This is a genomic window from Novosphingobium sp., assembly GCF_040079535.1.
Lineage (GTDB): Bacteria > Pseudomonadota > Alphaproteobacteria > Sphingomonadales > Sphingomonadaceae > Novosphingobium.
This window is the reverse complement of the sequence record NZ_JBEBKB010000010.1, coordinates 1-57001: the sequence shown is the minus strand read 5'-3', so window position 1 is coordinate 57001 and position 57001 is coordinate 1. Positions and strand designations below refer to the sequence as shown.

52 protein-coding genes and 3 tRNA genes (1 of these 55 cut by a window edge) are annotated in these 57001 nt (G+C 60.7%); 21 read left to right on the top strand and 34 right to left on the bottom strand.

The genetic code is table 11. The annotated features are described in order from the left end of the window. On the bottom strand, positions 1-8 hold the start of the coding sequence (locus ABL914_RS05295) for a flavodoxin family protein (protein WP_391562141.1). The gene continues 466 nt to the left of window position 1, outside the view; 8 of the gene's 474 nt are visible here — the first part of the coding sequence; it begins with the start codon at positions 6-8; its stop codon lies off the left edge, out of view. A 28-nt stretch (positions 9-36) separates the two neighbouring features. Continuing rightward, complete coding sequence (locus tag ABL914_RS05290) at positions 37-1233, bottom strand: hypothetical protein (protein ID WP_391562119.1); 1197 nt, start codon at positions 1231-1233, stop codon at positions 37-39. Between the two features lie 124 nt (positions 1234-1357). Between ABL914_RS05290 and recJ the strand changes: the two genes are divergently transcribed. The 3 genes from recJ (at position 1358) to ABL914_RS05275 (ending at position 4568) form a co-directional block, all read left to right on the top strand. Then, positions 1358-3142, top strand: coding sequence for a single-stranded-DNA-specific exonuclease RecJ (recJ, locus tag ABL914_RS05285; RefSeq protein WP_391562118.1), 1785 nt, complete (start codon positions 1358-1360; stop codon positions 3140-3142). Positions 3143-3217: 75 nt separating this feature from the next. Continuing rightward, positions 3218-3292 (top strand) — tRNA-Glu (locus ABL914_RS05280). Positions 3293-3392: 100 nt separating this feature from the next. Next, positions 3393-4568 carry a sensor histidine kinase gene (locus tag ABL914_RS05275; protein ID WP_391562117.1) on the top strand — a complete coding sequence of 392 codons (1176 nt, stop codon included), beginning with the start codon at positions 3393-3395 and terminating at the stop codon, positions 4566-4568. Positions 4569-4574: 6 nt separating this feature from the next. Here ABL914_RS05275 and ABL914_RS05270 read toward each other — a convergent pair whose 3' ends face one another. Beyond that, positions 4575-5243, bottom strand: coding sequence for a DUF2490 domain-containing protein (locus ABL914_RS05270; protein ID WP_391562116.1), 669 nt, complete (start codon positions 5241-5243; stop codon positions 4575-4577). A gap of 188 nt (positions 5244-5431) precedes the next feature. On the opposite strand from ABL914_RS05270, the gene ABL914_RS05265 reads away from it, so the two are divergent. Genes ABL914_RS05265 through phoB form a run of 6 tightly spaced genes read left to right on the top strand, consistent with a single transcriptional unit; the run spans position 5432 to position 11287 of the window. After that, a complete protein-coding gene (locus ABL914_RS05265; RefSeq protein ID WP_391562115.1) occupies positions 5432-6481 on the top strand; it encodes a substrate-binding domain-containing protein in 1050 nt (349 codons plus the stop codon). A gap of 9 nt (positions 6482-6490) precedes the next feature. Further along, positions 6491-7882, top strand: a complete 1392-nt coding sequence (pstC, locus tag ABL914_RS05260; protein WP_391562114.1) for a phosphate ABC transporter permease subunit PstC — start codon at positions 6491-6493, stop codon at positions 7880-7882. After that, entirely contained in the window at positions 7875-9125 is a 1251-nt protein-coding gene (gene pstA, locus ABL914_RS05255; RefSeq protein WP_391562113.1) for a phosphate ABC transporter permease PstA, read from the top strand. Before pstC ends, pstA begins: the two co-directional genes overlap by 8 nt. Continuing rightward, entirely contained in the window at positions 9125-9910 is a 786-nt protein-coding gene (gene pstB / locus ABL914_RS05250) for a phosphate ABC transporter ATP-binding protein PstB (RefSeq protein ID WP_391562112.1), read from the top strand. The genes pstA and pstB overlap by 1 nt, the downstream gene beginning before the upstream one ends. Position 9911: 1 nt before the next feature. Then, positions 9912-10595 (top strand): phosphate signaling complex protein PhoU, encoded by a 684-nt coding sequence (phoU, locus tag ABL914_RS05245; RefSeq protein ID WP_391562111.1) that lies wholly within the window; start codon positions 9912-9914, stop codon positions 10593-10595. Between the two features lie 2 nt (positions 10596-10597). Further along, on the top strand, positions 10598-11287 hold the full coding sequence (gene phoB / locus ABL914_RS05240) for a phosphate regulon transcriptional regulator PhoB (RefSeq protein ID WP_391562110.1): 690 nt from the start codon (positions 10598-10600) through the stop codon (positions 11285-11287). 143 nt (positions 11288-11430) lie between these two features. On the opposite strand, the gene ABL914_RS05235 is transcribed toward phoB, so the two are convergent. The 5 genes from ABL914_RS05235 to ABL914_RS05215 all read right to left on the bottom strand — a co-directional run bounded on the left by ABL914_RS05235 (position 11431) and on the right by ABL914_RS05215 (position 19832). Then, positions 11431-12339 (bottom strand): alpha/beta hydrolase family protein, encoded by a 909-nt coding sequence (locus ABL914_RS05235; RefSeq protein ID WP_391562109.1) that lies wholly within the window; start codon positions 12337-12339, stop codon positions 11431-11433. A 36-nt stretch (positions 12340-12375) separates the two neighbouring features. Continuing rightward, the gene (locus ABL914_RS05230; protein ID WP_391562108.1) at positions 12376-15885 is read right to left on the bottom strand and encodes an error-prone DNA polymerase; all 3510 of its coding nucleotides are present in this window, start codon (positions 15883-15885) and stop codon (positions 12376-12378) included. Next, a complete protein-coding gene (locus ABL914_RS05225) occupies positions 15878-17533 on the bottom strand; it encodes a DUF6504 family protein (RefSeq protein ID WP_391562107.1) in 1656 nt (551 codons plus the stop codon). The genes ABL914_RS05230 and ABL914_RS05225 overlap by 8 nt, the downstream gene beginning before the upstream one ends. Further along, entirely contained in the window at positions 17433-18167 is a 735-nt protein-coding gene (locus tag ABL914_RS05220) for a hypothetical protein (RefSeq protein ID WP_391562106.1), read from the bottom strand. The genes ABL914_RS05225 and ABL914_RS05220 overlap by 101 nt, the downstream gene beginning before the upstream one ends. Positions 18168-18290: 123 nt before the next feature. Next, on the bottom strand, positions 18291-19832 hold the full coding sequence (locus tag ABL914_RS05215) for an amino acid permease (protein ID WP_391562105.1): 1542 nt from the start codon (positions 19830-19832) through the stop codon (positions 18291-18293). A 153-nt stretch (positions 19833-19985) separates the two neighbouring features. Between ABL914_RS05215 and panB the strand changes: the two genes are divergently transcribed. Together panB and ABL914_RS05205 are read left to right on the top strand one after the other, a co-directional pair. Continuing rightward, a complete protein-coding gene (gene panB / locus ABL914_RS05210) occupies positions 19986-20861 on the top strand; it encodes a 3-methyl-2-oxobutanoate hydroxymethyltransferase (protein ID WP_391562104.1) in 876 nt (291 codons plus the stop codon). A gap of 14 nt (positions 20862-20875) precedes the next feature. Beyond that, on the top strand, positions 20876-21943 hold the full coding sequence (locus tag ABL914_RS05205) for a DUF475 domain-containing protein (RefSeq protein ID WP_391562103.1): 1068 nt from the start codon (positions 20876-20878) through the stop codon (positions 21941-21943). Here the strand turns inward: ABL914_RS05205 and ABL914_RS05200 are convergent. The 7 genes from ABL914_RS05200 to ABL914_RS05170 all read right to left on the bottom strand — a co-directional run bounded on the left by ABL914_RS05200 (position 21930) and on the right by ABL914_RS05170 (position 32386). Further along, entirely contained in the window at positions 21930-22883 is a 954-nt protein-coding gene (locus ABL914_RS05200; protein ID WP_391562102.1) for a bile acid:sodium symporter family protein, read from the bottom strand. The genes ABL914_RS05205 and ABL914_RS05200 overlap by 14 nt on opposite strands. A gap of 170 nt (positions 22884-23053) precedes the next feature. After that, a complete protein-coding gene (locus tag ABL914_RS05195; protein WP_391562101.1) occupies positions 23054-24112 on the bottom strand; it encodes a CaiB/BaiF CoA transferase family protein in 1059 nt (352 codons plus the stop codon). 68 nt (positions 24113-24180) lie between these two features. Further along, positions 24181-26004 carry a tetratricopeptide repeat protein gene (locus ABL914_RS05190; RefSeq protein WP_391562100.1) on the bottom strand — a complete coding sequence of 608 codons (1824 nt, stop codon included), beginning with the start codon at positions 26002-26004 and terminating at the stop codon, positions 24181-24183. Positions 26005-26007: 3 nt separating this feature from the next. Continuing rightward, positions 26008-27372, bottom strand: coding sequence for a PEP-CTERM-box response regulator transcription factor (prsR, locus tag ABL914_RS05185; RefSeq protein ID WP_391562099.1), 1365 nt, complete (start codon positions 27370-27372; stop codon positions 26008-26010). A gap of 1 nt (position 27373) precedes the next feature. After that, on the bottom strand, positions 27374-29500 hold the full coding sequence (gene prsK / locus ABL914_RS05180) for an XrtA/PEP-CTERM system histidine kinase PrsK (RefSeq protein WP_391562098.1): 2127 nt from the start codon (positions 29498-29500) through the stop codon (positions 27374-27376). A gap of 1 nt (position 29501) precedes the next feature. Then, positions 29502-30887, bottom strand: a complete 1386-nt coding sequence (locus ABL914_RS05175) for a TIGR03013 family XrtA/PEP-CTERM system glycosyltransferase (RefSeq protein ID WP_391562097.1) — start codon at positions 30885-30887, stop codon at positions 29502-29504. A 110-nt stretch (positions 30888-30997) separates the two neighbouring features. After that, on the bottom strand, positions 30998-32386 hold the full coding sequence (locus ABL914_RS05170) for a short-chain fatty acyl-CoA regulator family protein (protein ID WP_391562096.1): 1389 nt from the start codon (positions 32384-32386) through the stop codon (positions 30998-31000). Positions 32387-32534: 148 nt separating this feature from the next. On the opposite strand from ABL914_RS05170, the gene ABL914_RS05165 reads away from it, so the two are divergent. Continuing rightward, positions 32535-34121 (top strand): isocitrate lyase, encoded by a 1587-nt coding sequence (locus ABL914_RS05165; RefSeq protein WP_391562095.1) that lies wholly within the window; start codon positions 32535-32537, stop codon positions 34119-34121. Positions 34122-34321: 200 nt separating this feature from the next. Continuing rightward, complete coding sequence (locus tag ABL914_RS05160; protein ID WP_391562094.1) at positions 34322-34801, top strand: hypothetical protein; 480 nt, start codon at positions 34322-34324, stop codon at positions 34799-34801. Positions 34802-34804: 3 nt separating this feature from the next. Here ABL914_RS05160 and ABL914_RS05155 read toward each other — a convergent pair whose 3' ends face one another. From ABL914_RS05155 to efp, 6 genes are all read right to left on the bottom strand, one after another. Then, positions 34805-35401 (bottom strand): DUF3501 family protein, encoded by a 597-nt coding sequence (locus tag ABL914_RS05155; RefSeq protein WP_391562093.1) that lies wholly within the window; start codon positions 35399-35401, stop codon positions 34805-34807. Positions 35402-35406: 5 nt separating this feature from the next. Beyond that, positions 35407-36732, bottom strand: a complete 1326-nt coding sequence (locus tag ABL914_RS05150; RefSeq protein ID WP_391562092.1) for a heterodisulfide reductase-related iron-sulfur binding cluster — start codon at positions 36730-36732, stop codon at positions 35407-35409. A 118-nt stretch (positions 36733-36850) separates the two neighbouring features. After that, positions 36851-37276: a rubrerythrin family protein gene (locus ABL914_RS05145; RefSeq protein ID WP_391562091.1), complete on the bottom strand. Its 426-nt coding sequence runs from the start codon at positions 37274-37276 to the stop codon at positions 36851-36853. Between the two features lie 138 nt (positions 37277-37414). Then, a tRNA-Leu gene (locus ABL914_RS05140) sits at positions 37415-37498 on the bottom strand. Positions 37499-37514: 16 nt separating this feature from the next. Continuing rightward, entirely contained in the window at positions 37515-38339 is an 825-nt protein-coding gene (locus ABL914_RS05135) for an inositol monophosphatase family protein (protein ID WP_391562090.1), read from the bottom strand. Positions 38340-38347: 8 nt separating this feature from the next. Then, the gene (gene efp / locus ABL914_RS05130) at positions 38348-38914 is read right to left on the bottom strand and encodes an elongation factor P (RefSeq protein ID WP_391562089.1); all 567 of its coding nucleotides are present in this window, start codon (positions 38912-38914) and stop codon (positions 38348-38350) included. A gap of 127 nt (positions 38915-39041) precedes the next feature. Between efp and ABL914_RS05125 the strand changes: the two genes are divergently transcribed. Further along, positions 39042-39401: a hypothetical protein gene (locus ABL914_RS05125; RefSeq protein WP_391562088.1), complete on the top strand. Its 360-nt coding sequence runs from the start codon at positions 39042-39044 to the stop codon at positions 39399-39401. Between the two features lie 2 nt (positions 39402-39403). Here the strand turns inward: ABL914_RS05125 and ABL914_RS05120 are convergent, their stop codons facing one another. The 3 genes from ABL914_RS05120 to thiE all read right to left on the bottom strand — a co-directional run bounded on the left by ABL914_RS05120 (position 39404) and on the right by thiE (position 43045). Next, entirely contained in the window at positions 39404-41350 is a 1947-nt protein-coding gene (locus tag ABL914_RS05120) for an OPT family oligopeptide transporter (RefSeq protein ID WP_391562087.1), read from the bottom strand. Between the two features lie 86 nt (positions 41351-41436). Next, complete coding sequence (locus ABL914_RS05115) at positions 41437-42309, bottom strand: hypothetical protein (protein WP_391562086.1); 873 nt, start codon at positions 42307-42309, stop codon at positions 41437-41439. Between the two features lie 103 nt (positions 42310-42412). Continuing rightward, positions 42413-43045, bottom strand: coding sequence for a thiamine phosphate synthase (gene thiE / locus ABL914_RS05110; protein ID WP_391562085.1), 633 nt, complete (start codon positions 43043-43045; stop codon positions 42413-42415). A 77-nt stretch (positions 43046-43122) separates the two neighbouring features. On the opposite strand from thiE, the gene ABL914_RS05105 reads away from it, so the two are divergent. Next, a complete protein-coding gene (locus ABL914_RS05105) occupies positions 43123-43509 on the top strand; it encodes a hypothetical protein (protein ID WP_391562084.1) in 387 nt (128 codons plus the stop codon). Here ABL914_RS05105 and ABL914_RS05100 read toward each other — a convergent pair. The 4 genes from ABL914_RS05100 to tkt form a co-directional block, all read right to left on the bottom strand. Next, the gene (locus tag ABL914_RS05100; RefSeq protein ID WP_391562083.1) at positions 43506-44396 is read right to left on the bottom strand and encodes a fructose bisphosphate aldolase; all 891 of its coding nucleotides are present in this window, start codon (positions 44394-44396) and stop codon (positions 43506-43508) included. The genes ABL914_RS05105 and ABL914_RS05100 overlap by 4 nt on opposite strands. A 90-nt stretch (positions 44397-44486) precedes the next feature. Further along, the gene (locus ABL914_RS05095) at positions 44487-45689 is read right to left on the bottom strand and encodes a phosphoglycerate kinase (protein WP_391562082.1); all 1203 of its coding nucleotides are present in this window, start codon (positions 45687-45689) and stop codon (positions 44487-44489) included. Positions 45690-45871: 182 nt separating this feature from the next. After that, positions 45872-46879, bottom strand: a complete 1008-nt coding sequence (gap, locus tag ABL914_RS05090) for a type I glyceraldehyde-3-phosphate dehydrogenase (RefSeq protein WP_391562081.1) — start codon at positions 46877-46879, stop codon at positions 45872-45874. Between the two features lie 16 nt (positions 46880-46895). Next, complete coding sequence (gene tkt, locus ABL914_RS05085; protein ID WP_391562080.1) at positions 46896-48869, bottom strand: transketolase; 1974 nt, start codon at positions 48867-48869, stop codon at positions 46896-46898. Positions 48870-49039: 170 nt separating this feature from the next. On the opposite strand from tkt, the gene ABL914_RS05080 reads away from it, so the two are divergent. From ABL914_RS05080 to ABL914_RS05060, 5 genes are all read left to right on the top strand, one after another. Continuing rightward, positions 49040-49240, top strand: a complete 201-nt coding sequence (locus ABL914_RS05080) for a hypothetical protein (RefSeq protein WP_391562079.1) — start codon at positions 49040-49042, stop codon at positions 49238-49240. A gap of 7 nt (positions 49241-49247) precedes the next feature. Further along, complete coding sequence (locus ABL914_RS05075; protein ID WP_391562078.1) at positions 49248-49562, top strand: cell division protein ZapA; 315 nt, start codon at positions 49248-49250, stop codon at positions 49560-49562. A 225-nt stretch (positions 49563-49787) separates the two neighbouring features. Beyond that, the gene (locus ABL914_RS05070; protein ID WP_391562077.1) at positions 49788-50363 is read left to right on the top strand and encodes a 5-formyltetrahydrofolate cyclo-ligase; all 576 of its coding nucleotides are present in this window, start codon (positions 49788-49790) and stop codon (positions 50361-50363) included. Next, positions 50360-50584, top strand: coding sequence for a DUF2842 domain-containing protein (locus tag ABL914_RS05065; RefSeq protein WP_391562076.1), 225 nt, complete (start codon positions 50360-50362; stop codon positions 50582-50584). Before ABL914_RS05070 ends, ABL914_RS05065 begins: the two co-directional genes overlap by 4 nt. 35 nt (positions 50585-50619) lie before the next feature. Continuing rightward, positions 50620-51696, top strand: coding sequence for an MBL fold metallo-hydrolase (locus tag ABL914_RS05060; RefSeq protein WP_391562075.1), 1077 nt, complete (start codon positions 50620-50622; stop codon positions 51694-51696). 13 nt (positions 51697-51709) lie between these two features. Here ABL914_RS05060 and ABL914_RS05055 read toward each other — a convergent pair. Further along, positions 51710-51786, bottom strand: a tRNA-Asp gene (locus ABL914_RS05055). Between the two features lie 234 nt (positions 51787-52020). Between ABL914_RS05055 and ABL914_RS05050 the strand changes: the two genes are divergently transcribed. Continuing rightward, positions 52021-52467 (top strand): hypothetical protein, encoded by a 447-nt coding sequence (locus tag ABL914_RS05050; RefSeq protein ID WP_391562074.1) that lies wholly within the window; start codon positions 52021-52023, stop codon positions 52465-52467. Positions 52468-52469: 2 nt separating this feature from the next. On the opposite strand, the gene ABL914_RS05045 is transcribed toward ABL914_RS05050, so the two are convergent. The 5 genes from ABL914_RS05045 to ABL914_RS05025 all read right to left on the bottom strand — a co-directional run. After that, positions 52470-53057 (bottom strand): YdeI/OmpD-associated family protein, encoded by a 588-nt coding sequence (locus ABL914_RS05045; RefSeq protein WP_391562073.1) that lies wholly within the window; start codon positions 53055-53057, stop codon positions 52470-52472. An 18-nt stretch (positions 53058-53075) separates the two neighbouring features. Further along, positions 53076-54347, bottom strand: coding sequence for a dihydrolipoamide acetyltransferase family protein (locus ABL914_RS05040; protein WP_391562072.1), 1272 nt, complete (start codon positions 54345-54347; stop codon positions 53076-53078). 3 nt (positions 54348-54350) lie between these two features. Beyond that, the gene (locus ABL914_RS05035) at positions 54351-55409 is read right to left on the bottom strand and encodes an alpha-ketoacid dehydrogenase subunit beta (RefSeq protein WP_391562071.1); all 1059 of its coding nucleotides are present in this window, start codon (positions 55407-55409) and stop codon (positions 54351-54353) included. Then, positions 55406-56707, bottom strand: a complete 1302-nt coding sequence (locus tag ABL914_RS05030; RefSeq protein WP_391562070.1) for a 3-methyl-2-oxobutanoate dehydrogenase (2-methylpropanoyl-transferring) subunit alpha — start codon at positions 56705-56707, stop codon at positions 55406-55408. Before ABL914_RS05030 ends, ABL914_RS05035 begins: the two co-directional genes overlap by 4 nt. A 94-nt stretch (positions 56708-56801) precedes the next feature. Next, the coding region (locus ABL914_RS05025; RefSeq protein ID WP_391562069.1) for a thymidylate synthase at positions 56802-57001 on the bottom strand (200 nt) is incomplete at its 5' end.

Below are 57001 nucleotides of genomic sequence, written 5' to 3'. Positions count from 1 at the left end.
AGCAGCATATCGGCAAGCAGCGTCGCGGCAAGCGGATCAGCACCCGTCCCCGCCAACCACGCCGCCAAGAATCCCCCCGATGCCGCGCTTCTTTTTGCAGCGCGGCTGTTCGGGCTGTCCGGGTGCCGCAGCCATACCGGGCATATCCATCCAGCTGGTGATCGAGCGATGCCGCACCCGCGCGGTCCACTGCAAATGCCAGGGAACTTTGGCATCGGCTGGCCGGGCCGGATAGGCGAAGCTTTCTTCAGGGCCATAGGCAGTCAGCGTGCCCATCCGGAAATCGGGGCCAGCCTTGCGCACTTCGAGCGGGATTGTGCAGGTGGTCGTGGTTGGCGCCATAACCGTCCGGTCCTTGACCAACCCGGCCACTTGCGCCGGGCTGATCCAATCCTGCAGTCCGCCGCCGAATTGGCGGTTGGCGCTGCTGGTCCACATCACCATATCGCCCATTTGCCCGTCCGGGGCCATTTTGCCGCCGAACAACCAGGCCAGATAGCCAGTTGCCCGCGGGACAGCGTTCCAGCCGATTGCCACCGATCCGCTGGCGTTGACTGTCTGGGTCGAGCGCAGCGGATCAAGAAATTCCTGGCCCAGCGTAAAGGCGATCTCGGGCGAATAGTTGCCGGCAACCCGGTGCGCGCCCAGCAACGAGCTTTCGGGCTTGATCATCTTGCCGTCTTCAGCCGGCCAGCGCCCGAAGGTTTTGCTGTTCTGCAGGTTTGGTCCCCAATCGCGCAGGATCGTGGAGGTCCACAGTCCGGGTGGGATCTGGCCTTGCGCCATCTTGGCAAAATCGAACACCACTGGCTGGCCTTTACCGGCGCGTTCACCGCAGCCCCAAAAGATCAGCAGTCTGCCGCTGGGCTTTTGGGGCATTTCATCGCTGGTGGTCCGTTCCTGCCTGGGCGTAGCGAGCGCAACCGATTTGCCCAGCTTTGCCCCGGCCGGCATGAAGTGATCGGCCTTGGGCCCGCCTTTGCTGGGAGCCAGGCTTGAACCAAGCCGCAGATAGAGTTCTTTCTGGACCCGTTCGCCCCCGCCGCCAAAGGCCATGCCCAAGGCGCCGCCCATCCCGCCGCCCATCGCCATGAAGCCCGAAACGGTGCCGGCGCGCATATCATAGCGCGCAATCGGCCCGCTGGTGGGTGCGCGCTGTGCCAAGGATGGCCCCGTGGCCAGCGCCAAGACGCCGATTGCCAGGCCTGCTGCAAGTTTGCTTTTGAATACCATGGCTATTGCCCTCCATGTTTCTAACGCGATTGAGGTGTTCTTGCATGGCGGAGGCAGCTTGTCATTCACCCAGATCAAATCGGTGGCGCTTTGCAGGAAGCGATTGCTGCGCTAGCGGTGGCAGATGCTGGCTTCCTCGCAATCGGTATTGGGCCTTGGCCGTTCGCTGGGCGGACGCATCTGGCGCTGGCGCGGCGGAAATATGGATCTGGGTGGCGGTGCCAGCCTGGAAAATGATCTGGTAACCCAGCTGCTGCTGTCGCGCGGAGTTGATCCGGATGATATCGAACGCCACCGCAATCCATCGCTGCGCGCATTCCTGCCCGATCCTTCGATTTTTCAGGATATGGACAAGGCCGCAAACCGCCTGGCCGATGCAGTTGTCGCAGGCGAAGCGCTGACGATCTATGGCGATTATGACGTCGATGGTGCCACCAGCGCGGCCTTGCTGATTCTGCTGCTGCGCGATCTAGGGCGCGCGGCCGGGCATTATATCCCGGACCGATTGCTCGAAGGCTATGGCCCATCGGGCGAAGCGCTGGTGCGGATCGCCGAAGCCGGGACAAATCTGATTGTAACGGTCGATTGCGGGGCGATGGCCTATGAAGCCCTGGGCATGGCGGCCGATGCCGGGATCGAAGTAATCGTGGTCGATCACCACAAATGTTCGGCCGAGCTGCCCCGCGCCTATGCCCTGGTCAACCCCAACCGGCTTGATGAAAGCCCTGAGGCCGCAGCCTATGGCCACCTTGCCGCTGTGGGTGTGGCCTTTCTGCTGGCAATCGCAACGGTCCGGGCGCTGCGATCGCGCGGGTGGTTTGATGATCGGGCCGAACCCGATCTATTCGCCTTGCTTGATCTGGTTGCGCTGGGCACGGTTGCCGATGTTGCCGCGCTGCACGGGCTGAACCGCGCCTTTGTTGCACAAGGGCTTAAAGTGATGGCCAAGCGCCAGTCGATCGGCATGGCAGCGCTGATTGACGCCAGCCGATTGACCCGAGCACCGGCCTGTTCAGACCTTGGCTTTGCTCTGGGCCCGCGGATCAATGCCGGCGGCCGGGTTGGTGAGGCGACATTGGGCGTGCGGCTGTTGACGACCCAGGATGGCGATGAAGCCCGCGCCATCGCCGCCCAGCTTTCATCCCTGAACGAGGAACGCCGGGCGATCGAAGCCGCCGTCCAGGAAATGGCAGAGGCCCAGCTTGCCGCGCAGCACAACCGGGCAGTGCTGACCCTGTCTGGATCTGGCTGGCACCCCGGCGTAATCGGGATCGTAGCCGGACGGATCAAGGAGAAGACCGGAAAACCAGCACTGGTGATCGCGCTGGATGCGGATGAGGCCGGCAATGGCAAAGGTTCGGGCCGCTCAATATCAGGCGTCGATCTGGGCGCGGCGATCATTGCTGCGCGAGAGGCTGGATTGCTGATCGCGGGCGGCGGCCACGCTATGGCCGCCGGGCTTACCGTTGCCCCCGGGCAAGTCGTTGCCTTGGGCGAATGGCTTGATGCGCGGCTTGGCAGCGATGTTGCCGCCGCCAGCGCCAATCAGGCGATGCTGCTTGATCTGGCAGTAAGCCCGGGCGGCTTGAAGCCATCGTTGATCGAAGCGATGGACAGCGCCGGGCCATTCGGAGTGGGTTGGCCCGGCCCCAAAGTAGCGGTTGGGCCAGTGCGGATGGTCAAGGCTGATCTGGTTGGCAACGATCACGTTCGGGTTATCGTGCGCGGCGATGATGGCGCAAGTTTCAAAGGCATCGCCTTTCGCGCCGCAAGCACCGAAATGGGCCAGGCCCTGCTGCATGCCACGCACCACCGCAAATTGTGGCTGGCTGGCCGCCCGAAAATTGACGATTGGTCCAATCGGGCGCAGGCAGAGCTGCACATCGAGGATGCAGCCTTCCTCGATTGATTACTCTGCCTTTGGACTTGACCCACCATGACGCCTTGCCTAAAGGCGCACCCCTGCCCACGGCACAGCCGGTGCGGCCCCTTCGTCCAGTGGTTAGGACGCGGCCCTTTCACGGCTGAAACACGGGTTCGAATCCCGTAGGGGTCACCAGCTGCAAGCGCCGTGGGCATTCTGATTCGGGCAGATATGCCTGCACCGGATCTGTTTCGTTTGGCAGGTTGCATTCCGCATTATAGAAGCCGCCCTGCCGATGCATTCAAAACGCCCCCTTCCCTATTCCGCCATCGCGCTGGCATTGCTGGCCGGGCTTGGCATGCTGGCCGCGGGCGCATCGCCCTGGCTGGCGCTTGCCATTGTCGTCCTGTGGCTGGGTTCGCTCTCGCTGGTGACCCCTGAGGCAGAGATCCCGGCGGAACGGATTGACCCTGCAATAGTATCGCGCGGCGCCATCCATGAAACGTTGGAGCCGGTTGGCCTGCCGCTGCTTTTGCTTGAGGGCACCCGGATCGTAGAGGCCAACCAGGCCGCCCGCAAAGCGCTGGGCAATCATATCAGCGGACAGGATGCCCGAATCGCGCTGCGCCATCCCGATGCGATGGGCCTGATCGATTCCGCCGACGGGACCAGTGTGGCGATTCCCGGATTTACCGGCGCGCGATCCTTGTGGCAGCTGACCCGCCGCAATATCGGGCCGGATCGCTGGCTGATCGAATTGACCGATCGCACCGCCGAATCCGATGTTGGCCGGGCCCATACCGATTTTGTTGCCAATGCCAGCCACGAACTGCGCACCCCGCTGGCCTCGATCATCGGCTATGCCGAAACGCTGGGCGATGGCGATGTTGATGCCGATACTTCAAAGCGGTTCAACGGCATCATCCAGCGCGAGGCGCTGCGCATGCTTTCGCTGGTCGAAGATCTGATGACGCTAAGCCATGTTGAAGCGGAAAAGCACGACCGCCCGAACGAGCCGCTCGATCTGGGCCAACTGGCCGCGCGGGTTATCGCCGAAGTAAAATCGCTGAAAGGTAAGGAGCGGGTTTCGCTGGCGGTTGCCGAACCTGGGCTTCAGGTTCTGGGTGATGCCACCCAGCTGGAACAGCTGCTACGCAACCTGATTGACAATGCGCTGAAATATGGCGGACCCGATACGCCGGTAAGCGTCGCGGTTACGCGCGGCGCCACCGATCGTGCCGTGCTGGCCGTGGCCGATCTTGGTCCGGGGATTGCGCCAGAACATCTGCCACACCTGACTCGGCGGTTTTACCGCACCGATCCCGGCCGCAGCCGCGCTTCGGGTGGGACCGGTCTGGGCCTGGCGATCGTCAAACATATCGTCGAGCGTCATCGCGGTGATCTGCATATATCCAGCACCCTGGGCGAAGGAACGCAAGTCAGCGCTTCCATTCCGCTCGCCCAGGGCTGACCCTGATCAAAACGAGGCGCTAAGCCCCAGAGTTAGCACGTGATCATCGGTATCGGCGGCACTTGGCACGAACCCATGCTGGTTCAGATACCCGAAATCCAGATTGACCCGTTTGCCCAGCGGCACCCCGATCGAAATCGAATTGCGCATCCGGTCAAGCCCGTCGGTGGTCTGGAATACGGTATTGTTGAGATTGATGAACTGCTCGCTGGCAACCGAAATTGTCGCCTTGCCGGTCAGCGGCATGCTGGCCTTCACCTGAGGGCGCAGCCGCCATCCGGTGCCGGACAGACCCTCACGCCAGCGCTCTTCAAGCCGCAGACGAGCGCTGAACTTGACCTTGCCGGCCTTGGCAAAGCCATCAAAGCTGATCTGTTGACGGAAACGATGCTCGCGCCGGGTGAACGTGCCGTGATTGTATTGCGGATCAAAGGTATAGCCCAGCCACAGGGTGGTTACCTTGTTGATCTTCTTGCCAAGCGAAAGCGAATTCTCAAGCTCATAAAAACCTTTGGCATCGCTGCTGCGGAAAACAGCTTCGTTCTGCACCTTGAAATCGTCTGGCAGGGCAACAGTGACCGTAACCGTCTGCCAATACTGGGTATCATCGGCAAAAGCGGGCGCGGCAAAGCCGCAGGCGGCGGCAAACAGCAGCGGCTTTAGTATGGTGCGCATGTGAACGAGGGTCCCTCCATTGGTTTCGATTCGCTGCCGATCTATTACGATCATGTGACACATTCATGACGACATATTGCAATTGAACGACCATCCGGCGACAAGGCCTTCGTGCCAGCGAGTTGTCACGCAACTGTCACACAAGCTGGCCACTGCGATCTCAACCAAAAGCAAAAGGAGCGATTCGCATGACCAGAAAATCAGTTCTCACCCTTACCTCGGCGCTTGTCGCTTCGGCAATGCTGGCCGCATGCGGCAGCGGCACCTCGGGCGGCTCGCGCGATCAGGTTCGTGCCGTGGGTTCCTCAACCGTTTACCCCTTTGCCAAGGCGGTGGCCGATGCGCTCAGCAAGTCAAACCCGGCAATCAAATCGGCGATTGTCGAATCGACCGGAACCGGTGCCGGGATGAAGCTGTTTTGCGCCGGCGTCGGTGCACAGCATCCCGATATCGAAAATGCCTCGCGCCGGATGAAGAAGAGCGAGTTTGAAGACTGCGTGAAGAACGGCGTAGACAAGGTTGTCGAAGTTCAGGTTGGGCTTGATGGCGTGGCCTTTGCCGAAGCCAAGGGCGGTCTTGGGCTCAAGCTGACCCCGGAAGACGTATACAAGGCGCTGGCCGCCAACCCATATGGCAAGCCCAACACCGCCAAGACCTGGCAAGACGTTAACCCCGCCTATCCGGCTGAACCGATCCTGGTCTATGGCCCGCCCAGCACATCTGGCACGCGCGATGCGCTGAAAGAGCTGATCTTGATGAAGGGCTGCAACGCCAACGCCGAAATGAAGGCGCTGAAGGACAGCGACAAGGAAAAGCATGAGAAGATCTGCGGTGAAGTCCGCAGCGACGGTGCTTATGTGGACTCGGGCGAGAACGACAATCTGATCGTGCAAAAGCTTGAAGCCAATCCCAAGGCAGTCGGCATCTTCGGGTTCTCATACCTCGAAGAAAATTCCGACAAGCTGGCGGGCCTGACCATGAACGGGGTGGTGCCAAGCTATGCTTCGATTTCAGACTTCAGCTATCCCGGCGCACGTCCGCTCTACATCTACGTAAAGGCTGCGCATCTCGATGCGATCAAGGGCCTGCGTGAATATGTTGCAGAATGGGCCAAGAGCTGGGCCAAGGGCGGATTGCTCGCCAAGCAGGGCATGGTTGTGGCCCCCGAAGACGTTCAGGCCAAAAACGTCAAGGTTGCGGCAGATTTCGCTTTGCTTGACGGCAGCGAATTGAAGTAAGCCTCCACAATGTCGCCAGTCATCCCGATTTTGCTAGCGCTCGCGCTGGGCCTTGTCGGCTGGCTGGCGGCGCGTGGCCGCGCCTGGGCCATGCGCAAGGAAGCCCGCGCTGGCGGCGGTGATCTGCACTCACTGCCCAATTATCACGGCTGGTATGTGGCCTTGTGGGTTCTGATCCCGGCGCTGCTGTTTTCCCTGGCCTGGGCATCGATCAGTCCAGGCCTGATACTGGGCCAGGTTTTGTCTGATCCGGCGGCCGCAAAACTGCCGGCCTTCGGGTTTGAGCGCGATGCGATCATGGCTGAGGCGCGGGCGCTGGCCAGCGGATCCAGCGATGCCGTGTTCAACCAGCAAGCCCGCGCGCTGGTTGAACCGTTCCGCAGCGCGATGCAGCAATATTCGCTGATCGGCACTATAACCACCCTGCTGCTGGGCTTTGCCGGCGGGGCTTTTGCCTTTTTGCGGCTGCGCCCCGATTTCAAGGCCCGCACCAGTGTGGAACGCGCGGTGATGGGCGGCCTGCTGCTGGCCTCGTTGGCGGCGGTTTTCACCACCGCCGGGATCGTCGCATCGCTGGCCTTTGAAACAGTGCGGTTCTTCCAGTTCGTTGGACCCGGCGATTTCCTGTTCGGAACCCATTGGGGCCCGGATTCGATGGCGGCACCCACCCAGGGCGTCGAAACCAACTATGGCGCGTTGTCGCTGTTCTGGGGCACGATCTTTATCGGCGCGATCATCGCGATGGTGGTTTCAATCCCGCTTGGCATGATGAGCGCGATCTACCTGACCCAATATGCAACCCCCACGGTGCGGCGCTGGATGAAGCCGATCCTCGAAATTCTCGCCGGGGTTCCCACGGTGGTTTACGGCTATTTCGCCGCGTTGACAGTCGCCCCGCTGATCCGCGATCTGGGGCACGCCATCGGCATTTCCAGCGCATCGAGTGAAAGCGCGCTGGCGGCCGGGCTGGTAATGGGGATCATGATCATCCCGTTCGTTTCATCGATGGCCGATGATTCGATCGCGGCGGTTCCCCAGGCAATGCGCGATGGCAGCCTGGCGATGGGCGCCACCAAAAGCGAAACGATCCGCCGTGTGCTGCTGCCTGCCGCGCTGCCGGGGATTGTTGCCGGGATCATGCTGGCCGTCAGCCGTGCCATTGGCGAAACGATGATTGTGGTCATGGCCGCCGGTGCCACCGCGCGGCTTACCGCCAATCCGTTCGAATCGATGACCACAGTTACCTATCAGATCGTTGCCATGCTGACCGGCGAAGGCAGCTTTGATCATCCTGCAACGCTTTCGGCCTTCGCGCTGGGGATGGTGCTGTTCATGGTTACATTCCTGCTCAACTACATCGCGCTGCGCGTGGTGAAACGGTTCCGCGAAGCCTATGACTGATACTGCTGCCCAAACCCGCGATCAGCGGATCGCAGCCCGGCTGGCCGCGCGCCATTCCTCGGAACGGCGCTTCAAGGCATTGGGCTTTTTTGCGGTGGCGCTGTCTGCCGCGGTTCTGGCATTCCTGCTGTTCACGATGACCGCCAATGCAATCGGCGGGTTCAAACGGGCCGAGCTGCGCTTTCAGCTTGATCTTTCTGGCGGGCTGCTGCCGGTTGAACCGGCGCAACTGAAGGGTGATGATCGGCTTCAGGTTCTGGAAGCAGCGGGCCTGCGCGATGTGGTCAAATTTGCTGCCGCCAAGGCATTGGGGGATCAAGCCGCAGCCGAATTGGACGGCGAAAGCTGGCGCGAGGTTGCCGCAGCGATTGTTGCCAATCCAGCCTTGCTCAACACCAGCTTTGAAGTGTCCCTCCCTGCCAGCGACGATCTTGCATCCGCATTGCGCGGCGAAGGGCGGCCCGAAGCCGTGGCGATGGCCAATGACCTGAAGGCCAAGGATCAGCTTGATACAGCGTTCGATCCCGGCTTTCTGACGCGTTCTGATGCAACCAGCCCGCAGTCTGTGGGAATCTGGGGGGCGCTGAAGGGCTCGATGTTGACCATGCTGGTCACACTGGGGCTGGCTTTTCCAATCGGCGTGTTCGCGGCTGTCTATCTGGAAGAATTCGCCGTCCGCAATCGCTGGACCGATCTGATTGAGGTTTCGATCAACAATCTGGCGGCCGTGCCGTCGATCATTTTCGGATTGCTTGGCCTGGCGGTATTTCTGGGCATCTTTCCCTATTGGCGCTCGGCCTCGTTGATCGGGGGCATGACGCTGGCCTTGATGACCATGCCGGTGATCGTCATTTCGGGCCGCAACGCGATCAAGGCTGTGCCGCCTTCGATCCGCGATGCCGCACTGGCAGTTGGCGCCAGCCGGGTCCAGACGGTGTTCCATCACGTTCTGCCTTTGGCGCTGCCCGGAATTCTGACCGGCACCATCATCGGTATGGCCCGCGCACTGGGCGAAACCGCACCGCTTTTGATGATCGGGATGAAGGCCTTTGTTGCCACCCCGCCCGAAGGATTTACCTCGCCCAGTTCGGTTTTGCCGGTGCAGATCTTCTTGTGGTCTGATGAAATCAACCGCGGCTTTGTTGAACGCACTTCAGCCGCGATCATCGTCTTGCTGATCTTCCTGCTGGCGATGAACGGCATCGCCATCTACCTTCGAAACCGATTTGAGAACCGCTGGTAATGACCAACTTTCATGACCTTGATCCCGTTGAAGCCCGCATCACAGCGCGTGGGGTTTCCGTCTTTTATGGCGATAAGCGCGCGATTGACGAAGTTTCGATCGATATTGCCGATGAATATGTAACGGCCTTCATCGGCCCATCGGGCTGCGGCAAAAGTACCTTTCTGCGTTCGCTCAACCGGATGAATGACACCATCGCCGGGGCCAGGGTGGAAGGCGAAATTACGCTCGACGGGCAGGATATCTACAAAAGCGGAATGGACGTGGTGCAGCTGCGCGCGCGGGTTGGCATGGTGTTTCAAAAGCCCAACCCCTTTCCCAAATCGATCTACGAAAACGTCGCCTATGGTCCGCGGATCCACGGCCTTACCACCAGCAAGGCTGAACTTGACGAGACTGTTGAACGCAGTCTCAAACGCGCCGGGCTGTGGGATGAAGTCAAGGACCGCCTGGCAGAAAGCGGCACCGCGCTTTCGGGCGGTCAGCAGCAGCGCCTGTGCATCGCACGGGCGATTGCGGTGGAACCTGAAGTGATCCTGATGGATGAACCGTGCTCTGCGCTTGATCCGATCGCAACCGCCAGGATCGAAGAACTGATCGCCGAATTGCGCGGGCGCTATGCGATCGTTATCGTCACCCATTCCATGCAGCAAGCCGCGCGCGTTTCGCAGCGCACCGCGTTTTTCCATCTGGGCAAGATGGTGGAATACGGCAAGACGTCCGAAATCTTCACCAATCCCCGCGAAGAACGGACCAAGGACTATATCACCGGAAGGTACGGATAGGATGTCACAGGAACATACCGTCAAAGCCTTTGACGAGGAAATCACCAAGCTGCGCGGCTTGATCGCCGAGATGGGCGGACTGGCCGAGGTATCGCTGTTCGAAGCGATGGAAGCGCTGGTCAAGGGCAACCTTGATCTGACCACCCAGGTGCTTGAACGGGACAAGCGGATTGACGCAATGGAGGCCGAGATCGATCGGCTGGCCGTGCGGATCATCGCCCTGCGGGCACCGATGGCGGATGACCTGCGCGAGGTGATCGCCGCGCTGAAGATTGCCGGGGTGATCGAGCGGATCGGCGACTATTCCAAGAACATCGCCAAAAGTGCCCACAAGATCGAAGGGCGCAAGCACTTTGAGCCGTTGACGCTTGTTCCCGCAATGGCCGATGTGGCGCGCGGCATGGTCCACGATGTGATGACCGCCTATGCCGCGCGCGATCCGCTGCTGGCCAAGGCCGTGGTTGAGCGCGACGAACTGGTTGATGCCTTCTATGAATCGCTGTTCCGCAACCTGGTCAGCCACATGATGGAAAATCCCAAGACGATTTCCAGCGCCGCGCAGTTGCTGTTTGTGGCCCGCAATATCGAGCGGATCGGCGATCATGCCACCAACGTGGCCGAGATGGTCTATTACGCGGCGACCGGCGAGTATCTGACCGACAAGGAAGAAAAGGCGGGAGCCTGATCATGACCGCACCGCGCCTGCTGCTGGTAGAAGACGACCCTGCCCTCGCCGAATTGCTGGAATTCCGTTTCCGCAACGAAGGCTATCAGGTTCAGGTTACGCCAGACGGCGATGAGGCGCTGCTGCTGGCGGCCGAGGAAGCGCCCGATCTGGTCGTGCTTGACTGGATGATTGAGGGCACCAGCGGGATTGAGGTCTGCCGCCGCCTGCGCAAGGGCAAGACCACTGCGCACGTACCGATTATCATGCTGACCGCGCGCGGGGCAGAGGATGACAAGGTTCGCGGGCTTGATACCGGGGCCGACGATTACCTGACCAAGCCGTTTTCCCCGCGTGAACTGATTGCCCGGGTTAATGCCATCCTGCGCCGGATCCGCCCGGCGCTGGCCGGTGAAGTGCTGACCGTGGGCGATCTGTCGCTTGATGCCGTGGCCCATAAGGTGACCCGCTCTGGCAAGGTCGTGGCGCTGGGCCCCACCGAATTTCGCCTGCTGCGCCACTTTATGGAACACCCGGGCCGGGTGTTTTCGCGCGGGCAATTGCTTGATGCAGTCTGGGGCAGCGAAAGCGAGATCGAGCTGCGCACGGTGGATGTCCACATCCGCCGTCTGCGCAAAGGGATCGAGGCTGAAGGCGCGATTGATCCGGTGCGGACTGTGCGTTCGGCGGGCTATTCGCTGGAAGCGAACTAGGGTCAGGACCTATTAACCGCGCCTTCGAGGCGGCAGAATGGCGAACAGATCGGGCCGAAGTGAGCGCCGGGAAGGCTGGAGCCTTTCCAAGCGAATTTCGGTTCGAGATGGAAGCCATTCTGACTCAAACCTCGAAGGCGCGGTTAATAGGTCCTGACCCTAATGCGCTTATTGGGCGGCAGCAAACTCTCCAACCAGCGGATTACGCGCGCTTGCAGAAATATCCGCTGGTCCGACCAGCTATGATCGGTTGCGGCGTGAACCATCAGCACCCGTTTGCCGCCTGCAGCGATGATTGCCTTGCCCAAGGCGTCGGTCTGCGGCGCTAATCCATCGTCGCTGCTGAGAATCAGCACCGATTTGCTGGCCAAGCCCGGCGCCGCTTGCATGAAATTGAAGTCTTTGGTTCCCGCAATCAATTCATCGGCCATTTGATCTGGTGAGGTATCGGCCAGCGTTTCGGTGTTGTCCGCCGCCGCCGCTACCAGATCAGTGCGGGCCAGATTGCCAAGATTGCCCAGATTGGCCGCAGAAATCAGCGCTGCCCCCAACAAGCCATCGTCCTTGCCAGCGACCAGCGCGGTTACCCAGCCGCCCATTGAGTGCCCGGCAATCGCGAGCTTGCTGGTATCGGCCCCCAGCTTTGCCGCATTGGCGGGTACGCGCAAATAGGCCAGCACCGCGCTGGCATCCTGGGGGTTTTGGGCAAAACGAAAACTGCCCGGGCTGCCCCACGATCCGCGATAATTGAACGTCACCACGTTCCACCCGGCGCGGCGCACCGCCTGCGCCAGATCGAGGTTCTTCTCGTTCCCCGGCCAGCCATGGCACAGCACCAGTGTAGGGTGAGGCCCGGCGCCAGCGGCCAGATAGGCGACGCCGTTGATCTCCACGCCGCCGCTGGGAATATGCAACACTTCCATCCGCGCCGGATGCGCCTTGTCTGGCGCGGGATCGGTGTAAATCGCGGCCGGCAGCGCGGCGGGCTTGGCCTGAAGTGCGGGTGCGGCAAAAGCCAGAGTTGTCAGGGCAAGTATGATCGAGCGGCGCATTGGGTTTCTCCTCGGTGGGGCAATCTAGCGCAGTGCTCAATGAAAATCGCGCGATTTCGGGATCACCCGGCGGCCTCGCGGGTGGCCGCCACCCAGGTGATCGGCGCGATCAAGTGCCGGGCTGAGCAGATCGTCCGATAGGGCATGCAGCGCCGGCGTGGCATCGGTCAGCTGCTGGGCGATCAGATGGATCACCCCGTCGTCCTGCTCCACCCGGCCTTTAACTTCGATCAGCCGGGCCCCCATGATTACCTTGCGCTGCTTTTCCATCAGATCGGGCCAGACCACCACGTTGGCAACGCCGGTCTCATCCTCGATCGTGATGAAGCAGACCCCCTTGGCGCTGCCCGGACGCTGGCGGATCAGCACCACGCCGGCCACCTGCACCGGGCGGGCGCTGTTGTGGCCCGCCAGCTCGCTGGCCCGAATGAACCCGCGGTCTCCCAGCGCGGCGCGCAGGAACGCCAGCGGGTGGGCTTTGAGCGAGAGCCGCTGGGTTTGATAATCGGCTACCACCTCTTCCGAAAGCGGCATCACCGGCAGCCGGGTGACGGCGCGCTCGGCCCCCTCATCGCGCGCGGCGGCGGCGGCGAACAGCGGCAGATCGGGCGCGGCGATCAGGCTGCGGGCATCCCACAGCGCCTGCCGCCGGGTCAGGTTCAACGAGCCCAGGCAATCGGCGCTGGCCAGCCGCTCGATCACCGCAGGGGAAAGCCCGGCCCGCTCCTGCAACGCGTGCACATCACGGTAAGGGCCAGCCTCCCGCCCCGCCACAATCCGCGCCGCCGCAGCTTCGGGCAGGCCATCGACCTGGCGCAGGCCCAGACGGAGCGCGAGTTTTGGTTCACGCCCCTCTCCTTCGTCATCCCCGCGCAGGCGGGGACCCAAGGCAGCATAGCCCAACCCTGGATCCCCGCCTGCGCGGGGATGACGAAGCTTAGGTTGGATAAAATCTCTTCGCGCCTTTGCGCCTTTGCGAGAGCATTCTTCCTCTTCCAGCGTATTATCCCACATCGAACAGTTCACATCGACCGGCAGCACCGCCACCCCGTGCTCCCTTGCATCGCGCACAATCTGCGCCGGGGCATAGAACCCCATCGGCTGCGAATTGAGCAAACCGCAGGCAAAGGCCGCCGGGTAGTGGCACTTGAGCCATGATGATACGTAAACCAGCAGCGCGAAACTGGCTGCGTGGCTTTCGGGAAAGCCGTATTCGCCAAAGCCCTTGATCTGGTTGAAACAGCGCACTGCAAAATCCGGATCATAGCCACGCGCGATCATCCGCCCGGTCATCAGTTCTTCCAGTTCCTCAAGGTTTCCGCGTGACCGGAAGGTTGCCATCGCCTTCCGCAGCCGGTTGGCCTCGGCGCTTGAGAACTGCGCCGCATCAAGCGCGATCTTCATCGCCTGTTCCTGAAAGATCGGCACCCCCAGCGTGCGGCCAAGAATGCTGGTCAGCTCGTCCGGCGGGCCGTGCGCCGCGCCGGGTGCAGGAATTTCCACCCGCTCTGCCCCGCGCCGCCGTTTGAGGAACGGATGCACCATATCGCCCTGGATCGGCCCCGGCCGCACAATCGCCACCTCGATCACCAGATCGTAAAAGCAGCGCGGGCGCAGGCGCGGCAGCATGTTCATCTGGGCGCGGCTTTCCACCTGGAACACGCCCAGCGAATCCCCTTTGCACAGCATATCGTAAACCGCCGGATCTTCGCGCGGGACCGTCGCCAGGATCAGATCGCGGCCGTGGTGCGCGCCCAGCAGATCAAGGCATTTGCGGATGCAGGTCAGCATCCCCAGCGCCAGCACATCGACCTTGAGTATCCCCAGCGCATCGATATCGTCCTTGTCCCATTCGATGAAACTGCGATCCGCCATCGCACCGTTGCCCACCGGCACCGTTTCGATCAGCGGGCCCTGGGTCAGGATGAAGCCGCCAACATGCTGGCTAAGGTGGCGCGGCATGCCGATCAGCTGCTCGGTCAGCGCCAGCACCCGGCGCATATGCGGCGCTGCGGTATCCAGGCCGGTTTCGCGATCGATGTGGTGCTCCTTGATCGATCGCCCGTGCCCGCCCCAGACCGTCCTGGCCAGCGCGCTGGTGATGTCTTCCGAAAGCCCCATCACCTTGCCCACCTCGCGGATCGCCATGCGCGGCCGATAGTGGATCACCGTGGCGCACAACCCCGCGTGATGGCGGCCGTACTTTTCATAGATGTGCTGGATCACCTCCTCGCGGCGCTCATGCTCAAAATCAACATCGATATCGGGCGGTTCATCACGGTCTTCGGAAATGAACCGTTCAAACAACAGCGCGTGTTCCACCGGGTTGACCGAGGTGATCCCCAGGCAAAAGCACACCGCAGAATTGGCCGCAGAGCCGCGCCCCTGGCACAGGATCGGCGGAGCGCGGCTGCGCGCAAAATCGACGATCTCCTTGATGGTCAGAAAATACTGGGCCAGCGCCTTCTTGCCGATCATGGCCAGTTCCTTGCGCAGCGTTGCGGCGACCTCTTGCGGAACCCCATGCGGATAGTGCTGCGCCGCCCCCTGCCAGGTCAGTTGCGTAAGATAACCCTGCGCGTCCAACCCATCGGGATAGGTCTGGGCAGGATATTCATAGCGCAATTCATCAAGGCTGAAGCGGCACTGATCGGCCAGATCGCGCGCCGCATCCAGCGCGCGGGGCCACCGGGCAAACAGCCGCGCCATCTCGTCTGGCCCCTTAAGGTGCCGTTCGGCATTGGCCTGCAGCAAATATCCGGCCGCCGCGACCGTGGTCTTGTGGCGGATCGCCGTCATCACATCGTGCAAGGGGCGGCGCTGCCGAGCATGATAAAGCGGCAGGTTGGTGGCGAGGATTTGCAGGCCGTTTTCCCGTGCCAGGCTATCAAGCCGGGTGATCCGGGCCAGATCATCGCCGCGATAGAGATAGCTGGCAGCAACATGGCGCAGCGTGGGGAACTGCTGGGCAAGATCGGGGAGCAGATCGGCGAACGGGGCCGCCACTTTAGGGGTGCATTTGTGCGCGCCAATCGAAACCACATTGCTTTGCGCCGCGATCGTCAGCCGCGCATCCAGATCGTCCGGCGGAACCAGCACCAGCTGCACGCCATCGCTGTGCGCTGCCAGCATCGCCAGGCTGATATCGCACACCCCCTTGTCCTGCCATTCACCATCAAGCTTGCCCATCCGCCCGGCTGAGATCAGCCGGCACAGGCGGCCATAACCGGTGCGGGTTTGCGGATAGGCCAGGAACGCCAGCCCTTCGTCCGTCTCGATCCGGCAGCCGATTACCGGCCGCAGTTTCAGCGCCTTGGCCGCGGCGTGCAGCCGCACCACGCCGGCCATGGTATTGGCATCGGCAATCCCGATTGCATCATAACCCAGCGCGCGGGCCTGCGCGGCAAGATCGACCGCATCCGAAGCCCCGCGCAGGAACGAAAAGCAGCTGACCATGCCCAGCTCGACAAAAGCGCTGCGCGGCGGCGATGCAGCGGGTTGTTCACGCACCCGGCGGCGTTCGGGGGTGAGCGGGATTTCAGGCATAAAGCCCCTGCAAATACCATTCCGGCGTGCCGCCGCGCCCGTCTGCAGCATGGCCGTGGCGGTAGATCCAGTAGCGCCGGCCTTCTGCGTCCTCGACCCGGTAGTAATCGCGCAATCGCGCCAGCCCGCGTTCGCGCCACCATTCGGGCGCGATCCGTTCGGGCCCTTCGGCGCGCAGCACATCGTGCACTTGCCCACGCCAGTGGAACCGGCGCGGCAAGCCATCGGGGTGCGCGTGGATCACCGCGATCTGCTCAGCCCGGTCCAGCAACTTCAAGGGGCGTTCTTGTCCAGCCTCACGGCTGGGAACGGCACCAGCCCGCGCCCCCGCCCGACCACCCAATCCAGAATATCCTGCCGATGGGTGGCCGGGCGGGGGCGCAGGCTGGTGCCGCAAGGGAGCGCCGGATGGCCCGACCGCACCCGACAAAGACTCCCAGCGCTGGGCGCGTTCGGGCCAGTGGCTGGGGTAAAGCTCAGCCCGGCGCACCGCAGCTGCACCCAGGCGCACACTCAGCCGATCAATGCAGGCGGCCAGACTGGTGCCGTGGGCCTCTGCCGCAGCTTCAAAATCGCGCTGGCTGAGCGCTGCGGGCTGACACCAGGGAGCCGAAAGCCGCGCCAGCTCGATCCCGAATCCGGCATCGATATTATCAAGCCGCGCCGCGTAAAGCCGGGTGATGTGCGCGGCATCGCGGCTGGCCTCGGCCAGTTCAAGCTTGCGCACCAGCACTTCGCCATCCAGCTTCCACAGCGCCAGTTCAAGCCGCCGCGCGCCCAGCGCCTGGGCTTCGAGGGTGCGGACCAGATCGGCCGCCAGATCATCGACCACCTTGTCCAGCAGGCTGCGGTGGCGGATTGGTTCGGCCAGCCGGCGCTGCGCCAATGGGATGGGCTTGGCCTGCACCGGCAGCAGCGGTTCGGGCACCCGGCCCAGCAACTGATCAAGCCGCACCAGCGGATTGGCGGCAGGCGCGCGCACGGTGCGAAAACGCCGCGCCAGCGCATCACGCGCCACGCCGGCAAGATCGCCCACCCGCTTAAGCCCAAGCCGCCGCAGCACCAGCTGAACCGCCGGATCAAGCCGCAGCGCCGCAATCGGCAAATCATCGAAACTGCCGTCAGGGTAATGAACCGCACGATCAGGCCCATAGTGCGATAGCGCCCAGGCCGCCCCGGCGGTGGGGGCCAGCGCAAGCCGCACATTCAGCCCACGCCGCGCCAGACTGCGCCCGGCATCATCCAGCAGGCCGTCCTCACCCCCAAACAGATGCGCCGCGCCGCTGCAATCGACCAGCACACCATCGGGCGGATCGAGCGCCGACCACGGCCCCCAGCGCTGGGCCCACACGGCCAGCCGCTCCAGCAAGGCCAGATCGCCGGCCGGATCACCCGGCGCCACTGCCAGATCCGGGCAAATCGCGCGGGCATCGCTAAGCATCATGCCGCCGCGCGCGCCGCCATCACGCGCTGCGGCGTTAAGCGCAGACAGCCGCAGCCCGTGTGCCACTTCGCTGGTCAGCGCGAAGGGTGCTGCGCTGCTGCCTTCAGCCAGCTGCCAGCGATCGATCGCCAGCTGGCTGCACCAGATCGACAGGATGCGCCTGTTCGTACTGGGCCGCAGCGGCGACGAGAGCATGTCCGTCATCGCACAATATCCATTCACCGGGAGGATGCGCCCGGGCGCGAAACAGGGTGCCCCGCCAGGCCGGAGCGCCGGGGGCATCCGGGTTCCAGTGCGCAAGCGATGAAGCGGCGCTGCGCACCTGCCAGCGCATCCGCGCCGAAGACAGATCCTGCGCCGCATCAAGCCGGACCAGCCACAATGGCACGCCGTGTTTTTGCGCAACCAGGCTAAGCCGGCGCGAGGCAGTGAGCGAAAGCGCCCGCGGGTTTCCGGCGATCTCTCCCACCACGAAAGCCAGATCGCGGCAGCGCAGCCCTTCTTCCAGTGCAAACAGCGCATCTTGCGGGGTGGCGGCGGCAACGTGGATCAGGCGGCCGCGCAAGGCCGGCGGCAACCCGGGGCGATAGGGCCGCCCACCCAGCCGCAGCGCCGCTTTATCCTGCACCCACAGAAACGGCCGGTCATCACCGCGCGACTGATCAAGCGCCATGGCCAGCGCAAGGCCCGCACCGCCGCCTTCATGGCCGGGCGCGAACAGTTCGGAATGCAGCGCCGCACTGCCCGATCCGGGACGCCAGCCAGCATCGCGCAGCGGCGCAGCGCAGGCAGGCACACGGCGGCGGGAAAAGGCCGCAAGCGGGGTCGGGTCGGTCACAGTGAATCACTCCAATGTTCTTTTTATGTTCTCATTTGGATCGATTCGCAATCGGCATCTGGCACGCACAGAAAAAGGGCCGCTCCCTTTCAGGAACGGCCCCCTTTTCAACCTGCAACCAGATCAATCGTTGATATCAATCCCGCCAGGCAGCGGCGCAACTGGCTGCGGCGGCACATCGGCATCACCTTCGTGCACCTCAACCAGACCGCGCCCAACGTGACTGCGGCTGCGGCTGTAGGTAAAATAGACGATCAGCCCAACCACAGCCCAACCGGCAAACAGTGCCAGGGTTGGCCCAGACAGGCTGAAAAACAGGTAGATACAGCCCAGGATCGAAATAGGCGCAGTCAGCATGATCGCCGGCGTGCGGAACGGACGGTGCCGCGATGGATCGGTCCGCCGCAGAACCAGCACCGCGATCGAAACCGCCGCAAAGGCAAACAGCGTTCCCGAATTCGAAACGTCAGCCAGCAAGCCCACCGGAAAGAACGCCGCGAACAGCGCCACGAAAATGCCGGTCAGCATGGTGATAACGTGCGGTGTGCGGAATTTAGGGTGAACCTTTGAGAAGAAATCCGGCAACAGGCCATCACGGCTCATCACGAAGAAGATCCGGGTCTGGCCGAACATCATCATCAGGATCACCGAAGGCAGCGCGATGATCGCGGCTGCACCAACCAACCAACCGATAAACGGATGGCCAATACTGCGCAGCACCCAGGCCAAAGCTTCCTTGGAACAAACCACAGCCGTATCGCCAGCCGCCGCACAGGCCTGCGACAAGGCAGGTGTACCTGGTGAAAGCACCTCATTATTCGGACCAAACATCGGCTGAGCGCCCACGGTTCCGATTACGCCTGCTGCCACCAGCATATAAAAGATCGTGCAGATCGCGAGGCTGCCGATCAGGCCGATCGGCATATTACGCTGCGGGTTCTTGGTTTCCTCAGCCGCGGTAGAAACCGCATCAAAGCCGACATAAGCAAAGAAGATTGAAGCCGCAGCCCCCGAAATTCCGACAAAGCCGGTTGGCGCAAACGGCGTGAAATTGCCGGTTTGAATCACCGGAATAGTCACCATCACAAACAGCGTAAGGGCGATGATCTTGATCGCCACCAGCACCGAATTGACCGTCGCACTTTCCTTGGTGCCAACCACCAGCAGCGCGGTAACAATCCCCGCGATGGCCATGGCTGGAAGGTTGATCAACCCGCCATCAAACGGCCCGCGAACCAGTTCAAGCGGCACCGTCAGATGCAGATTACTCTCGACAAAGCCGATCATATAGCCTGACCAGCCGACCGAAACCGCGCCTGCGGCGATCGCATATTCAAGGATCAGCGCCCAGCCGACCATCCAGGCGATCAGTTCGCCCATCACCGCATAGCTATAGGTATAGGCCGATCCCGAAACCGGCACCATCGCGGCCATTTCAGCATAGCACAGCGCCGCCACCGCACAGACAAAGCCCGCGATGACAAAGCTGACCATCATCCCCGGGCCGGCTTTTTGCGCAGCTTCAGCGGTGAGAACGAAAATACCGGTGCCGATTACCGCGCCGATCCCCAGCATGGTGAGCTGGAACGCCCCCAACGAGCGATGCAGCGATTTCTTTTCGGCGGTTGCCAGAATGGCGTCGAGTGATTTCACGCGACCGAACATGCATTTCCCCTAACGTTGGTAGCCGGATGTCTCCAGAGATACCGGGCCCGGCCACATATCTATCCCTGGCGCGGAAGCTAGCGCCGCAGGTTTCGAAGGCAAGCTTTAACTGCCACCCTTCCCCAGAATGCGCCAAGCGGCTAAGGGGCGCTGATGTCTACAACCTTTCAGCTCGATACCGCCACCAGCCGGGCGCATCCTACCCCGGCTCCGCTGCGGCGGCTTTCAATCCCAGCGATCCGCGCACGCAAGGTAGACGGTGTCACCGCGCAGCCGATCGTGATGCTGACTGCCTATACCGCGCGCCAGGCCCAGCTGCTCGATCAGCATTGCGATCTGATCCTGTGCGGGGATTCGCTGGGCCAGGTGATTTATGGCCTGCCCACCAGCCTGCAAGTGACGGTCGAAATGATGATCGCCCACGGCGCGGCGGTGGTGCGCGGATCGTATCACGCCGCAGTCGTTGTCGATCTGCCGTTCGGTTCATACGAAGGATCGCCGCAGCAGGCCTTTGCCACCGCATCGCGGGTGATGGTGGAAACCGGGGCCAGCGCGGTCAAGCTGGAAGGCGGTGCGGTGATGGCTGAAACGGTCGCTTTCCTGACCCAGCGCGGCATCCCGGTGATGGGCCACGTCGGGCTTACCCCGCAGGCCGTCAACACTCTCGGCGGCTACAACGCGCGCGGGCGCAGCGCTGTAGAAGCCAAGAAGATCGTTACCGATGCCCAGGCAATCGATTCGGCCGGAGCCTTCGCAATCGTGATCGAAGGCGTTGTGGAACCGATCGCGATTGCCGCGACCAAGGCCATTGCCTGCCCCACAATCGGGATCGGCGCATCGGCGCTGTGCGATGGCCAGGTGCTGGTCACCGAAGACATGATGGGGATGTTTGAGCGTGTCCCCCGCTTTGTAAAACGCTATGGCGAGATTGCCGGGCTGATTTCCAGCGCGGCCGGCCAATATGCCGATGAAGTGCGCAATCGCAGCTTCCCCGGCACCGAACAGACCTATCAACCCAAAAAAGACTGACAGGAAACCAACCCGTGCTGCGCCATTATCTCGGCTCCATCCTCTTTTCGCTCGCCTGCTTCGCAATCGCCGCCGGTTATGGCTGGTATCAGACCGCTACGTTAACCGGCACGCTTTCGCTGCTGTGGATCGTGCTGGTCCTGTCGGTGCTTGAAATATCGCTGTCGTTCGACAATGCCGTGGTCAACGCCGCCGTGCTGGAAGATATGGACGAGGTGTGGCAGCGCCGCTTTCTGACCTGGGGCATGGTGATCGCGGTATTCGGGATGCGGATCGTTTTCCCGCTGGCGATTGTTGGCATTGCCGCCAACCTGGGCCCGGTCGAAGCCATCAACCTTTCGCTTAACGATCCGGCCAAATACGAGGCAATCGTATCAAGCGCGCACATCGGAATTGCCGGATTTGGCGGCGCCTTCCTGACCATGGTGGGGCTGTCGTTCTTTTTCGATTCGGACAAGGAAGTGCACTGGATCGGCTGGATTGAAGCCCGGCTCAGCCGGTTCTCCAACGTCAAGGCGGCAGAGATCGCGCTGCTGCTGCTGGCGCTCTACCTGATTTCGCTGCTGCTTGATCCGGCCGAAGCGCTGACATTTATGGTTTCAGGCACGCTGGGTATCGTTACATTCATCGCGGTTGAAGCGCTGGGAACGATCCTCGAAATGCGGGAAGAAGCCCTGAAGCTGCAAGGCGCGGTGGTCCGTTCAGGACTGGGCGGGTTCCTGTACCTCAACATCCTTGATGCCTCGTTCAGCTTTGATGGCGTGATCGGCGCTTTTGCCCTGTCAAACAACATGGTGATCATCGCCCTGGGTCTTTCGGTCGGGGCCATGTTCGTGCGCTCGATGACCATCCACCTGGTCAAGAAGGGCACCCTGGCAGAGTACCGCTATCTGGAACACGGTGCTTTCTGGGCCATCATCGCGCTGGGCGCGATCATGCTGCTTTCGGCCAAATTCCATATCCCAGAAACGATCACTGGATTGATTGGTGCGGTTCTGATCGGGCTTTCGCTTTGGTGGTCGGTGCGGCACAATCGCCGCCTGCCCGATGAGGAGCTGAACAGCGCGGTCAGATCCGATTGAGGCGGGCCGCGATTGGCGCGGCCAGCACCAGCTGGATCAGGTGATAGAGCAGGATCGGCAGCAGGATCACCCCCGCCACATCGGCCGCAAACAGCACCGCGGCCAGCGGCGCGCCCATCGCGATGCTTTTTTGCGCACCGGCAAACAGCATCGAAATCCGGTTGCCGCGATCAAGCCGCAGCACCCCGCCCAGCAGCCACGCGCCCAGATGGCCAAACACCAGCATCACGCCAGTCCCGGCCAGCAGCCACAGCCAGCCCGTCATATCGATCCGCAACCAAAACTGTTGCTGCACCGCGCCAGAGAATGCCACGTAAACGGCAATTGCGATTGATCCGCGATCCATCCAGGTAACGATTGGCCGGTGATCCCTTACCCATCCGCCCAGCCAGCCTTGCGCGATCTGACCCAGAATGAACGGCAGCAGCAGGATGCCGGCCACCTTGATCAGGCCATCGGCATGCAATCCGCCGCCAGCGGATCCTGCCAACAGCGAAAACAGCGGCGCGGTGATGAACACGCCCAGCAGATTGAGCAGGGCCGCTGCCACAACCGAACTGGCTACGTTGCCCCCCGCCAATGAACTATAGGCAGTGGCCGATTGCACCGTTGATGGCAGGCAGCCCAGATACAGGAACCCCAGCGCCAGCAGCGGCGGCATGGCGCCCTGCCCGGCCAGCGTCAGCGCCCACCCGGCCAGCGCCATCGCGCCAAAACACCACAGCGTCAGCGGCCACAGCAGCCGGTGGTTGGTGATCCCGGCCATAACGTCATGCCGGGGCAAGCGCACCCCATTGAGGAAAAACAACAGGAACACGGCAGCATTCGATACAAATTGCGCGCCATCGCGCATCGCCCCGCCGACCGGCAGCACCAGCGCCACAACGATCGCGCCGCACAGCAGCCGCACCATCGGATCGATGCGTTTCAGCACACTCACTCTTTTTCCCCTTCGTCATTCCCGCGAAGGCGGGGACCCAGAGTTGGCCAGCACTGGGTTCCCGCCTTCGCGGGAATGACGAGAGATTGAAAGCGCGGAAAAGACAAGAGTTTGAAAGCGCGGGAATGGCGGGGTTGGGGGGAGGTGATGCGGATTTCCCAAACGCTGCTCTAATGCCCCGCCAGCTTCACCGGCGGTGCGGGCGTCACTGAATAGCGCGGCGCGGGTGCAGGCTGAACCATCCCGCCATCTTCCACAAAGGTGCCTCGCGCCAGATTGTGCGGATGCTGCGGCGCTTCCTTCAGGCTCAGCACCGGAGCAAAGCAGATGTCGGTCCCGTCCATGATGCTGCACCATTCAGCGCGGGTCTTGGTCAGGATCAGTGCGGTCATCCGGTCTTTCAGCTCGTCCCACTTCAGCGGGTTCATTTGCTGGGCAAAATCAGGATCGCCGGTCAGCCCGGTCTTCTCAAGCAGCAGCGCATAGAACTGCGGCTCGATCGAGCCGAGCGAAATGTATTTGCCGTCGCTGGTTTCGTAGGTGTCGTAAAAGTGGGTTCCGCTATCAAGCAGGTTGACCCCGCGTTCATCACGCCACTGGCCGTTGCCAAGGAAGGTATAGGTCATCGCCGAAAGGATCGCCGCGCCATCGACCATCGCGCAGTCAACAACCTGGCCCGGCCCGCCCGAACGCGCATGCAGCACCCCGGCAACCACGCCGAATGCCAGCATCATGCCCCCGCCGCCAAAATCGCCCACGGCATTTACCGGGAAGCTGGGCTTCTCGCCCTTGCGGCCATAGCTGTGGAGTGCGCCCGAAAGCGCGATATAATTGATATCGTGGCCGGCCAGCGGGGCCATCGGGCCCTGTTGCCCCCACCCCGTCATCCGGCCGATCACCAGCTTGGGATTGATCGCCAGCAGCACATCGGGGCCAATCCCCATCCGCTCGATCACGCCGGGACGATAGCCTTCGATCAAGGCATCGGCGCTTTTGACCAGATCCTTCAACTGCGCGATTGCAGCGGGATCCTTAAGGTCAAGCTCGATCCGGGAGCGGTTGCGATTAAGGATATCGCGGTTGCCGTTATCCCCAAACCGGCCGCTGGTGCCAGGGCGTTCTACCCGGATTACCTGCGCGCCATGATCGGCCAGCATCATGCCGCAAAAAGGCCCCGGCCCAATCCCGGCCAATTCGATAACGGTTACACCCTGAAGAACCCCGGCCATCCTCAAACTCCCGAATTTAATCGCGCGATGAAATTGCTTTGGGCAAGGCCGGTGCGCTTGTCGAGAGGTTACTTGAGCTTCGCGCGCGCCGCCTTCAGCAAGGCATTGTCGCCGCCGCTGCGCCGGGCCTGTTCCAGCAATTGCCGGGCAATCGGGAAATCCTGCCCCAGTTCAACCAGTGCCATACCCCGGGCCTGTGCCGCAACGGCGCTGGATGGCTGAAGCAGCCAGGCGCGCGAGGCGCTTTCCAGCGCGGCTTTGGGATCACCGCTGCGCAGCTGCGCATAGCTGAGATCGGCCAGCAGCCGCACATCGCCATTGCCGCCCAGCAGCCGCAGGTTTTCAAGCAGGTTGCGGGCTGATTTCCAGTCTCCGCTGGCCGCTGCCATGGTCGCCGCCATCCGCAGCGCCAAACGGCTGCCTGGAAAGCGTTCCAGATATTGCGCCACCAAACCGGGCATCACGCCGCCCTGCCCGATCCGATCCGCACTTTCCCCAATCCGCACCAGCATCGTATCGGGAAAGCGCACCTTTGCCGCGGCCTGATAAAGCGGCAGGGCAGCTGCGGCGTTACCACCCGCCAGCTGGGCATCCCCTGCCAGATCAAAAGCGGCGCCTGAACCTGGGTGAAGTTCAAGAAAGCGACTGGCCACCCGGATCGCGCCGGCCTGATCGCCTGCTGCAATCAGGCTGCGAACATAGGGAACCGCGGCCCCAAGGGCGCTCTGGTTGGCCAGCCATGCCCCGGCATAGGTGCCCGGCCCACCCGGCTCAAACACCGCCAAGGTCGCAGCAGGCGCAACGGCCGCCGCACGGTCCAGCAGTTGCCCGGCCGCCAACCGATCACCCACTTCCTCATAGGCGCGGGCCATGATCGTCAGCAAATAGACTGATGCATCGGGCCGTGCGGCCAGCGCTGAAAACCGGGTCAGCAGCGCCTTGTAATCGCCCGATTCGTAAAGTGCGCGGGCAAACAATTGTTGGGCCCGCGGATTGGCCGATTGGCGTTCAACCACCCGGCCCAGCAGTTGCGCGGCCAGATTGGCATTGCCGGCCTCAAGCTCCATCGATCCGCGCAGCAGCAAGACAGCCGGCACATGATCCATCCGATCACCCACGCGGTTCAGCATGGCCCGCGCCAGTTGATTGTTGCCGGCACGGGCCGCCAGCACGGCTTGAAAATACCAGGCGCGGGGCTCTCCGCCAGCTTGGCCCAGGATCCGGCGCGCTACGCTCAACATCTCACGGTCGCGCCCGGCTTCGCCCAGGGCAGCGGCATAACCGATCAGCAGGCCGATATCACCCGGCGCGGCATCCAGTGCCTGTTCGTAATAGGCCGCAGCTTCACCGTAGCCCTGGGTTTCGCTGATCAACTGCGCCTTAAGTTCAAGCGCGCGGACATTGGCCGGATCTAATGACAGCGCCTTATCGGCTGCATCGTGGGCCTGAAGCTGCTCACCGCCAACATAGCGCAACCGGCCGATTTCAACCCACAGCAATGGATCCTTGGGGCTGAAGGCCAGTGCCTTGTCAAACGCCGCGCCCGATGCCGGCAATCTGCCATCCAGCCGTTCAAGCTGGCCCAGCAGCATCCAACCTTTCGCCTGACTGCCTTTGGCAAACTGGCCCGGCGCCAACCATTCTCGCGCGGCGATCCGGTTGCCCCGCAACAACAGTGCTTCGCCCATCGCGGCGGCCACATCGCTTTTGCTGGCGCCATTTTTCAGCGCCGCCTTAAGTTCGATTTCGGCGGCCAGGCCGTCCCCGCGATTAAGCGCGCGCGCCGCCGTATCAACATGCTGCCTGGCAGCTTCGGGCACAGCCAATGATGGCGCTGCCAACGCCAGCAATGCCAAAGCAGCCAGAACGGCGGTGCGGCGCGGGGTCTTCATGGTTCAGGCCTGGAGATCATATTGCTTGAGCAAATCGTAGAGCGTTGGCCGGCTGATGCCCAGCAGCTTGGCAGTGTTGGAAATGTTGCCCTCGCTGCGCGCCAAAGCATGGCGGATGACTTTGCGATCGGCCGCTTCGCGCGAACTCTTGAGGTTGAGGACATTGGCATCTTCGGCTTCGTCACCGGCCAGATCAAGATCGGCCGCGCTAACCAGTTTGGCATCGGTCATGATCACCGCGCGCTTCACGCGGTTTTCCAGTTCGCGCACATTCCCCGGCCACTTCCACGCATCAATCGCGCTTAGCGCATCTGGGCTGAAGCCTTTGACTGCGGGGTTCATTTCCTTGGCAAAGCGCGCAAGAAAGGCCTTCGCCAGCAGTGCCGGATCACCCGGCCGTTCGGCCAGGCTGGGGATTTTCACGACGATTTCGGCCAGTCGATAGAACAGGTCTTCGCGGAACCGGCCTTCGGCGATCATCGCCTCAAGGTTTTGGTGGGTGGCGCAGACAATCCGGGTATCAACCGCAATTGCGCTGCGCGAACCGATCCGCTCGATCACCCGTTCTTGCAGGAAGCGCAGCAATTTGACCTGAAGTGGCAATGGGATATCGCCCACCTCGTCAAGAAACAGGGTGCCGCCGCCGGCTTGTTCGATCTTGCCTTCGGTGGTCTTTACTGCCCCGGTAAAAGCGCCCTTTTCATGCCCAAACAGCTCACTTTCCAGAAGGTTCTCTGGAATCGCCGCGCAATTGATCGCAACAAACGCCCCGCTGCTGCGGTCGCTCGCATCGTGCAGTCCGCGCGCCAACAATTCCTTGCCGGTCCCGCTTGCTCCCAGCAACATCACCGAAACCCCGGTGTTGGAAACCCGTTCGATCGTGCGCGCAACTTTCAACATTTCGGGTGCGGCGGTTATCATCCGCCCCAACACCCGATTGTCTTCGGTCCCACGCGCGGCAAGCTGCTGGTTTTCGGCTTCGATCTGCCGAAGCTGCAAGGCCCGCCGCACGATCAGGCCCAGTGCTTCGATATCAACCGGCTTCTGGTAGAAATCGTAAGCGCCCTTGGCGATCGCATTGAGCGCGCTTTCGCGGGCACCATGCCCCGAAGCGACGATCACTTTCGTATCAGGCTTCAGCGCCATGATTTCATCGAGCACGGCGAATCCAACCGTGGTCCCATCCGGATCGGGCGGCAAGCCAAGATCAAGCGTGACCACATCGGGTTCCTCGCTGCGCAGTGCAGCAATCGCCTCGGCCTGATCGGTGGCCTGGATGACCTCGAAATCAGGCCATGCCCATTTGAGCTGGGCCTGCAATCCAGGATCGTCTTCCACGATCAGCAGCTTGGGTTTTGGATCAGACATATCAGGCGACTCTCGTTTGATCTGGGTCCTGTCTGGACAGTGTCTGGATTGCGTCTGCGGTATCGCTTAGCGGCAAACGGATGGTGAAGCGGGTGCCAAAGCCTTCCTGACTTTCCACTTCAAGCCGCCCACCCATCGCCCGCACCAGCTCGCGCGCTTCATAGGCACCGATCCCGAAACCGCCGGTTTTGGTGGAATCAAACGGCTTGAACAGGCGGGTCCGGACGAATTCAGCGCTCATGCCGGAGCCGGAATCAAGCACCTCGATCTCACCATGCATTCCGCTTTTGCCAACCCGCACAAAAACCGCAGAACCGGCAGGGCTGGCATCGATCGCATTCTGGATCAGATGCAGCAGCACCTGCTCCAGCGAACTGCGGGTCGCACTCACCTCGACCGCTTCCGCCTCCACCAAGGTTACTGGATGGTGCTGATCGACCTGAGCCACCGCCCCGCGCGCAACCGCATCGGCCGCAACCGGGCCGACTGGATCGACCGTGGCTGCACCATATCGCGAAAGCCGCGCCAGCAAGGCCTTGAGCTTGTCCGCCGAATTGCGCAGCGTGACCAGCATATCCGCTTGAAAATCAGGGTTTTCCGCATGGCTTTCAGCATTGCGGGCCAGCAGGCTCATTTGGCTGGCCAGGTTTTTGATATCATGCATCACAAAGGCGATCCGGCGATGGAAATCGTCAAACCGGCTTGCCTCGGCCAGGGCGGCTTGCCCGGCATGTTCGGCCAGATAGCTGGCAAGCTGCTGCCCGGCGACCCGCAAAAGATCGAAATCCTCCCAATCGAGCAACCGAGCCTGCGCCGGCCGCGCAAGAACTACGGCTCCGATCATCCGCTCATAGTGCAGCAACGGCACAACCGCCCAGGCCCGCGTTTCCTCGATCAGCCAGGCTGGCAGCGTCAAATCGCAGCGCTTGTCGCTTTTTCCGGCACGCACCGCATCAAGATCTGCAACATAGTTCGCACTTTCCAACACCCGCAAGGCCGATTGATTGAGAGCTTCGCCCGGCACCTCTGCGGTTAGCCATTGCCAGCGCCCTGCCAGCGCCAGATGCCCGCCTTCGGCCTGGGTCAACAGCAAGCCCGCAGGACTTTCCACGATATCGGCCAAGGCGCGGATCACGCGCTCTTCGAGGCTCGATTGGCCCTGCCCGCTCTGGCCGATCGTACGGGTAAAGCGCAGCCACTCGGTGCGGTAGTCATAACGGTGCTGAAACAGATGCTTGGCCAGAGTGACCCGAAGCCAACCGCGCAGTCGCTCGGACAGCAGCAGCACAGCCGCCAGCGTTGCAGCCAGTACCAGGAAGATGAATTGCAACAGCCGCGAATAGTCACTTCCGGCGAACGAAAGCCACTTGGCAACCGCCACCATCGTCACAAGATAGCCGCCGATCAGGATCAACGACATCGTCTGGAAGGCAACAGCGCGTGATGGGCGCAGCTTGGGACTTTCCCCTGTGCCGGTCACTCCGAAAGACAACATCAGCGCAATCGGGATCGCCAAACCACCGCGCACTACCTCTAGCAGGATCGGATAATCGCCCGTCAAATAGGCGATTGCATAGTAATTGAGATCAAGCCCCCACAGCAGCGCCAGCGCCGCGGCCGGCCATCGTACGATCTGCCGCGTCTCACCAGATGCCCCGCCATAAAGGTTGTGCAGCAGCACCAGGCCCCCGATTACGCCCAGCAAGTGCAGCATGGTCAGCGTCTGGAAGCCCACCGGCAGTGCCAGTTGTCCGCCAGCATAAGCCAGCAGCAAGCCAAGCACGCCCGCTTGCAAAACTTCAACAAAGGCCAGCGCACCCAATAGCGGCCGGACCGGGCGGATCACCGCAAGGCGGCCATCGATCGCAAACAATCGCGACAAGACCAGTATCCATCCCAGATCGCGCGCAATCTCTATACCGTAAGTCAAATTGCTTTCGGGCCCGGTGATTGATCCCGATGCGGCCCAGATGCTGGTTAAACCAAGCGCTGCGACCAGTGAATGACGAGCGATTCCAAATCTTTGTTTGCAACCTTGCAGCCAAACCGTTGCCGCAAAACAGGCCACAGCGGCCGCACCCCACAACAGCGCGTTGATCAATTCCCAATCTGGCAGAATGCCGTCCATCTCAGCGCGCGCCTTCGTGCCACAGCACCACCCGCAGGGTCTGCAACAGGATCAACAGATCAAGGAACGGAGTGTAGTTTTTGGCGTAGTACAAATCATATTCCAGCTTGTGCCGTGAATCCTCGATTGATGCGCCATACGGATAGTTGATTTGCGCCCAACCGGTGATCCCGGGTTTGACCATGTGACGTTCAGCATAAAACGGTAGCTGTTCTTCCAGATCCGCGACAAATTCTGGACGCTCTGGGCGCGGACCGACAAAGCTCATCTCGCCTTTGAGAACACCCCAGGTTTGCGGCAGTTCATCGATCCGGGTCTTGCGAATGAACCGGCCAAGCCTGGTAACCCGCGGATCATTCTTGGTTGCCCACTGTGCACCATTGGCTTCGGCGTCGGTCCGCATCGAACGCAGTTTGATCACGTCAAACGGCTGGCCAAATAGCCCCACCCGGGTCTGGCGGAAAAAGGCTGGCCCTTTGCTGTCGATCTTCACCAGCAGCGCAAACAGCGCGATGATCGGAAGGGTCAGAAACAGCAGCAATGAACTTGCGGCAATATCAAACACCCGCTTGGCCGCACTGGAAATCGCCCGGCCGGATGAAAAACCATCCGAAAAAATCAGCCAGCTGGGATTGACCGAATCAAGATCAACCCGGCCGGTTTCGCGTTCGATAAAGCTCGAAAAATCGTTGACGTGGACCCCTGTGGTCTTGATCCTGAGCAGATCGGCCAGCGGCAACGCATTGCGGCGTTCTTCCAGCGCCAGCACAACTTCGCTGGCACCAAGGTTTTCGACATAACGGGTCAGATTGCTGATCGCCGAACGCGCGATCGCCTCTTCGATAACCGGTTTGCTATCGGTCATCAGCACATAGCCGACAACCACGAAGCCGCTTTCCGGGCGATCAGAAAGCTGTCGCAGCCGATCGGCCCGGTGGCCCGCACCCAGCACCAGAACCCGGCGGCGAAAAGCAGAGACGCCAAGAATTCCGCCGATAACCAGGCGGTTCATTACCAGTGCTACAACCGATCCAACCATCGCGTAGGCCAGGGTTGAGCGCCAGAAGTTTCCGCCGCCTAGCAAGAAATCAAGGAATGTCAGGGCAATGATGCCAAGCGAAATCGCAACAAGGATCCGTGCCGTGGCAAACCGCATCGAACGCAGCGCATCCGCACCATAAACCCCAACTGCAATCATCGCGGCCAGGATGACCAGGCAATAGCCAGAAAGCTGCCAGGCGCGATCTGCCACCGGCCCCGGATCCATCGCAATCTGTGCGGCCCGCAACCGCCAGCCAAGATCGCCGACCGTCAACAGCAGCGCCATATCGATCAGTCCGAGCAGCACGACTGCATGCGGAATATAGTGTTTGAACAGACGGATCATGGTCTCGGCACGGCGCCCTTCTTCAAAGCATTGCCGTGCCTGCCTAGGCGCGAGAGGTGAAATGTCGGTAAATTTTACAGAATTTGGTTAAATCGATCGAAAACAGAAACCTAGCGGGCAAACACAAACGGTGTCAGGCCAAGGCTGCGCTCATCGAATTCCAGCACTGCGCCGCGCGGCGCAAGCGAGCGTTGCTGGCAATCACTGCGGTGGCACAAGCCGCACCCCGCCCCGATCGTTTCTGCGCTGGTTGGATCCAGCGCCATTCCCCGGGCCAGCGCCAATTGCCCGGCCATTCCGGCTTCAATTCCCAGCACCACCACAAACCGGGCAGGATCGCTGCCAAGCGCACCGTTTCCCTCCACTGTGCGGGCCAAGGAAAACCACGACGATCGCTGGCCGGCAGGATCGACAAAAGCCACATTCTGAACAACAATCCGGCCGGTTTGCTCAAACGCGCGGTGGATGTTCCACAAGGGGCAACTGCCGCTGCTTTCCAGCAAGGTCGTGCCACTGGCCCCGGCATAGCGTTTCGAAAATTGTCCTGCGCGATCAACCCGCGCCATGAAGAACGGCAATCCGCGCTGACCGACCCGTTGCAGGGTGGTCAGCCTGTGGGCAAGCTGTTCAAAACCAACGTTGAATCGCCGCTGCAGCAGCGGCAAATCATAGCCTGTGCCTTCGCAAGCCCTGATGAAGCGGCCATAAGGCATGATTAGCGCGGCCGCAAAATAGGCCGCCATGTGCCGGCGAAACAGCCGCCATGCCGCCCGATCGGCAAAGCCCGCTCCATCAGCAAGCGCCGCTATTGCTTCGCGCTGTTCAAGCAGGGCGAGCTGCACCGCGATCTGGAAATTGCGCGACGATTGATCGAGCTGTTCCGAAAGCTGTAGTTGACGCGCATGAAGATCAAGCCGCCGCAGCGCATCAGGCATTACATCAACCGGCAAGATCCGGACCGCAATCTGGTGTTTCTGGCGCAGCCGCTCGGTCAGCGCAGCGCCGATATCGGGGTTCGACAAGCGCAGTTCATCAGCCAAAGCCTCGGCATCACTATCAAGGTCTGCAAAATGATTGCGCCAGCGTTCGATCTCGCGGCGGGCAAGGTCCATAGGATCGCTGACCACAGCATCGGCCTTGCCCCCGCCGGCATCGTAAAGCCGGGCGAAGGCCAATGCAGCCTGCGGCGCAGCCGCCAGCCATTCGGCAACCTCGTCGCGATCGATCGTCAGATCGGCAAACCGTTCGTCTGCCAGGCGGCGGCGCAGACCATCGATCCCGCCAACAGCCTCGTCCTGGCGCAGGCTGCGTGGGTCAAAATCAAACCGTTCGGCAAGTTGCACCAGCAATCGCGCGGATAGTGGCCGCTGATTGCGTTCGATCAGGTTGAGATAGCTGGGTGATACGTCCAGTCGCGCGGCCATGGCAGCCTGGGTCAGACCTTCACGGCGGCGCAAACGCCGGATTGAAGGGCCGGCAAGGATCGAATTATCGGTCATAGCCTGATACTCATGTAATTTTATTTACAACTTTGCAAACAAGTATTGGCTTAGTGTCGCAAAGTCACAAGATTTTTGTCACTTTTGTTACCAAACCATCGCAACTCTTGGCTATCAGCAACGCAACAACTCCCCAGGAGACCTACCCGTGACCTATTCGAACGAAATCGCCGCAGCTCAGTCCATTATCGGTGCGCAGCCAGCATGGGACGGCATCAATGCGGAAAGCGTTGCCCGGATGCGTCTGCAAAACCGGTTTAAAACCGGGCTGGACATCGCCAAGTACACGGCCGGGATCATGCGCGCTGATATGGCCGCCTATGATGCCGATCCGGCCAATTACACCCAATCACTTGGCTGCTGGCACGGCTTCATCGGGCAGCAGAAGCTGATCTCGATCAAGAAGCATTTCGGCACGACAAAGGGCCGCTACCTCTACCTTTCGGGCTGGATGATTGCCGCGCTGCGCAGCGAATTTGGGCCCTTGCCCGATCAGTCGATGCATGAAAAGACCAGCGTTCCAGCATTGATCGAAGAGCTGTATACATTCCTGCGCCAGGCCGATGCCCGTGAGCTTGGCGGCCTGTTCCGCGAACTTGACGACGCCAAGACCGCGGGCGACGAGGTCAAGGCCAAGGCAGCTCAGGCCAAGATCGATGGCTTTGAAACCCATGTGGTGCCGATCATCGCCGATATCGATGCCGGTTTCGGCAATGCAGAGGCTACCTACCTTCTTGCCAAGAAAATGATCGAAGCGGGTGCCTGTGCGCTGCAGATCGAAAACCAGGTCTCCGACGAAAAGCAGTGTGGGCACCAGGACGGCAAGGTAACCGTGCCACACGAAGACTTTCTCGCCAAAATTCGCGCCATTCGTTACGCCTTCATGGAAATGGGCGTTGAAGACGGCATCATAGTCGCCCGCACAGATTCGCTGGGCGCCGGCTTAACCAAGCAGATCGCCTTTACCCGCGAAGCAGGCGATATCGGCGATCAATACAACAGCTTCCTCGATTGCGAAGACGTGACCACGGTTGGGCACGGCGATGTGCTGATCAGCCGCGATGGCAAGCTGATGAAGCCCAAACGGCTTCCCAGCAACCTTTACCAGTTCCGTTCGGGCACCGGCGAGGATCGCTGTGTGCTGGATTGCATCAATTCACTGCAGAACGGCGCAGACTTGCTGTGGATCGAAACGGAAAAGCCACATATCGGCCAGATCGGCGGCATGGTCAGCCGAATCCGCGAAGTGATCCCCAACGCCAAGCTGGTTTACAACAATTCACCCAGCTTCAACTGGACTCTGAATTTCCGCCAGCAGGTGTTTGATATCTGGAACGATGCCGGCAAGGATGTCTCGGCCTATGATCGCGCCAGGCTGATGAGTGTTGACTATGACACCACCGATCTGGCCGCCGAGGCCGATGAACGGATCCGCACATTTCAGCGCGATTCAGCGGCGCAGGCCGGTATTTTCCATCACCTGATTACCCTGCCGACCTATCACACGGCAGCACTCAGCACCGATAATCTGGCCAAGGAATACTTCGGCGATGCCGGCATGCTGGGCTACGTCAAGAACGTCCAGCGGCAGGAAATTCGCCAGGGCATTGCCTGCGTCAAGCACCAGAACATGTCGGGCAGCGATATCGGCGACGATCACAAGGAATATTTCGCCGGTGAGGCCGCCCTTAAAGCCGGCGGCGCCCACAACACGATGAACCAGTTCGCGGCTTAGAAACGCCGCAAAGCTCTCCTGGGGAGGAGAAACGACGGCCGTCGGGGTGCCCCTTTCACCCCGGCGGCCGTCAACTTTCCTGTAACCATAAACCCAAACGGCGCAGTTAACCTTCGCGCGCTATGACCACGGCCATGCGCAGAGCCAAAACAACCCAATCGCTTTCACCACGGCAGCTCAAGCACTTTGCGGTGATTGCTGTGACCGTCACTTGCCTGCTGGCGCTGTTCGCAAGCGGCCAGGACTGGGGAGCTCAAGCACAAGTTGATGCCATCGAGGCCAAAAACCGGATGATTGCGGCCGAGCGGGAAAAACTTGGCACAAAGCAAATCGTGACCAGTATTGCCGTCCGGAAGGCTCCGGATAGTGGCGGGTTTGGCGAAGCTGCCGGAGCAAGCGGGGCCGGCGATTCCGGTGGCGGGGGCGCTGCCGGCGCCAGTGTCGCACCGCAATCAACCCGCCAACGGCCAGAGATAACCGGGCATATACCGATCTATCCCGGCGCAAACCCAAAGCCTGGCACCACTGTGACGGTTAAGGGTGTTCCTGCCGAACTAGCCCCCGGCGCAAAGCCCAAAGCGAAAACAAAGCTTCAAACTGGAGTGGTCAGCGCCGAGCAATCCAGCCAGATCAAGGAAACATCCCGCCAGCGCACAGGCGTGAGCGAAGGCAACGATTGATGGCTAGAAGCAATCACGGCCCAGGAAGGCCCGCATCTCGTCCCCGATCAGCGCCGCGTGTCCATAGTTCGGGTGGTCGATCACCAGCATCGCGCTATCTTCGCCGGATTGCCAGGCCGCAATGGCTTCTGGCGGGAATGGGAAATGCAGGAAGTGCACGGCACTCGCCTTGTTATCGCTCTCTCGCGTCCGGGCGGTATCGCCTTCGGGGATTGCCTCGATGAGGTGGCCACCAAGGCGGACCGCAACGTGCCCTTCGACACCGCCAATAGTCCTCAGAAAGACGTCGCGACGCTGTTCGTCAGCAACTTCAAACAACAGCGTGCAGGTTAATTCCGCGCCGTTTGGCACCATCGGATTATAGGCCGCCAGTTCATCGACCAATTGCTCCGCCCCGCCCTTTTCGATCCTGAGCATTTCCTGGATCTGCAACCACATGCTGTCCCAATTTTCGAACAGCACGGTGGCATTTGGGCCAACCGCCAGCCGCGTAAGCCGTTTGCGGGCAATTGCTTCTGACTTTTTATCAGCGCGGATCAGCGCATACTGATCTGGCGGCAGGATATCATCGGCGGCGATCGTGCGGCTATCGCGAGGCATTTCAGTTACAATCCATATGCCTTGGCCAGAACTTCGATCGGATGGCCGATCCGCTCTGGCGGGGTAGCACCGCCACTGGCGATAACCTGTTTGAGATGCGGCCCGGCCAGCGGACATTCGCTGACCACCAAATCTGGTTGATCCCTCATCAGCCCGCGTGCAGCCGGCCGCCCAACCTTGATTGCGCGATCAAAGTTTTCCTTGAAAATACCCCATTTCCCGCCGTGGCCAGAGCACCGCTCGGTCAAGGCAGGTTTTGCTTCAGGGATTAGCCGCAACATTTCCATCGCTTTTGCGCCCATGTTCTGCGCACGGGCGTGGCAAGCGAAATGGACCGCGATCGATTGCGGCATTGGTTCAATCGGGGCCAGACCGGTTTCTTTGGCCAGCGCCACGACATATTCCGCGACATCGAATGTGTGCTGACTTAGCAGCTTTACATCCTGGCTGGCCGTATCAATCAGCGGCCATTCGAACTTGAGCATCAGCGCGCAGCTGGTGGTCAGCGCAACAACATCCCAGCCGGCTTCAATCAGTGGTTTGAAATGGGCAGAGATTCGCTTGGCCGCACCGGCCACGGCGGGAAGATCGCCATTCTCAAATTTGGGCATGCCGCAGCAATCGGGATGTTCAATCCGCACCTGAACCCCATTGTGGGCCAGCACTTTGACCAATGCCCGGCCCGGACCACCATCGTTGAACTCATCATGGCAACCGGCATAGATCGCCACCTTCTTGCCAAAAGCGGGGCCATCGGGATTGGGCTGCGGGATGATACCGGGTGCCTGGCGGCTAAGCGATATGTCCATGAATGGCGGCAAATGGGCCCGCGCATCGATTCCGGTAAATTTCTCGATCACGGGGCGGGTCAAGTCATTCCCTTCCCTGGTTGCCCAATTGGCCAAACCTGATGCAATCGTTCCCAACCGGCCATTGCGGTCCATTTCGGCCAGCTGCTGGTCCATGAACCCGGTTTCGCCCTTGCGATGCTTCACCGCCCGGGCGCGCAGCATCAGGTGCGGAAAATCAAGATCGAAGCTGTGCGGCGGCACATATGGGCATTTGGTCATGAAGCACATGTCGCACAGCGTGCAGGCATCAACGACCTGGGCCAACTGAACCGGGGTCAGATCATCCACTTCCTCATTCGGCGCCTCGTCAACCGCATCGAACAGGATCGGGAAGCTATCGCACAGATTGAAGCAGCGACGGCAGCCGTGGCAGATATCGTAGACCCGCCGTAGCTCTGCATCGAGCGCGGCCTCATCATACCAGGCTTCATCTTGCCACGGGATTGGATGGCGCGTCGGCGCCCCAAGGCTGCCTTCCATGCGGGCCCCCAGTTTCAGGATTGTTAGAGAAGGTAACGAAGCAACCCAGGGCCGTTACAAGGCCACTGGATTGCTTCGCGGATCCCCTCACCGGGCGGGGTGAGGGGGCGGGGGCCTGTCAAGCGTCGGCAAGCAAAGCGTCAAGCGTCTTCTGGAACTTGCCGGCATGGCTCTTTTCAGCCTTGGCCAGCGTTTCGAACCAGTCAGCAATTTCATCAAAACCCTCGTCGCGCGCGGTCTTGGCCATGCCCGGATACATATCAGTGTACTCGTGGGTTTCGCCAGCGATCGATGCCTTGAGGTTCGCTTCGGTGTTGCCAATCGGCAGACCAGTTGCCGGATCGCCAGTTTCCTCAAGGTATTCGAGGTGCCCGTGGGCATGGCCAGTTTCGCCTTCAGCGGTCGAACGGAACACTGCTGCAACGTCGTTGTGGCCTTCGATGTCGGCTTTCTGCGCAAAATAAAGGTATCGGCGATTGGCCTGGCTTTCGCCTGCGAATGCAGCCTTTAGATTATCTTCGGTTTTCGAACCCTTGAGTCCCATGATCGCTCTCCATTGACGGGGTGAAATCTAATCCACCATCAATGCGCCGATAGCCGCAGCAGGGCCAAGCGGAAATTCCGCGAGCGGTAATCGGAGAAAACGATAAGATCATTGCGAATTGATCGCAACTTCGAAGAATGGTGCCCCTGGCCCGACTCGAACGGGCACGTCTCTCAACAAACGATTTTGAGTCGTTCGCGTCTACCATTCCGCCACAGGGGCATGCTCGATCAGGAAATCAATTTCCCTTAAGCGTGTTCGCCAATAACTTGTGAAGCCGCGAATGCAAGGCGTCGTTGCCGGCCAGCACCTGCTTGTCACAAACCGGTTGCGAAATCCCGCGCCAATCCGTCACGAAACCGCCGGCTTCGCGCACCAGCAGGCAGCCAGCTGCTGTATCCCACGGCGCCAGATCGCTTTCCCAGAAACCTTCATAACGGCCTGCGGCAACCCAAGCGAGATCGAGCGAAGCGGCGCCAAAGCGGCGGATACCGGCAACTTGCGGGGCCAATGCTGCGTAAATCTTTGTCCATTCGGCGCTATCGCCGCGCCCGGCAAAGGGAATGCCAGTGGCGATCAGGCTTTCATCCAGATGCCGCCGCCCCGATACCCGCAAACGCCGGTCTTGCAGCCAGGCACCGCGGGTTTTTTCAGCCCAATATGTCTCATCGGTGATAGGCTGATAGACTACCGCAGCGGTCACCTCGCCCCAACCCGACCCATCGAGTTTGGGTTCCTGCACCGCGATCGAAATCGCGAAATGCGGAATTCCGTGCAGGAAGTTGCTGGTCCCGTCCAGCGGATCGACGATAAAGCGGGGCTTGCCCTCCTCACCCGCAATCTCGCCGCCTTCTTCCATCAGGAAGCCATAATCGGGACGCGCTGCGCGCAGCTCGTCCCAGATGGTCCGTTCAGCATGCTGATCAGCTTTTGAAACAAAATCTGCCGGGCCCTTTTTGGACACCTGCAAATGCTCAATCTCACCAAAATCGCGCCGCAGCCGGCCACCCGCCTTGCGGGCAGCCTTTTCCATTACGCGAATAATCCCGGAAATAACGGCCATGATCTGTCTCAGTCCGCCTTGCCGACATAGGTACGTTCATAGACATCGACGATGATCCGGGTGCCCGCAGCAATAAACGGCGGAACCATAACGCGCACGCCGTTGTCAAGGATGGCAGGCTTGAAGCTGGAGCTGGCAGTCTGGCCCTTTACCACGGCGTCAGCCTCTACGATGGTGGCTTCAATCTGTTCGGGCAAGGCGACGCTGATCGGGCGCTCTTCCCACAGTTCCAGCGTCACTTCCATGCCATCTTGCAGGAACGCGGCGGCATCACCAAGCAAGTCGGTGGGAAGGTTGATCTGCTCGTAATTGTCCTTGTCCATGAACACCAAAGCATCGCCATCGGTGTAAAGGTATTGGAAATCCTTGGTATCGAGGCGGACTTTTTCAACCGTGTCCTGGCTGCGAAAACGGACGTTGGTTTTGCGCCCATCAATCAGGTTCTTCATCTCAACCTGCATGAACGCGCCGCCCTTTCCGGGCTGGGTATGCTGGGTCTTGGCGACCTTCCAGATGCCCTTTTCGTATTCGATGATGTTGCCGGGACGAATATCGACGCCGCTGATTTTGGCCATGATTGCCTCTTCAAGGATGAGAAAGAACCCGGACCCCGCGGCCCGGACGCAGCGCGCCCTTAGCCCAGCAAGCAGCGAACGGCAAGGACTCTGGCCCTCAACCAGGCTTGCTGATAAAGCCGCAGACATGAAACCGCTTGCTGCCCTTTTTGTCGCCGTGTTGGCCGCCCCTGCCCTGGCCGTTCCCGGCGGAGAGATCGGATCGCTTCGCCCGGGGGCCTACCAATGCGAAATGCCCGGTGATGCAACTGGTGCAGCCGGGCTTCGGACACCCGATGCCGATTTCGATATTATCACGGCCAACACCTATGCCAGGCCCGAAGGCCGCGGGACTTACCTTTTGACTGGCGATCTGCTGCAACTGACCAGCGGCCCCCTGAAAGGCGCAAAGTACCACCGCGTTTCGAACAATTTCATGCGTCAGATTGGTCCAGACGGGCAAGACACCGCGATGCGCTGTGTGCGCAGGGTGCTATACAAGCGCTAGCTTCAGGATTTGCTGACTGGCCGCGAAGCACCTTCACGCATCCGGGCATAGGCCCAGGCCGTCAATCCGCCGAACAACACCGCACCCATCGGCACGGCATAGGGATTGGCCCCCAGCAGCGCCAGCGCATCGGGATCATCAGTCGCGCTGACCACCACCGAATACAACACGTTGAACAGTCCATCACCAACGATCAGTCCGGTTGCTGTCAGCACGCCCATCCGCTCTGCAAAGGCCGGATCCTGCTGGCGCACGGCCCAGCGATTATAGAGCCAGCCCAGCACCGCGCCGATCACCACGAAACCGGTTGAATCGGTGGGCAGATACATGCCCATGCCCACGGCCAGCGGGGGAAGCGAACCCTTGCCGCCACGCTTCAGCGCTTCGTCCGCGATAATCGCGGCCACGCCCACCAGCGCGCCGATCCCGATCAGGTTCCAGTTAAGATCGCCGCCCAGCACGCCCTTGGCAATCGTGCTGATAAGCGCGGCTTGCGGGGCACCCAGTGCATTATCGCCAGCACCCGGCGCGCCCTGAAAGCCGAAAGTTGAATTTAGCATGGTCAGGATTGGCGGGATCACCAGCCCGCCGAAAATCACCCCCAGCACCAATGCCACTTGCTGCCGCCAGGGCGTTGCCCCAACCAGTTGCCCGGTCTTCAAATCCTGCAGATTGTCATTGGCAATCGTGGCGATGCCAAAGATGATCGCGGTGACGAACAGCGCGAACGCAACCAGCGCCTTGGTATCGTCTGGCGATAGCCCGCGCCCAAACAGCGCCACCAGCAGCAAGGAAATGCCCAGAACCGCCAGGATGCCTACGCCCGATACCGGACTGTTCGAGGCCCCGATAAGCCCGGCCATGTAACCCGTAACCGAAGCGATCACCACACCCGCAATCAGGATGTAGATCGTGCTGGCCAACAGCGAGAGGCCCAGCATTCCTTCAATCGGTCCGCCCGCGCCCAAATCTGCCAGCAGCACCATCACCGGCACCATCAGCAAGACAATTGATCCGCCAACTATGCCGATTGGAATATCGCGCTCCGTCAGTTCCAGCGCATCCATCTTGCCGGCAGCCTTGCGGGCCTTGTCCGCCTTGAGCGCGCTGGTGATGCCGCGCACGATCGGGCCGATTACCTTAAGCAGCGTATAGATCGCCGCAATTCCGATTGCCCCGGCGCCGATCAGGCGCACTTCGCTGCGAAAGGTGCCGCGCAAAAAGCCGATCATTTCTTCACCAGCCGGCATGCCGCTGGCGGTCAACTGCGGCAGGATAATGAAGTATGAAAGGATTACGCCAACCAGCATCGCAACGCCCACCGCGATGCCCACAAGATGCCCCACGCCCAGCAACGAGAACGAGAAGGTGAGCGACAGAAAACTGCCGCCACCGCCAAGTTTGAATGCCGTTTCCCAGCCCTCGACCACCAGCTTGGCCTTGGCCAAAAGCGAATAGACTGCCGAAATTACGGTCCCGAAAATCACGGCTTTCAGCCCGCGCGCATTCTCTTCCGCGCCGCCAACGCCTGCGCCCACTTTCAGCACTTCGGCAGCAGCCACGCCTTCGGGATAGGGCAAATCCGATCCGGTAACCAAAGCGCGGCGCAGCGGCACCGAATAGAGCACCCCCAAGATTCCGCCGATCACAATCACCGCAACCGATTCCCAATAGGGAAAGCCCTGCCACCACCCGATCATCACCAGACCGGGCAGCACAAACACGATTGCCGACAGCGTGCCAGCCGATGATGCGACCGTCTGGACAATGTTGTTTTCCTGAATTGTCGTATCGGCAAACATCTTCAGGACCGCCATCGAGATCACCGCAGCCGGGATCGAAGTAGCGAAGGTAAGCCCGACCTTAAGCCCCAGATAAACATTGGCAGCGGTAAAAATCACCGTCAGCAGCGCGCCCAGGATGATTCCCCGCAGAGTCAATTCACGCATGGTCGGTCCCTCGGCATTTCACAACGGTTGGTCGGGCAACATGGCCGCAGCTGAGCAGCACGGCCTGAAGCTGAGTTGTCCGGTTTTTAGGTAGCAGGAGCCTCAGCCGCTTTGGCCGGCGCTGGCGCGCCAAACCCGCACTGCTTCTGTTCGCTGTTGACTTCCTTGGTGATGCGGGTGGCGTTTTGCCCATAGGCCTCGGTCACAGAACCTTGGTTGACAGTTTTGCCGCGCAGATCGCTGACGTTCTCACACAGGTGGAAGACCAGCGCGGAATCCGCCTTCTTCTTTCCGTCCTTCGGCGCGATCCAATAAACGGTATCGATCCCGCCAGGATTGGCTTCAGACTTGGTCGCATCGGCCACCGCAGCGGAATCGCGCGCGATATCCTGCGCCTGCTGGGCTACTTCGGGGGAACAGGCCGTAGTTGGCTGGCCAGATTTGATCTGCGCCGCGCACTGGTTCATGTCTTCGGTATATTGCTCGGTCGATGGCGGCTTGAAATCAATCCCGATCACAGTCGCCAGCAAAGCAAGGGCCACACCCACGCCGCCGGCGATCTTCTTGTTCTTGGGATCCATATCCTTGTCGAGGAAGATCAGCGCGAGCAGCGGCAGGAAGGCGATCACCGTGATGATCGCGCCCAGCTGATTCTGGATGAAGAACCGGAAACCATCGGCGCGGCTTGCGGGATCGTGCTTGTTTGCGGTCTTCCACATCAGGCTGCCGCCGATAGCGAAAGCGGCGATCAACACCATCAGCCCAATTAGCAGCGCCATGTTGCCAGACTGGAACTTGCCCTGCTTCAGCATCACGATGGCGCCGATTTCGGTCCCAATCGCGACCAACCAGGCCAGCGCGGCATAGATCCGCAATTTCTTGGCCTTGCCTTTTTGATCCTGCGTTGCTGCCCACGCCTTGGTTACATCAACCTGCGGTGCCGGTTCATTCTCTGCCATTTTCAACCCCTTCGATGCGCCTTGTCGGGCGCTACCTTGCCAACCAACCCCATGAAATTCCGCGCGTCAACAGATTTGCAGGCGCAGGATCCGCTTACCCAGATCAGCCCTTGCCCAGCACCTGCGCAAAAGCCTTGATCGCCGCCACTTCGTCGCCGCCCCATACGGCGTGACTTGCGGCCAGGAAATCTGCGCCCGCTTCGATCAAAGGTCTACAATTGTCAGGCGTAATCCCGCCGATGGCGACACACGGCACCTCCATCAGTTTTTGCCACCAATTTAGCAACTCCAGCTCAGCCCGATGTTCGGTAACTTTGGTTTGCGTTGGGAAAAATGCGCCAAATGCAACGTAATCAGCGCCGGCTTCACCAGCTTCCAGCCCCAGATCGCGGCTGGCATGGCAGGTTACACCGATCTGAGCATCGCGGCCCAGCTCTGCACGGGCATCAGCCACATCGCCGTCGCCCTGCCCCAAATGAACCCCGTCGGCGCCAAGCCGTTTGGCCAGGCTGATCGAATCGTTGATGATGAACGCCACCTCACGGCTCGCGCAGATCGCCTGAAGCGGCTGCGCCAGCCGCGCGGCCTCATGCTCGTCCACGTCCTTGACCCTGAACTGAAAGGCCGCAATTTGGGCAGGCCCTCCCATCCCGGCATCAAGCGCGCGGGCAAGCCGTTCTGGAAACTGGCCGGAAACATCGAGCGGGGAAATCAGGTAAAGCTGGCAATTGGACATTCCAGCGCTTTAGCCTGCTCAGCCGGGCAGGCCAAGTGTTCGGCGCAGGTTCATGCAGAATGGGCTATTTCCAGCGAATGATCCGCCGTCTTCCCTTGCTGGCATTAACTGCCGCCCTCGCCTCAGCCTGCGTAACTTTGCCCAAGGTCAACGAGGACGGATCAAGCGAAGTCAGGCTTGGTCAGAAGGCCAATCTTGGCGGCCCTGTCGTTACCGTGATGAAAGTATTGGAAGACAGCCGCTGCCCGATGGAAGCGCGCTGTGCCTGGGCCGGACGGGTTAGGCTGCGCGTACGGATCCAGCTGGGCAGTGGAACCAGGCTGAGCGAACTTGCCAGTGACCAGCCGCTGCCAGTGGCAGACGGCACCCTGGAATTGCTGGGCACAATGCCGCCGCGCAGCACCCAGCGCACAATCGCGCCAGGTGACTACCGGTTTGCCCTGAAATTCAGCGGCGGGCTTTAGCCGGCCTTGACCGTAGACCCGGTGTAGATCGCGTCGATCGCTTCACCCAGCGCAGCGTCAAATTCGGCGTCACTCATCTGGAACCGCAGATCTTCCAGCAGCGCGCGGCTGAAGCTGGCGATGATGCCCTTGTTTCTGGACAGCTCTGCGCAGGCTTCGGGGCGCTTGTAGCCGCCTGAAAGCGCCACCACGCGCAGCACCTTGGGGTGGCGGACCAGCGGATCGAACGTGCCGGGGATAACCGGCAGGCTCAGCTTAAGCATCACCTGCTCGTTCATGCCCTCAAGGTTCTTCAGCAGTTCGGCCAGCAACAGCTCGTCGCAGGCCCCGCGCGTATCGCTCTTGATGTTCACTTCAGGCTCAAGCATCGGCATCAGGCCGCCTTTCAACACCTGGCGTCCCACTTCAAACTGCTGCGCGACAATATCGGCAATGCCCGATGCATTGGCCGAATTGATAACCGAGCGCTCCTTGGTGCCATAGACGCCCAGCGCCTTTGATCGCGCCAACAACGCGTCCAGTTCAGGCATTGGCTTCATCATTTGCACACCGCGATCTTCGTCTTCCAGACCCTTGTCGATCTTGATAAACGGCACAACGCCTTTGGCGATCAGCGCAGCCGGGGTCGGCAGTCCATCAACGGTTCCATCCATGGTCCGTTCGAACAGGATCGCACCGATCACCTTGCTGCCGGTGAACGCCGCAGAGCGGATGATCCGGCTGCGCATGTCATGGATCAAGCCATACATTCCGGCCTCGTCGCTCCACGCATCTTCACCGATTCCATAGCCTGCAAGCGCCTTTGGAGTCGATCCACCAGACTGATCCAACGCAGCAATAAAGCCGTTTCCGGCGGCCATCTTGGCGGTCATCTCGGCGGTGTTCATGGCTATCGATCCTTGTGCTGCATACGTATGTGTTGGCGCGCCTTTAGCGGCCCTGTTTCTGGCCTGCAAGTGCGCTAACCTTGATTGGGCTCAGCCGCGCTCCAGCGCAACAACGCCCGGCAATTCCTTGCCTTCCATCCATTCCAGGAATGCGCCGCCAGCGGTGGAAATATAGCTGAAATCCTGTGCCGCGCCGGCATGGGCCAATGCCGCAACTGTATCGCCCCCACCCGCAACGGAAACCAGCGCGCCTTCCTTGGTCAAGGCTGCCGCGTTCTTCGCGAGCGCAACGGTGGCGGCATCAAATGGCTGGGTTTCAAACGCGCCCAGCGGCCCATTCCAGACCAGTGTCCGGCACGTTTTGAGAACATCGGCCAGTGCTTCGGCAGCTTGCGGGCCAAGATCAAGGATCATCTCGTCAGCCGCAACTTCATGGACGTTGCAGATCCGCAAGCTTGCCGGATTGGCAGCAAATTCCTTTGCCACCACAACATCGTAGGGGAGATGCACGGTGCACCCGGCCTTGTCGGCCGCATCAAGGATCGCGTCACAAGTCGGGGCGAGTTCATGTTCGCACAATGACTTGCCGACATTAACCCCGCGCGCTGCCAGGAACGTATTGGCCATTCCCCCGCCGATGATAAGATGATCGACCTTGGTCACCAGGTGGGTCAGCACGTCAAGCTTCGATGAAACCTTGGCGCCGCCCACCACGGCGGCAACTGGCCGCTGCGGATCGCCCAGTGCGGCCTGCAGCGCCTTCAATTCGGCTTCCATCGATCGTCCGGCATAGGCTGGTAGAAGATGCGCCAACCCTTCAGTGCTGGCATGCGCCCGGTGCGCGGCAGAGAAGGCATCGTTCACATAAAGATCGGCATTGGCCGCAATCGCCTTGGCCAGTTTTGGATCGTTCGTTTCTTCACCCTTCCAGAACCGGGTGTTCTCCAGCAGGGCAATATCGCCCGGTTGAAGAATGCCAATCGACTGCGCGACCACTGGTCCGGCAATCTCAGGCACGAACATCACTTCCCTGCCCAGCACCGCCTGGACGGCATCGAGCGTCATCGAAACCGACATGGTCGAAACCCGCTCACCCTTGGGCCGACCGAAATGCGCGAGTAGCAAAACCTTTGCGCCTTTTGCCGACAGCTCTAGGATCGTCGGCGCAGCCGCCCGCACGCGGGTATCGTCGGTAACGTGGGCATCTTGCATCGGCAGATTGAGATCAACCCTGACCAGCGCGACTTTGCCGGTCAGATCGCCCAGATCATCAAGGGTCTTGAACTTGGTCATTGTCGCATCCTTTTGAGCGCCGACCGGCCCCCATCTATCCAAATCCGTCACCCGTCTCAGACCGAAGCCCTGTTGAACCGCTATGCCGCTCCGCATGGGGACGCAACTGCACTTCAGTCATCGGTCACGATGGATGCTGGAACAAGTTCAGCATGACGAAGTTGTCTGAAGTTGCGTTTCGCCTAAATCAACTTCCCCATTGCCCCGGCCGTGTCGATCATCCGGTTGGAGAAGCCCCATTCGTTATCGTACCAGCTAAGCACACGGACCAGCTTGCCGTCGATCACAGCTGTTTCCAGGCTATCGATGGTGCTGCTGTTGGCACAGCCGTTGTAATCGATTGAAACCAGCGGTTCGTCACTGAAGCCCAGAATGCCCTTAAGTGGTCCATCTGCCGCCGCCTTAAGCAGCGCATTGACTTCATCCTTGGTCGTTTCGCGGCCCGGCTGGAACGTAAGATCGACAACCGAGACATTTGGGGTCGGCACCCGGATTGCGCTGCCATCCAGCTTGCCCTTCAATTCGGGCAACACTTCGCCCACCGCGCGGGCTGCGCCGGTAGTGGTGGGGATCATCGACATCCCGGCGGCACGGGCACGGCGCGGATCCTCGTGGATCTGGTCAAGGATCTTCTGATCGTTGGTATAGGCATGGACCGTGGTCATCAGCCCGCGTTCAATCCCGATGGCATCGTTGAGCACCTTGGCGAACGGCGCGAGGCAGTTGGTGGTGCACGATGCGTTTGACACGATTGTGTGGCCGGCTTCGAGCTTGTCATGGTTGACCCCATAAACGACCGTCAGATCAACCCCTTTGCCCGGCGCTGAAATCAGCACGCGCTTGGCCCCGGCGGCCAGATGCTTTTCGCAAGATGCGCGGTCGGTAAAAAAGCCGGTACATTCCAGCACGATGTCCACGCCGTTTGCACCGTGCGGCAGGTTGGCGGGATCACGTTCAGCCGTAACGTGAATGCGCTTGCCATTGATCACCAGATCATTGCCATCGGCCGATACGCTGCCCGAAAAGGCGCCGTGCACGCTGTCACGCTGAAACAGCATGGCATTAGCCTGAGCCGAAGCCAGATCGTTGATCGAAACCAGTTCGAGATCATGATCGGTGCGCTGCAAAAGCGCCCGCGCCACATTGCGCCCGATGCGCCCGAAACCGTTGATCGCAACCTTGATCGCCATGGTCAAAAACTCCTGCCTATTGGCCCAACCGGGCCATGATTTGAGGGACAATTTTGTCAGCACTAAGGCCGAAGTAATCGTAAAGCTTATCAGCTGGTGCCGAAGCCCCGAAGCTGTCGATGCCGATGGTCAAGCCGTCGCCGACATACTTTTGCCAGCCGAGCGTAATCCCCGCTTCGATCGAAACCTTGAGCACGCCCGCCGGCAACAGATCTGCCCGGTAGGCTGTGTCCTGTTCATCAAATAGTTCGCAGCACGGCATCGAGACAACATCGGCACCGATCCCGCTTGCTTCAAGCTGCGCAGCACAGGCCAGGGCAATTTCAACTTCTGAACCAGAGGCGACCAGCACCGCTTGCCGCGCTGCATCAGCCGTTTTGAGCCGGTAGCCGCCCTTGGCGGTCTTCATCTCTGCCTCAAACCGAACGGGCGGCAGGTTCTGGCGCGAAAGTGCCAATGCCGAAGGCCGGTCCGCTTGCTTCAGCGCCAACGCCCAGCTCTCAGCAGTTTCGATTGCATCGGCTGGACGGAATACCAGCAAATTCGGGATGGCCCGCAGGCTCATCACATGTTCGATCGGCTGATGGGTCGGGCCATCTTCGCCAAGCCCGATGCTGTCGTGGGTCAGCACATAAACCACCCGCGCCTTTTGAATTGCCGACATCCGGATCGCGTTGCGGCAATAGTCGGCAAAGACCAGGAAGGTGCCGCCATAAGGGATCACACCGCCGTGCAATGCCATCCCGTTCATCGCCGCGGCCATGCCGAATTCGCGAATTCCATAATGGACATGACGGCCCGCATAGTCGCTGGCACTGAACGGCGTGGTTGCCTTGGTTTTGGTAAGATTGGAACCGGTCAGATCGGCCGAACCGCCAACCAGTTCGGGAATCGCCGCAGTAAGCGCCTCCAGCGCCATCTCGCTGGCCTTGCGGGTGGCTACCTTGGGCGGATTTTCAATCAGTGACGCAAGGTAATCGCGCGCCGCACTCTTGTCTGCGGGAAGCTCACCCGCCATTCGCCGGGAAAATTCGCTGCCTTGCGGATCGGCTGCAAGCCGGGCTTCCCAAACGGCGCGAGCGGCAGCGCCCTTGGCGCCCAGGCTGCGCCAATCGGCCAGGATTTCGGCAGGCACTTCAAACGGAGCGGCGGTCCAGCCCAGGTATTCGCGGGCTGCGGCAATTTCATCGGCGCCCAGCGGGGCACCGTGAACGCTGTGGCCGCCCTGCTTGTTAGGTGCGCCTTTGCCAATCACGGTCTTGCAGGCAACCAGCGACGGCCGCGGATCGGCAGCGGCTTCGGCCAATGCCCGGGCGATATCTGCAAAATCGTGGCCATCGCAGCGGGTCACGTGCCAACCGCTGGCCAAATAACGCGCGGCGATATCTTCGCAGGTAGAAAGGCTGGTATCGCCGTCAATGGTGATGTTGTTATCATCCCACAACACGTTGAGCCCGCCCAGCTTCATCATCCCGGCCAGGCCGACCGCTTCGTGGTTGATCCCTTCCATCAGGCAGCCATCGCCAGCAATCACCCAGGTCTTGTGATCGACCAGGCCTGCGCCAAAGGTGGCATTGAGGTGACGCTCAGCCATGGCCATACCCACAGCCATCGCAAAGCCCTGCCCCAACGGCCCGGTGGTGCATTCAATCCCGGCCAGCTCGGTGTTTTCCGGGTGCCCGGCGCAAACCGAGTGAAGCTGGCGAAAATTGCGGATGTCCGCCATCGTCGGTGCTTCATATCCGGTTAGATGGAGCAACGAATATATCAGCATCGAGCCATGCCCGGCCGATAGTACGAAGCGATCGCGATCAGGCCATTTGGGCGCCGCAGGATCAAATTTGAGCGCTTGGGAAAACAGCACAGTCGCAACATCGGCCATGCCCATCGGCATACCGGGGTGGCCCGAATTGGCCGCCTGGACTGCATCCATCGAAAGCGCCCGAATGGCATTGGCCATGGGCGCGAGGCGGGCAGAATCGAGGATCATGATGCAATGGCTCCAGGCAGGCGCGACAAACGCAGCGATTCGGCGCGAGGGCCTCTTCGCCAAGCCATGCCCCTGCGTCAAGGCGGGGACTATCGCTGATCCCTAGCAAACGGTGGGAAAAGCGCGGTGCAACGCTTTGCCTTGGCACTGTTTCGCGTTAAGCATGCCTCATGAATGGGGATCCCAGCAGCACCGCGATTGCCCGGATCGAAGCGGCCCTCACCCGGATTGAGGCTGCCGCAGCGCGGCCGCGCTCTGCTTCAGGGGCCGATGATCTGACCAATCTTCAATCCAAACATGATCGCTTGCGCACTGCGGTGCAGGATTCGCTCGAACAGCTCGACCAGCTGATCGAAGGCGCGCAAGGGTGATCGGCGGATGAGCAACGTCAATCTTTCAATCGGCGGACGAAGCTATCTGGTGGCCTGTGCCGCGGGTGAGGAAGCACGGGTTGCCGAACTGGGCGAAGCGATCGAAGGCAAAGTCCGCGAAATAGGCGCATCCAGCCACAACGAAGTGCGGCTGCTGCTGTTTGCGGCGCTGCTGCTTGCCGATGAAAACCATGAGCTGAAGAGCAAGGGCGGTGCAGCCATTGCACATCCAAGCACTGAATTCAGCACGGGTCCCAGCGCCGCCGCACTTGATGCTTTGGCTGACCGTCTGGAAAAATGCGCCTCTGCCCTTGAGGGATAGGCCGCAAAGGCTTATCTATGGCAATGACGGGTACTGCCCGGTGCGAGCCTTTGAAAATCCCTGAGGCTATAAGCAAATCCCTGGGGGCTGTCCCTGGTTGGGCTCTGGCCTGGCACACACGGTTCCCACCTGACGTGAACGCGTCAGAGGATTTCCTGGCAACGGCCCATGGTGGTCCCGTCACCCACGCCTCCCGATATCGGGAGGAGCAGGAATGGACTTTGCGTGATCGACAAGAAAACGTTGCGCGCCGATCTGAAACGCCGCCGCACTGAATTCGTCGCCGCAATCCCCGAAAGCATGCGCGCGCTGCTGTTCAGTCGTCCGCCAGCCGCGATTGCCGATCTGGTGCCAGATGGCGCGGTGGTTTCGGTATTCCATGAAATGGCCGGCGAAGTTCCCGCGTCCAACTATGCCCGCTGGTTTGCTGAGCGCGGCCACCGCATCGCCCTGCCGTGGTTAGCCGCCCGCAGCGCACCGATGCTGTTTCGCGAATGGTCAAATCCGTTTGCCGATGATGAACTGGTTAGCGATCCCTACCAGGCACTGCAGCCGCGTGCCGATGCGCCGCTGCTGGTGCCCGATGTGATGTTTTGCCCGCTCCTTGGTTTTACCACCAGCGGCGGGCGGATTGGCTATGGTGCCGGGTTTTATGATCGCTGGCTCATGGAACACCGCCCCACATTGGCAATTGGGTTGGCCTGGGATTGTCAGCTGGAAGCGGTGATCCCGATCGAGCCGCACGATCAGCCGCTCGATCTGGTCGTAACGCAAACCCGGGTCTATGGGCCGTGGTCATGAGAACCGAACCAACCTTGCGGATCCCGTTTGGCATACTGGCACTGCTTGCAGTGCTGATGGCCTATGCCGTGCTGGTGGCGCACTTTCTTGCCCCATACATTGCGCACTGGCCCGCGCTGGCGCAGACCCCGGTCTATATCGTGCTGGGGGTGGTCTGGCTGCTGCCCCTGAAACGATTTCTGATCTGGATGGAAACGGGACGCTGGCGCGCGCCGGATTGAACCGATACCCTGATGGCCTACCGGAGGGGAATTGAATGAGACGCAAAGGCGCAATCATCGCTGGGCTGCTGGCGATATTCATCGGACTGGCGCTGATTTTCGGGCGCGGCGCGATTGGCAAGCGGGCATTTGAAAGCGCGCTGGAAAACAATGTCGGCATCGATCAAGCGGCCAAGCTGGGCGATGGCCTGCACGCCTATGTCTGTGGCAGCGGCTCTCCCATGCCCGATGCTGATCGCGCTGGCCCCTGCATTGCGGTGCTGGCGGGAAATCAGGCTTTCATCTTCGATTCAGGCTCTGGATCAATCCGCAAATTGATGCGGATGGGCTTTCCCATGAACAAGCTGCAGGCCGAATTTCTGACCCACCTTCATTCCGATCATATCGACGGTCTGGGTGAAGCCATGCTGCAAGCATGGGTTGGTGGCCGGCGCTCTGCTCCACTGCCAATCTATGGCCCGCCGGGGACTGACAAGATCGTGGCCGGTTTCAACGCGGCCTATGCAATCGATAGCTCTTACCGCGTTGCCCACCATGGTCCCAAAGTGGTCCAGCCCGGCGGCTTTGGCGGCACGGCCCAGATCATCACCCTGGCTGACGGCACTGACAGCCAGGTAGTTTACGACAAGGAAGGAGTCCGGATCACGGTAATCCGGGTCAACCATGCTCCGATCAGCCCGGCTTATGGCTACCGCATCGATTACAAGGGGCGCTCGATCGCGATCAGCGGCGATACGGTCTATGCGCCCGCATTGGTGGCTGCTGCCACCGGCTCTGATGTGTTGTTCCACGAAGCGCTCAATAAAGCGATGGTCGCAGCACTGGGTGCCAAGCTGGGTGAACGCGGCCAGGCCAACAACGCGCAGATCATGCAGGACATCCAGAACTATCACGCCAGTCCCGAAGACGCCGCGCGTACGGCCAGGGAAGCTGGAGTCTCTACATTGGTGCTTTACCACCTTGTCCCGCCGCTGCCCTCAAAGCTGATCGAACCCATGTTTCTGGGCAAGGCACCATCAATCTTTGGTGGCAAGCTTATGGTAGGCAAGGACGGCATGATCGTCAGCCTGCCAGCGGGCGGCAAGGCCGTGAATATCACATCTGCATGGTAGGAAAATTCCCAAGTGGCGCGAGTGACGGGGCTCGAACCCGCGACCTTCGGCGTGACAGGCCGACACTCTAACCAACTGAGCTACACCCGCGCAGCCACTTGGGAGCAGCGCCACTAGGACAGCGCGCCGGGGCTGTCAACAGGGTTCATCGGGGAGTTTGTCAGGCTCTTCAACAGCCTCTGCAAACCATCTGCATTGGCAAGTTTACGGGGCGATTGCGCATCCAGCCTCACTCGCCTTACGTCGGCATTAACCATTCCTTTGCCCGGAGTTGCGACAAGATCCCCGTCGTGCCGCATCGGCACTGGCAGGGGATATTGCTACGTGAAACTTCGTCGCTCGTTAGCTGGCCTTAGCTTGGCTTTGGCGTTGGCCGTTCCGGCAACAACCTTGGCCGCACCGCTGATCGCGCTTGATAGCGCCGTGTTCGTTGAGCGGATCAAGCCAGGCAAAGGGCGGCTATTGCAACCCGCCGCCACATTCAGGCGCGGCGACCGCGTGGTATATGTGGTCAGCTGGGTGCGAAAAAGCGGGGCAGGTTCGTTTACAGTCACCTATGCAGTGCCGCGCGCGGTCTATTTCCAGGGAAGCGCCGATGGATCAGAGCAAGTCTCAATCGATGGCGGCAAGCATTGGGGAAAGCTTGATCAAATGCGGGCCGGAACCCGGCTAGCCACGCCAGAGGATGTCACGCATTTGCGCTGGCAGATTTCAGCTGGCGATGCCGCGCGCGGATCTGGTGAAATCGCCTATTCCGCGATCGTTCGCTAGGATCAGCAGTTCTCATACTTCCAGTTGCGCTTCTTGCCTTCGGCCAACCATTCGATTGCTTGAACGATCCGCTTGGCACGGGTTTCATCGCGCTTGGCATCATTGACCCATTCAGCGTATTCCCGCCGGTGCGATGGCGCGAAGGATTTGAATGTGGCCTTCGCCGCAGGGCTGGCATCAAGCGCAGCTGCAAATTCGGGGTTGAGCGCCAGTTCCGGCTTGGCCGTTCGCGGCGCAGCCTTGGGCTTGATCGCGGTCCCTGCTTCATCAATCCGCGCCGCAGCCGCGCCAAGCCTGGCCTTGATAATGGTGCTGCCTGGAATGTCGGCTAGGCTGGCGATCTTGCCATATTGACCCATCGCATCGCCCTGGCGCCCATCGCCGTGGATCACAAAAGCACAGTGTGCCTTGAAACCGGATATCCCGGCAAGGTTCTTACCCTTGTATAGGAAGTGCGGCATGCCCCACTTGATCGCCTCTTCCAGCCCCGGCACGGCAGCGTGGATCGCGGCGCGCAAATTGATCAGGATTGGCTGGGCAAACGGAGCGGCCTTGGCGATGTAGGCATCTACTTTCGGATCGGACACCATGCCTGCGCCTTTTCAAATTCAATCAGCCAACAGCAGCACCGGCACTTCGATCAGCCGCTTGACTGCCTGAATGTAACTTGCCGCATCCCAGCCATCAACCACGCGGTGATCGCAGCTGATCGAAATGTTCATCAGCTTGCGCTTCTCGATCCGTTCACCGCCCATCCCGTCGCCAACAAACATCGGCCGTTCGACAATCCGGTTGGGGCCAATGATCGCCACTTCAGGGCGGTTGATCACCGGAGTGGTCGCCACCCCGCCAAGCGGGCCCAGCGAAGTAATGGTCAACGTTGAACCTGATAGTTCCTCACTTTTGGCGCTGCCGGTGCGGGCGGCTTCGGCAAGGCGGACAATTTCGGCCGCAAGCTGCCACAGGTTTTTGTCCTGTGCATCGCGGATCACCGGCACCATCAACCCGCCTTCGGTTTGGGTTGCCATGCCCAGGTGGACCGAGCCAAAGCGCTGGACCAAGCCCGCTTCATCATCATAGCGCGCGTTGAGCATTGGGTAATCCGGCAAGGCACGGCAGATTGCGGTGATCAGCAGTGGCAACATAGTCAACTTGGGACGGCTGCCGCGCGCAGAATTTAGCTGCGCACGCATTTCTTCCAGCGCAGTCACATCGCACTCTTCGACATAGGAAAAATGCGGAATGTTCCGCTTGGCCGCGGCCATGTTTTCTGCAATCCGGCGGCGCAGGCCCATCACCTTGACGGTCTGGTCCACGCCCTTGGTGCCAGCTGCGCGAAAGCCGCCCGCGGCGTTGTAGGATAGGAATGCATCAAGATCGGCATGGCGAATGCGGCCGTCTTCGGCCGGCTTCACGTGCGCAAGATCGATCGCAAGTTCGGATGCGCGCGCACGCACGGCCGGGCTGGCAAGTACTTTGGTCTGGTGCGCCGGCGCGGCAACCGGCACACGCGCAGGAACCGGAGCAGGCGGCGGAAGCGGAGCCGCCGCTTCAGCCTTGGCGCCATCGGCCGCCTTGGAAGTTTCTGCTTGAGCAGGCTGAGCCGACACCGCTGCCCCCGGCCGCTCCTCAACCTCGCCTTCAACCTCGATCACCACCAGCGCCGATCCGATCGCGATCATATCGCCTTCTTCACCGCCGATTGAAACCACCACACCCGAAACCGGGCTTTCCATTTCGACCGTGGCCTTGTCAGTCATGACATCGGCAACTTTGTCGTCTTCCTCAATCCGATCACCAACCTTGACGTGCCAGGCGACGATTTCAGCCTCGGCGATGCCTTCGCCGATATCGGGGAGGTTGAATGTGAACTTGCCCATTATCTAAGCTTTCGAGAGCCGATCGACTGCCTCGCCAATGCGGACAGGACCGGGGAAATACGCCCATTCAAGGCTGTGAGGATAGGGAGTATCAAAACCCGTGACGCGCTCAATCGGGGCTTCAAGATGGTAGAAGCAGCGCTCTTGGACCAGCGCTGAAAGTTCCGCGCCAAACCCGCCGGTGCGGGTCGCTTCGTGAACAATCAAACATTTTCCGGTTTTCTTGACCGAAGCCTCAATCGTTTCGATATCAAGCGGCACCAATGTGCGTAGGTCGATAATCTCGGCATCGATGCCGTGCTCTGCGCAGACTGCCGTGGCAACGTGAATCATGGTGCCATAGGCCAGGACTGTCATCGCCTCGCCGGCGCGCACGATCCGGGCCTTGCCCAAGGGTATCTTGTAGTAACCTTCAGGTACTTCGCTGCCTTCATGCCTGGCCCAAGGCTCAACCGGCTTGTCATAATAGCCACTGAACGGGCCGTTGTAGATCCGTTTGGGCTCAAAGAAGATCACCGGATCGTTATCTTCAATCGCCGCGATCAGCAGACCTTTGGCATCGTGCGGAGTGCACGGGATCACGGTCTTCAGGCCCGCTACGTGCGTAAACAGTGCCTCGGGGCTTTGGCTATGGGTTTGCCCGCCGAAAATCCCGCCGCCAAAGGGTGATCGCACTGTGATCGGCGCGGTAAAATCCCCGGCCGAACGATAGCGCATCCGCGCCGCTTCGCTGATCAGTTGATCAAGTCCGGGATAGATGTAATCGGCAAACTGGATCTCAGGCACCGGACGCAGGCCATATGCCCCCATCCCTACCGCGGCACCGATAATGCCGCATTCGTTGATCGGGGTATCGAACACGCGGGTCTTGCCGTATTTCTTTTGCAGGCCTGCCGTGGCGCGAAACACCCCGCCAAAATAGCCAACGTCCTCACCAAACACGACAACGTTGTCGTCATGCCCCATCATCACGTCCAGTGCATCGTTGATCGCCTCGATCATGTTGAGGCGGCGCGTGGGCGCTTCGCTGAGGCTCACCGGGGCTTCCTCTTGTCGGATCATGTCTCTTTCCAATCGGGCCACTTGATCCGGCGCTCGCGGATGGCCTGCTGCGCCTGTTCCTCAAGGTTCCAGGGCAGTTCTTCGAACACATCTTCGAACATGGTGTGAAACGGGTGATGCAAGCCATGGCCCAGAACGCCGTTCTTTTCGGCCTCCTTGGTCGCGGCCTTTACCTGCTGCGCCAATTCCAGATCCATTGCCTCGTGCTGCGCTTCAGACCATTCGCCCAGACCGATCAGATGGCGTTTCAGCCGCATGATCGGATCGCCCAGCGGCCACTCCTCGCGCTCATGCGCGGAACGGTAGGCGCCGGGATCGTCAGAGGTTGAATGCCCCTCAGCCCGATAGGTGAAATGTTCGATCAGTGTCGGACCCTTATTGGCCCGTGCCCGATTGGCGGCCCAGCGCGCTGCGGCATAGACCGCCAGGGCATCGTTGCCATCAACCCGCAGCCCGGCGATGCCATAACCGATTGCCTTGGCGGCGAAGGTTGCCCGCTCTCCCCCGGCAAAACCCGAAAAGCTGGAGATCGCCCACTGGTTGTTGACGATGTTGAACACGCAAGGGGCGTTGAATACCGTGGCGAAGGTAAAGGCAGCATGGGCATCGCCTTCTGCGCTGGAACCCTCGCCGATCCAGGCGCTGGCGATCCGGGTATCGCCCTTGATCGCACTGGCCATCGCCCAGCCCGCAGCCTGCGGGTACTGCGTTGCCAGATTGCCACTGATTGAGAAAAAGCCGTGCTCCTTGCTGGAATACATGATCGGCAGCTGGCGGCCCTTCAATTTATCGGCCCGGTTGGAGTAGATCTGGTTGACCATCTCAACAATCGGATAGCCCCGCGCGATCAGAATGCCTTGCTGGCGATAGCTGGGAAACACCATGTCATCGCTATCAAGCGCAAAGGCTGAAGCGACGCTGGTCGCCTCTTCGCCGGTACACTTCATGTAAAAGCTGGTCTTACCCTGGCGCTGGCCGCGATACATCCGGTCGTCAAAAGCCCGGGTCAGCGCCATCACCTGCAGCATCCGGCGCAGCGTTTCAGGATCAAGCTTGGGATCCCATGCCCCAACTGCCTGGTGGTTTTCGTCCAGAACCCGGATCAGGCCGTGGCACAGCGCATGAGTTTCGCGGGTATCACAGGCTTCATCCGGGCGCGGCATGGCACCGGCGGACGGAATATCGAGAAAGCTGTAATCTACCGGATCGCCAGGGCGAAATGGCGGTTCGGGCACATGCAGTTCAAGCGGCGGCAGATTGCCGCGCGGTTGATCGGAATTGGCGGGGCCTTCGGCCATCGCTCGCTCTCCATGCTCGCTCCCCTGCCATCGGCCTAAGGGATGCAAAATTTTAGATATGCGACATATTATTTCAAACCGGCATCAGCGTCAACTAAACTGCTACCGGTGCCACAATGGCTGGTTGCGGCGCATAACCATTCACTTCGAAGTCTTCGATCTGATAGTCAGACATGCTGCCGGACCGCCGCTTGATAGTCAAAATGGCTTCTCCGCCGGGCGCCCGCGATAGTTGCTCTTCCACCAGATCGGCATGGTTGAGGTAAAGGTGCGTATCGCCGCCCAGCCAGACCA

Excerpts from the sequence above, each read along its gene's own strand:
- ABL914_RS05290 (WP_391562119.1), bottom strand. The coding sequence starts at position 1,233 with ATGGTATTCAAAAGCAAACTTGCAGCAGGCCTGGCAATCGGCGTCTTG.
- recJ (WP_391562118.1), top strand. The coding sequence starts at position 1,358 with ATGCTGGCTTCCTCGCAATCGGTATTGGGCCTTGGCCGTTCGCTGGGC.
- ABL914_RS05275 (WP_391562117.1), top strand. The coding sequence starts at position 3,393 with ATGCATTCAAAACGCCCCCTTCCCTATTCCGCCATCGCGCTGGCATTG.
- ABL914_RS05270 (WP_391562116.1), bottom strand. The coding sequence starts at position 5,243 with ATGCGCACCATACTAAAGCCGCTGCTGTTTGCCGCCGCCTGCGGCTTT.
- ABL914_RS05265 (WP_391562115.1), top strand. The coding sequence starts at position 5,432 with ATGACCAGAAAATCAGTTCTCACCCTTACCTCGGCGCTTGTCGCTTCG.
- pstC (WP_391562114.1), top strand. The coding sequence starts at position 6,491 with ATGTCGCCAGTCATCCCGATTTTGCTAGCGCTCGCGCTGGGCCTTGTC.
- pstA (WP_391562113.1), top strand. The coding sequence starts at position 7,875 with ATGACTGATACTGCTGCCCAAACCCGCGATCAGCGGATCGCAGCCCGG.
- pstB (WP_391562112.1), top strand. The coding sequence starts at position 9,125 with ATGACCAACTTTCATGACCTTGATCCCGTTGAAGCCCGCATCACAGCG.
- phoU (WP_391562111.1), top strand. The coding sequence starts at position 9,912 with ATGTCACAGGAACATACCGTCAAAGCCTTTGACGAGGAAATCACCAAG.
- phoB (WP_391562110.1), top strand. The coding sequence starts at position 10,598 with ATGACCGCACCGCGCCTGCTGCTGGTAGAAGACGACCCTGCCCTCGCC.
- ABL914_RS05235 (WP_391562109.1), bottom strand. The coding sequence starts at position 12,339 with ATGCGCCGCTCGATCATACTTGCCCTGACAACTCTGGCTTTTGCCGCA.
- ABL914_RS05230 (WP_391562108.1), bottom strand. The coding sequence starts at position 15,885 with ATGCCTGAAATCCCGCTCACCCCCGAACGCCGCCGGGTGCGTGAACAA.
- ABL914_RS05225 (WP_391562107.1), bottom strand. The coding sequence starts at position 17,533 with ATGACGGACATGCTCTCGTCGCCGCTGCGGCCCAGTACGAACAGGCGC.
- ABL914_RS05215 (WP_391562105.1), bottom strand. The coding sequence starts at position 19,832 with ATGTTCGGTCGCGTGAAATCACTCGACGCCATTCTGGCAACCGCCGAA.
- panB (WP_391562104.1), top strand. The coding sequence starts at position 19,986 with ATGTCTACAACCTTTCAGCTCGATACCGCCACCAGCCGGGCGCATCCT.
- ABL914_RS05195 (WP_391562101.1), bottom strand. The coding sequence starts at position 24,112 with ATGGCCGGGGTTCTTCAGGGTGTAACCGTTATCGAATTGGCCGGGATT.
- ABL914_RS05190 (WP_391562100.1), bottom strand. The coding sequence starts at position 26,004 with ATGAAGACCCCGCGCCGCACCGCCGTTCTGGCTGCTTTGGCATTGCTG.
- prsR (WP_391562099.1), bottom strand. The coding sequence starts at position 27,372 with ATGTCTGATCCAAAACCCAAGCTGCTGATCGTGGAAGACGATCCTGGA.
- prsK (WP_391562098.1), bottom strand. The coding sequence starts at position 29,500 with ATGGACGGCATTCTGCCAGATTGGGAATTGATCAACGCGCTGTTGTGG.
- ABL914_RS05175 (WP_391562097.1), bottom strand. The coding sequence starts at position 30,887 with ATGATCCGTCTGTTCAAACACTATATTCCGCATGCAGTCGTGCTGCTC.
- ABL914_RS05170 (WP_391562096.1), bottom strand. The coding sequence starts at position 32,386 with ATGACCGATAATTCGATCCTTGCCGGCCCTTCAATCCGGCGTTTGCGC.
- ABL914_RS05155 (WP_391562093.1), bottom strand. The coding sequence starts at position 35,401 with ATGCCTCGCGATAGCCGCACGATCGCCGCCGATGATATCCTGCCGCCA.
- ABL914_RS05150 (WP_391562092.1), bottom strand. The coding sequence starts at position 36,732 with ATGGAAGGCAGCCTTGGGGCGCCGACGCGCCATCCAATCCCGTGGCAA.
- ABL914_RS05145 (WP_391562091.1), bottom strand. The coding sequence starts at position 37,276 with ATGGGACTCAAGGGTTCGAAAACCGAAGATAATCTAAAGGCTGCATTC.
- ABL914_RS05135 (WP_391562090.1), bottom strand. The coding sequence starts at position 38,339 with ATGGCCGTTATTTCCGGGATTATTCGCGTAATGGAAAAGGCTGCCCGC.
- efp (WP_391562089.1), bottom strand. The coding sequence starts at position 38,914 with ATGGCCAAAATCAGCGGCGTCGATATTCGTCCCGGCAACATCATCGAA.
- ABL914_RS05125 (WP_391562088.1), top strand. The coding sequence starts at position 39,042 with ATGAAACCGCTTGCTGCCCTTTTTGTCGCCGTGTTGGCCGCCCCTGCC.
- ABL914_RS05120 (WP_391562087.1), bottom strand. The coding sequence starts at position 41,350 with ATGCGTGAATTGACTCTGCGGGGAATCATCCTGGGCGCGCTGCTGACG.
- ABL914_RS05115 (WP_391562086.1), bottom strand. The coding sequence starts at position 42,309 with ATGGCAGAGAATGAACCGGCACCGCAGGTTGATGTAACCAAGGCGTGG.
- thiE (WP_391562085.1), bottom strand. The coding sequence starts at position 43,045 with ATGTCCAATTGCCAGCTTTACCTGATTTCCCCGCTCGATGTTTCCGGC.
- ABL914_RS05105 (WP_391562084.1), top strand. The coding sequence starts at position 43,123 with ATGATCCGCCGTCTTCCCTTGCTGGCATTAACTGCCGCCCTCGCCTCA.
- ABL914_RS05100 (WP_391562083.1), bottom strand. The coding sequence starts at position 44,396 with ATGAACACCGCCGAGATGACCGCCAAGATGGCCGCCGGAAACGGCTTT.
- ABL914_RS05095 (WP_391562082.1), bottom strand. The coding sequence starts at position 45,689 with ATGACCAAGTTCAAGACCCTTGATGATCTGGGCGATCTGACCGGCAAA.
- gap (WP_391562081.1), bottom strand. The coding sequence starts at position 46,879 with ATGGCGATCAAGGTTGCGATCAACGGTTTCGGGCGCATCGGGCGCAAT.
- tkt (WP_391562080.1), bottom strand. The coding sequence starts at position 48,869 with ATGATCCTCGATTCTGCCCGCCTCGCGCCCATGGCCAATGCCATTCGG.
- ABL914_RS05080 (WP_391562079.1), top strand. The coding sequence starts at position 49,040 with ATGAATGGGGATCCCAGCAGCACCGCGATTGCCCGGATCGAAGCGGCC.
- ABL914_RS05075 (WP_391562078.1), top strand. The coding sequence starts at position 49,248 with ATGAGCAACGTCAATCTTTCAATCGGCGGACGAAGCTATCTGGTGGCC.
- ABL914_RS05065 (WP_391562076.1), top strand. The coding sequence starts at position 50,360 with ATGAGAACCGAACCAACCTTGCGGATCCCGTTTGGCATACTGGCACTG.
- ABL914_RS05060 (WP_391562075.1), top strand. The coding sequence starts at position 50,620 with ATGAGACGCAAAGGCGCAATCATCGCTGGGCTGCTGGCGATATTCATC.
- ABL914_RS05045 (WP_391562073.1), bottom strand. The coding sequence starts at position 53,057 with ATGGTGTCCGATCCGAAAGTAGATGCCTACATCGCCAAGGCCGCTCCG.
- ABL914_RS05040 (WP_391562072.1), bottom strand. The coding sequence starts at position 54,347 with ATGGGCAAGTTCACATTCAACCTCCCCGATATCGGCGAAGGCATCGCC.
- ABL914_RS05035 (WP_391562071.1), bottom strand. The coding sequence starts at position 55,409 with ATGATCCGACAAGAGGAAGCCCCGGTGAGCCTCAGCGAAGCGCCCACG.
- ABL914_RS05030 (WP_391562070.1), bottom strand. The coding sequence starts at position 56,707 with ATGGCCGAAGGCCCCGCCAATTCCGATCAACCGCGCGGCAATCTGCCG.